Origin of the sequence: Bradyrhizobium liaoningense, assembly GCF_018130955.1 — a bacterium.
In the GTDB taxonomy this organism is placed as follows: Bacteria; Pseudomonadota; Alphaproteobacteria; order Rhizobiales; family Xanthobacteraceae; genus Bradyrhizobium; species Bradyrhizobium liaoningense_C.
The window spans coordinates 57672-115342 of record NZ_JAFCJM010000017.1; the positions used below are offsets into that span (position 1 = coordinate 57672).

50 protein-coding genes and 1 tRNA gene (2 of these 51 cut by a window edge) are annotated in these 57671 nt (G+C 64.0%); 40 read left to right on the plus strand and 11 right to left on the minus strand.

Going from position 1 to position 57671, the window contains the following annotated elements; translation table 11 throughout:
- The 13 genes from JQ632_RS16680 to JQ632_RS16740 all read left to right on the plus strand — a co-directional run.
- Positions 1–196, plus strand: partial view of a sugar phosphate isomerase/epimerase gene (locus JQ632_RS16680; RefSeq protein ID WP_212403668.1) — the final stretch only. 860 nt of this gene lie to the left of the window's left edge; the window shows 196 of its 1056 coding nt (coding positions 861–1056); its start codon lies beyond the left edge, outside the window; it ends in the stop codon at positions 194–196.
- Positions 197–209: 13 nt separating this feature from the next.
- The gene (locus JQ632_RS16685) at positions 210–1385 is read left to right on the plus strand and encodes a Gfo/Idh/MocA family protein (protein ID WP_212403669.1); all 1176 of its coding nucleotides are present in this window, start codon (positions 210–212) and stop codon (positions 1383–1385) included.
- A gap of 743 nt (positions 1386–2128) precedes the next feature.
- Positions 2129–3313, plus strand: a complete 1185-nt coding sequence (locus tag JQ632_RS16690; RefSeq protein WP_212403670.1) for an ABC transporter substrate-binding protein — start codon at positions 2129–2131, stop codon at positions 3311–3313.
- A 12-nt stretch (positions 3314–3325) separates the two neighbouring features.
- A complete protein-coding gene (locus tag JQ632_RS16695; RefSeq protein ID WP_212403671.1) occupies positions 3326–4198 on the plus strand; it encodes a branched-chain amino acid ABC transporter permease in 873 nt (290 codons plus the stop codon).
- Positions 4199–4241: 43 nt separating this feature from the next.
- Positions 4242–5228, plus strand: coding sequence for a branched-chain amino acid ABC transporter permease (locus tag JQ632_RS16700; protein ID WP_212403733.1), 987 nt, complete (start codon positions 4242–4244; stop codon positions 5226–5228).
- The gene (locus tag JQ632_RS16705; protein ID WP_212403672.1) at positions 5225–5995 is read left to right on the plus strand and encodes an ABC transporter ATP-binding protein; all 771 of its coding nucleotides are present in this window, start codon (positions 5225–5227) and stop codon (positions 5993–5995) included. Before JQ632_RS16700 ends, JQ632_RS16705 begins: the two co-directional genes overlap by 4 nt.
- The gene (locus tag JQ632_RS16710) at positions 5988–6728 is read left to right on the plus strand and encodes an ABC transporter ATP-binding protein (RefSeq protein WP_212403673.1); all 741 of its coding nucleotides are present in this window, start codon (positions 5988–5990) and stop codon (positions 6726–6728) included. Before JQ632_RS16705 ends, JQ632_RS16710 begins: the two co-directional genes overlap by 8 nt.
- A 57-nt stretch (positions 6729–6785) precedes the next feature.
- Positions 6786–7994 carry an aspartate transaminase gene (locus JQ632_RS16715; RefSeq protein WP_212403674.1) on the plus strand — a complete coding sequence of 403 codons (1209 nt, stop codon included), beginning with the start codon at positions 6786–6788 and terminating at the stop codon, positions 7992–7994.
- Between the two features lie 154 nt (positions 7995–8148).
- Positions 8149–9084, plus strand: a complete 936-nt coding sequence (gene nac, locus JQ632_RS16720) for a nitrogen assimilation transcriptional regulator NAC (protein WP_212403675.1) — start codon at positions 8149–8151, stop codon at positions 9082–9084.
- Between the two features lie 162 nt (positions 9085–9246).
- Positions 9247–11313, plus strand: coding sequence for a hydantoinase/oxoprolinase family protein (locus tag JQ632_RS16725; protein WP_212403676.1), 2067 nt, complete (start codon positions 9247–9249; stop codon positions 11311–11313).
- A 13-nt stretch (positions 11314–11326) separates the two neighbouring features.
- Positions 11327–13009 (plus strand): hydantoinase B/oxoprolinase family protein, encoded by a 1683-nt coding sequence (locus JQ632_RS16730; RefSeq protein ID WP_212403677.1) that lies wholly within the window; start codon positions 11327–11329, stop codon positions 13007–13009.
- Positions 13010–13016: 7 nt separating this feature from the next.
- Positions 13017–13820, plus strand: coding sequence for an SDR family NAD(P)-dependent oxidoreductase (locus tag JQ632_RS16735; protein WP_212403678.1), 804 nt, complete (start codon positions 13017–13019; stop codon positions 13818–13820).
- Between the two features lie 15 nt (positions 13821–13835).
- Complete coding sequence (locus JQ632_RS16740; protein WP_212403679.1) at positions 13836–14537, plus strand: HpcH/HpaI aldolase/citrate lyase family protein; 702 nt, start codon at positions 13836–13838, stop codon at positions 14535–14537.
- Positions 14538–14638: 101 nt separating this feature from the next.
- Here JQ632_RS16740 and JQ632_RS16745 read toward each other — a convergent pair whose 3' ends face one another.
- Complete coding sequence (locus tag JQ632_RS16745) at positions 14639–15622, minus strand: hypothetical protein (RefSeq protein ID WP_212403680.1); 984 nt, start codon at positions 15620–15622, stop codon at positions 14639–14641.
- Between the two features lie 369 nt (positions 15623–15991).
- Here JQ632_RS16745 and JQ632_RS16750 point away from each other — a divergent pair, with 369 nt between their 5' ends.
- Positions 15992–17185, plus strand: a complete 1194-nt coding sequence (locus tag JQ632_RS16750) for an MFS transporter (protein ID WP_409363491.1) — start codon at positions 15992–15994, stop codon at positions 17183–17185.
- A gap of 29 nt (positions 17186–17214) precedes the next feature.
- Here JQ632_RS16750 and JQ632_RS16755 read toward each other — a convergent pair whose 3' ends face one another.
- Together JQ632_RS16755 and JQ632_RS16760 are read right to left on the minus strand one after the other, a co-directional pair.
- Complete coding sequence (locus tag JQ632_RS16755; protein ID WP_212403681.1) at positions 17215–17598, minus strand: type II toxin-antitoxin system VapC family toxin; 384 nt, start codon at positions 17596–17598, stop codon at positions 17215–17217.
- Entirely contained in the window at positions 17595–17852 is a 258-nt protein-coding gene (locus JQ632_RS16760; RefSeq protein ID WP_212403682.1) for a type II toxin-antitoxin system Phd/YefM family antitoxin, read from the minus strand. The genes JQ632_RS16755 and JQ632_RS16760 overlap by 4 nt, the downstream gene beginning before the upstream one ends.
- A gap of 188 nt (positions 17853–18040) precedes the next feature.
- On the opposite strand from JQ632_RS16760, the gene JQ632_RS16765 reads away from it, so the two are divergent.
- The 6 genes from JQ632_RS16765 (at position 18041) to JQ632_RS16790 (ending at position 25005) form a co-directional block, all read left to right on the plus strand.
- Entirely contained in the window at positions 18041–19714 is a 1674-nt protein-coding gene (locus JQ632_RS16765; RefSeq protein ID WP_212403683.1) for a hydantoinase B/oxoprolinase family protein, read from the plus strand.
- Positions 19711–21765 carry a hydantoinase/oxoprolinase family protein gene (locus JQ632_RS16770; RefSeq protein WP_212403684.1) on the plus strand — a complete coding sequence of 685 codons (2055 nt, stop codon included), beginning with the start codon at positions 19711–19713 and terminating at the stop codon, positions 21763–21765. Before JQ632_RS16765 ends, JQ632_RS16770 begins: the two co-directional genes overlap by 4 nt.
- Positions 21766–21899: 134 nt before the next feature.
- Positions 21900–23129 (plus strand): CaiB/BaiF CoA-transferase family protein, encoded by a 1230-nt coding sequence (locus JQ632_RS16775; RefSeq protein WP_212403685.1) that lies wholly within the window; start codon positions 21900–21902, stop codon positions 23127–23129.
- A 196-nt stretch (positions 23130–23325) separates the two neighbouring features.
- On the plus strand, positions 23326–24204 hold the full coding sequence (locus JQ632_RS16780; protein ID WP_212403686.1) for a 3-keto-5-aminohexanoate cleavage protein: 879 nt from the start codon (positions 23326–23328) through the stop codon (positions 24202–24204).
- A gap of 105 nt (positions 24205–24309) precedes the next feature.
- Positions 24310–24525 (plus strand): hypothetical protein, encoded by a 216-nt coding sequence (locus JQ632_RS16785; protein ID WP_212403687.1) that lies wholly within the window; start codon positions 24310–24312, stop codon positions 24523–24525.
- Between the two features lie 87 nt (positions 24526–24612).
- Entirely contained in the window at positions 24613–25005 is a 393-nt protein-coding gene (locus JQ632_RS16790; protein WP_212403688.1) for a RidA family protein, read from the plus strand.
- A gap of 13 nt (positions 25006–25018) precedes the next feature.
- Here the strand turns inward: JQ632_RS16790 and JQ632_RS16795 are convergent, their stop codons facing one another.
- Entirely contained in the window at positions 25019–25711 is a 693-nt protein-coding gene (locus tag JQ632_RS16795; protein ID WP_212403689.1) for a TetR/AcrR family transcriptional regulator, read from the minus strand.
- Between the two features lie 221 nt (positions 25712–25932).
- Between JQ632_RS16795 and JQ632_RS16800 the strand changes: the two genes are divergently transcribed.
- From JQ632_RS16800 to JQ632_RS16810, 3 genes are all read left to right on the plus strand, one after another.
- Entirely contained in the window at positions 25933–27168 is a 1236-nt protein-coding gene (locus tag JQ632_RS16800; RefSeq protein ID WP_212403690.1) for an acyl-CoA dehydrogenase family protein, read from the plus strand.
- A 137-nt stretch (positions 27169–27305) separates the two neighbouring features.
- Positions 27306–28364 (plus strand): phosphotransferase family protein, encoded by a 1059-nt coding sequence (locus tag JQ632_RS16805; RefSeq protein WP_212403691.1) that lies wholly within the window; start codon positions 27306–27308, stop codon positions 28362–28364.
- A 160-nt stretch (positions 28365–28524) separates the two neighbouring features.
- Complete coding sequence (locus tag JQ632_RS16810; RefSeq protein ID WP_212403735.1) at positions 28525–28929, plus strand: ACT domain-containing protein; 405 nt, start codon at positions 28525–28527, stop codon at positions 28927–28929.
- A gap of 18 nt (positions 28930–28947) precedes the next feature.
- On the opposite strand, the gene JQ632_RS16815 is transcribed toward JQ632_RS16810, so the two are convergent.
- From JQ632_RS16815 to JQ632_RS16825, 3 genes are all read right to left on the minus strand, one after another.
- The gene (locus JQ632_RS16815) at positions 28948–29502 is read right to left on the minus strand and encodes a hypothetical protein (protein WP_212403692.1); all 555 of its coding nucleotides are present in this window, start codon (positions 29500–29502) and stop codon (positions 28948–28950) included.
- 14 nt (positions 29503–29516) lie between these two features.
- Positions 29517–31019 (minus strand): YadA-like family protein, encoded by a 1503-nt coding sequence (locus JQ632_RS16820; protein ID WP_249152106.1) that lies wholly within the window; start codon positions 31017–31019, stop codon positions 29517–29519.
- A 213-nt stretch (positions 31020–31232) separates the two neighbouring features.
- Complete coding sequence (locus JQ632_RS16825; RefSeq protein WP_212403693.1) at positions 31233–31880, minus strand: TetR/AcrR family transcriptional regulator; 648 nt, start codon at positions 31878–31880, stop codon at positions 31233–31235.
- Between the two features lie 93 nt (positions 31881–31973).
- Between JQ632_RS16825 and JQ632_RS16830 the strand changes: the two genes are divergently transcribed.
- A complete protein-coding gene (locus JQ632_RS16830; RefSeq protein WP_212403694.1) occupies positions 31974–32462 on the plus strand; it encodes a DUF1772 domain-containing protein in 489 nt (162 codons plus the stop codon).
- Positions 32463–32562: 100 nt separating this feature from the next.
- Here JQ632_RS16830 and argE read toward each other — a convergent pair whose 3' ends face one another.
- Together argE and JQ632_RS16840 are read right to left on the minus strand one after the other, a co-directional pair.
- Positions 32563–33741: an acetylornithine deacetylase gene (gene argE, locus JQ632_RS16835; protein WP_212403737.1), complete on the minus strand. Its 1179-nt coding sequence runs from the start codon at positions 33739–33741 to the stop codon at positions 32563–32565.
- Positions 33742–33760: 19 nt separating this feature from the next.
- A complete protein-coding gene (locus JQ632_RS16840; protein WP_212403695.1) occupies positions 33761–34705 on the minus strand; it encodes a LysR family transcriptional regulator in 945 nt (314 codons plus the stop codon).
- Between the two features lie 153 nt (positions 34706–34858).
- On the opposite strand from JQ632_RS16840, the gene JQ632_RS16845 reads away from it, so the two are divergent.
- Both JQ632_RS16845 and JQ632_RS16850 read left to right on the plus strand, forming a co-directional pair.
- Complete coding sequence (locus JQ632_RS16845) at positions 34859–35815, plus strand: MFS transporter (protein WP_212403696.1); 957 nt, start codon at positions 34859–34861, stop codon at positions 35813–35815.
- Positions 35816–35871: 56 nt separating this feature from the next.
- Positions 35872–36126, plus strand: coding sequence for a hypothetical protein (locus JQ632_RS16850; protein WP_212403697.1), 255 nt, complete (start codon positions 35872–35874; stop codon positions 36124–36126).
- A 227-nt stretch (positions 36127–36353) separates the two neighbouring features.
- Here JQ632_RS16850 and JQ632_RS16855 read toward each other — a convergent pair whose 3' ends face one another.
- Positions 36354–37139 carry an SDR family NAD(P)-dependent oxidoreductase gene (locus JQ632_RS16855; RefSeq protein WP_212403698.1) on the minus strand — a complete coding sequence of 262 codons (786 nt, stop codon included), beginning with the start codon at positions 37137–37139 and terminating at the stop codon, positions 36354–36356.
- Between the two features lie 133 nt (positions 37140–37272).
- On the opposite strand from JQ632_RS16855, the gene JQ632_RS16860 reads away from it, so the two are divergent.
- Positions 37273–37971 carry a histidine phosphatase family protein gene (locus JQ632_RS16860; protein WP_212403699.1) on the plus strand — a complete coding sequence of 233 codons (699 nt, stop codon included), beginning with the start codon at positions 37273–37275 and terminating at the stop codon, positions 37969–37971.
- 69 nt (positions 37972–38040) lie between these two features.
- Positions 38041–38808 carry an SDR family NAD(P)-dependent oxidoreductase gene (locus JQ632_RS16865; protein WP_212403700.1) on the plus strand — a complete coding sequence of 256 codons (768 nt, stop codon included), beginning with the start codon at positions 38041–38043 and terminating at the stop codon, positions 38806–38808.
- 175 nt (positions 38809–38983) lie between these two features.
- Here JQ632_RS16865 and JQ632_RS16870 read toward each other — a convergent pair whose 3' ends face one another.
- Complete coding sequence (locus JQ632_RS16870; protein WP_212403701.1) at positions 38984–40207, minus strand: serine hydrolase; 1224 nt, start codon at positions 40205–40207, stop codon at positions 38984–38986.
- Positions 40208–40355: 148 nt separating this feature from the next.
- Here JQ632_RS16870 and JQ632_RS16875 point away from each other — a divergent pair.
- The 12 genes from JQ632_RS16875 to JQ632_RS16930 all read left to right on the plus strand — a co-directional run.
- Positions 40356–40431 (plus strand) — tRNA-Trp (locus JQ632_RS16875).
- A 288-nt stretch (positions 40432–40719) separates the two neighbouring features.
- Complete coding sequence (gene secE, locus JQ632_RS16880) at positions 40720–40911, plus strand: preprotein translocase subunit SecE (RefSeq protein WP_140976499.1); 192 nt, start codon at positions 40720–40722, stop codon at positions 40909–40911.
- Complete coding sequence (gene nusG / locus JQ632_RS16885) at positions 40911–41465, plus strand: transcription termination/antitermination protein NusG (RefSeq protein WP_212403702.1); 555 nt, start codon at positions 40911–40913, stop codon at positions 41463–41465. Before secE ends, nusG begins: the two co-directional genes overlap by 1 nt.
- A 132-nt stretch (positions 41466–41597) precedes the next feature.
- Positions 41598–42026, plus strand: coding sequence for a 50S ribosomal protein L11 (rplK, locus tag JQ632_RS16890; protein WP_128933125.1), 429 nt, complete (start codon positions 41598–41600; stop codon positions 42024–42026).
- Positions 42027–42032: 6 nt separating this feature from the next.
- Complete coding sequence (rplA, locus tag JQ632_RS16895) at positions 42033–42725, plus strand: 50S ribosomal protein L1 (protein WP_212403703.1); 693 nt, start codon at positions 42033–42035, stop codon at positions 42723–42725.
- Between the two features lie 93 nt (positions 42726–42818).
- Entirely contained in the window at positions 42819–43784 is a 966-nt protein-coding gene (locus JQ632_RS16900; protein ID WP_212403704.1) for a 2-hydroxyacid dehydrogenase, read from the plus strand.
- Positions 43785–44360: 576 nt separating this feature from the next.
- Positions 44361–44879 carry a 50S ribosomal protein L10 gene (gene rplJ, locus JQ632_RS16905; RefSeq protein ID WP_212403705.1) on the plus strand — a complete coding sequence of 173 codons (519 nt, stop codon included), beginning with the start codon at positions 44361–44363 and terminating at the stop codon, positions 44877–44879.
- Between the two features lie 54 nt (positions 44880–44933).
- Positions 44934–45311, plus strand: coding sequence for a 50S ribosomal protein L7/L12 (gene rplL, locus JQ632_RS16910; protein WP_212403706.1), 378 nt, complete (start codon positions 44934–44936; stop codon positions 45309–45311).
- A gap of 553 nt (positions 45312–45864) precedes the next feature.
- Complete coding sequence (gene rpoB / locus JQ632_RS16915; protein ID WP_212403707.1) at positions 45865–49983, plus strand: DNA-directed RNA polymerase subunit beta; 4119 nt, start codon at positions 45865–45867, stop codon at positions 49981–49983.
- A gap of 126 nt (positions 49984–50109) precedes the next feature.
- A complete protein-coding gene (gene rpoC / locus JQ632_RS16920) occupies positions 50110–54306 on the plus strand; it encodes a DNA-directed RNA polymerase subunit beta' (RefSeq protein WP_212403708.1) in 4197 nt (1398 codons plus the stop codon).
- Between the two features lie 191 nt (positions 54307–54497).
- A complete protein-coding gene (locus JQ632_RS16925) occupies positions 54498–56552 on the plus strand; it encodes an FAD-dependent oxidoreductase (protein ID WP_212403709.1) in 2055 nt (684 codons plus the stop codon).
- Between the two features lie 139 nt (positions 56553–56691).
- A protein-coding gene (locus JQ632_RS16930; protein WP_212403710.1) for an ABC transporter ATP-binding protein crosses the window boundary here: on the plus strand, positions 56692–57671 show its 5' end (the start). 1033 nt of this gene lie beyond the right edge of the window; 980 of the gene's 2013 nt are visible here — the first part of the coding sequence; the start codon lies at positions 56692–56694; the stop codon falls past the right edge of the window.

A 57671-nucleotide genomic window follows, 5' to 3' on the forward strand; every position in this document is an offset into this window, starting at 1 on the left:
GTTGACGCAGTACGATTACGGGAGCTGGGCGGTACTCGAATGGGAGTGTGCGCTGAAGCATCCTGAACAGGGCGCGCGCGAGGGCGCCGAGTTCATCAAGAGCCATATCATCCGCGTCACCGAGAAAGCCTTCGACGATTTCGCAGGCGCCGGCACCGACGATACAGCGAACCGTAGGATGCTGGGCCTATCCTGAGCGGGAGGAACAATTGACAATCAAAGCAAGTAACGAGACGGGCCGTTATGCTCGTATCCGGCTCGGCATGGTCGGCGGCGGACAGGGGGCCTTCATCGGCGCAGTCCATCGCATTGCCGCTCGCATCGACGACCAGTTCGAGCTGGTTGCCGGTGCGCTCGCGTCCGATCCGGTTCGGGCCAAGGCCTCGGCGAAGGAGCTCGGCATTGCCGACGATCGCGCCTACGGCTCCTTCGAAGAGATGGCGAAGGCCGAAGCCGCGCGGGCGGACGGCATCGAGGCGGTCTCGATCGTAACTCCAAACCACATGCACAGCCCGGTTGCGAAGACCTTCCTTGAAGCCGGCATTCATGTCATCTGCGACAAGCCGCTGACCACGACCATCGCGGAGGCCGAGGAGTTGGTGGCGCTGGTCAGGAAAACGGGCAGGGTCTTCGTAGTGACGTACAACTACACGGGCTATCCCATGGTCCGGCAGGCCCGCGCCATGGTCGCGAATGGCGTCCTCGGCGAGATCCGGCTGGTCCAGGCCGAATATCTCCAGGATTGGCTGACCGAGCGATTGGAGGCAGGCAGCCACAAACAGGCGGCGTGGCGCACGGATCCAGCCCGGTCCGGCGCCGGCGGGTGCATCGGCGACATCGGCACCCACGCCTACAATCTCGCCTGCTTCGTCACCGGGCTCGAGCTCGACGAATTGCTCGCACAACTGTCGACCTTCGTCGAGGGGCGGCGTCTCGATGACGATGTCCAGCTCCTCCTCAGGTGGAGAGGCGGCGCCAAGGGCATGCTCTGGGCGAGTCAGGTCGCCGTCGGCAATGAGAACTGTCTGACGTTGCGCGTCTACGGAAGCAAAGGCGGTCTCGAATGGGCGCAGGAGAATCCGAACCAGCTCTGGTTCACGCCCTACGGCCGGCCGAAGCAGCTCCTGACCCGGGGCGGTGCCGGTGTCTTGGGCGAGGCGGCCCGGGTCACCCGCGTCCCCTCTGGCCACCCCGAGGGTTACCTTGAAGGTTTCGCGACCATCTATGCTGAGGCAGCGCGCGCTATCCGCGCGGCAGAGGCCGGCCAAAAGCCAGATCCTGAGGTGATCTTTCCAACCGTTGAGGATGGCCTGGCAGGCGTGAAGTTCATCGATGCCGCCGTGAAGTCCGCGGCAGGCAAAGGCGCCTGGGTTCGGATGACGTAACTACCGACGCGTCCATGAGGCAGTCGGTCGATCACCGGCGGTGGAGAAACTTCAGGGCCACGCTGGTAGAGTTTCTCGGTGATCGAGGGCCCCAACCGAAACGAAATGGCCATCGTGGTGCTCGCGCGAAGGGCAGACGGACCTCGGCAGAGAGAGAAGCGAACCTCCCTTGGCTTGACCGGGTTGTCGCCTTCTGCCGGAAACTAGCTCAAATTGGCCCCGATGATGGACTGGACCGAGGGTTCAGACCTTTCAACCGGTCAGTAAGGTGGCGTGTGCGCGACGTGTGCACCGGGAGATCGAGAAAAATCTCATCACAGCTAACGTGATCGGGCCTTCCGGTGTGGGTGGCGCCGCACCGGAGCGCTGGACTGTCCGTCCGCCCTTACTGTTCGACTATTTCGGTCGAGGCGTGGAGTAACGGAAGCGCCTTTCGCTCCGGTTTGCACGCAAGGCGAAAGAGGCCGACCGGAAGCGCGCACAGGGCGAGCGTGATTCAAGCGGACATTTCTTCACGGTCGCTCTCTCGCGCGCGAGCTGCACTTCGAGCGCGGCAAATCGACAGAACTCAGGGGCGCCGCCATAAGAATTCGCTATGGCGGCAGACCGCAGTCGTGCTTCCCCCACGAGCGGACGTAAACCTATTTTTTACCGCCGACCGCAGCAAAAAATTCTAAGAGCAAGACCACAAAAGCGGCGAGGTTCGCGGGCGGATCATTTTTTAGCAGCAACGGAGCGGGCAAATGACGATCGAGTTGAGCCGACGGGGATTTTGTATCGGGACCGCCCTGATAGGACTCCAGACGGTTTCCTCCAGCGCCTTCGCGCGCAGCGAAGACGGCACCGTCAAGCTAGGCCTCGTCGCGCCGATGAGCGGGCCGAACGCCCGATACGGTGCTTTCTCGCTGCGCGGCGCGCAAATGGCTGCCAAGGAGATCAACGGCGCCGGCGGCATCGGCGGACGCAAGATCAACATCCTCGCCGGCGACAGCCAGGGCACCCCGGTCGAGGGCGTTTCCGCAACCCGCCGCCTGATCGATCAGGACCAGGTCGATTTCATCATCGGCGACGTATCGAGCTCGGTGACGCTTGCGATGCAGCCGGTGGCCGAAGATGCCGGCGTGCTTCTCCTCAACGCCGCCTCGTCGAATCCGAAAATCACCTACAAGGCGGGCGTCGGCGGCTTCAAATGGACGTATCGCAACTATCCGACCGATGAGAACCGCGCGCTGATCGTGCTGCAATACGCCGCCGAGAAGAAGGGTTTTACGAAATACGCCGTGCTGTCGGTCGATAGCGACTATGGGCGCGCGGCCATTGAGTTCACCAAGAAGTACCTGCCGCGGTTCAAGAGCCAGATCCTGACCGAAGACTACTACAAGGAAGGCGAGGTGGATTTCCGCAGCGTGCTCTCCAAGATCCGCGATTCCGGCGCCCAGGCCATCATCATGTACGGCAACGCCGATTCCACGCCCATCGTTGGGCGGCAGATGATGGAGGTCGGGATCGCGGGCAAGATCCCGCTGATCGGGAATGCCGAGTTCAACACCGAGAAGACCATCAAGGCCGCGCCGAAGGCGCTCGAGGGGGCGATCGAGGCGGCGGCCTGGCTTCCGGCTTATGAGTCCGAGAAGAGCAAGGCCTTCGTCGACAAGTTCACCGCCGAGTATCGTGAAGCGCCCAATAACCACGCCTACGTGCACTGGGAAACGACGCATCTCCTGGCCAAGGCGATCGAGCAGGCCCAGAGCATCGACCGCGACAAAGTCCGCGCCGCGCTGTCCAAGATCCACTATGCGAGCGCGGTTGGCGAGGTAACCTTCGACGACCACAATCAGGCGCGCCTGCCGATGATCCTTCTCGAGATCGAGAATGGCAAGCCCGCCATCAAGGGAGCCTATTCGGCCGAGATCGACTATCCCAAATAGGGCGGCACGCACATGTTCTACACGATCATCGAGCAGGTCGTTAACGGCATCGTATCCGGATCGGTCTATGCGATCGTCGCCGTCGGCATGACGATGATCTTCGGCGTGCTGCGCGCCATCAACTTCGCCCATGGCGAATACTACATGCTCGGCACCTTCGGGGCCTGGTTCGCCATCGAGTATTTCGATCTGCCTTATCCGGTGGCGATCGTGATCGGCGTGGTGGCAACGGCCGTGATCGCCGTGGTCGTCGGCAATTTCGTGATGCAGCGGATCGTTGGGGCGCCGGCCGAGGCCGGCGTGCTCGCAACCCTGGGCGTCGCGCTGATCCTGCAGAATACGGTCATCCTGGTGTTCGGCGGCAGCTACAAGTTCTTCTCCGGCGGCTATATCGAACCGGTGACGCTGTTCGGTTTCACGCTGGCCGAGCAACGCATCCTGATCATCATCGTCGGGCTCATCGTGTTCGTCGGCCTCGAGTTGATGGTGACCTATAGCCGGATGGGCAAGGCGATGCGCGCGGTGTCGCAAAACATCGAGTGCTGCGCTGTGGTCGGTATCGACGTCCGCAACATCGCGCTCTGGACCTTCATCCTCGGGGCTGGGTTGGCGGCGCTCTCGGGCGTGTTGACCGCTCCCGTGAACGTCAGCGTCTATGGCGGCATGGGCGAACTCATCACGTTCAAGACGCTGCCCATCATCATCATGGGCGGGCTCGGCAACGTCCGCGGCACGTTCGTCGCGGCGATGATCCTCGGCATCGCGGAGAGCCTGGTTGCCACCTATGTGGGGCTGCAGTTCCGCGACACCGTGGGATTTGCGACCCTCATGCTGGTGCTGATGTGGCGTCCGCACGGGCTGTTCTCCGCGCAGGCCCGCTTCTGATTACCATGGATGTGACATGACTGAGATCGTCCGAGACCAGACCATGGCACCAGCCGAACTCCCAGTTGCTGAAACGGGACGGGATTTTCGCGTTCCGTTTGGCCTCGTGCTCGTCGCGCTGGCATGCGTCGCACCGCTATTCCTCGGCAATTACCCGCTGCACGCGATCATCATCGCGCTGATCTTCCTGCTGCCGGCCCATGGTCTCAACCTGCTGCTGGGATACACCGGGTTGCTGTCGCTGGCGCAGGCTGCGTTCTTCGGCATTGGGGCCTATACGTCGGCGCTGCTGGCAGTCCATTTCGGCACGCCATTCTATCTGAATTTCCTCGCGGCCGGCGTCGTGACCGGTGCGGTCGCGCTGCCGCTCGGAATTCCTGCGTTGCGGCTGCGTGCGACATCGTTCGTGATGTGCACACTCGGCTTCGTCATCATCGGTCAGGCCATCGCCAAGAACTGGATCAGCCTGACGCGCGGCGACATGGGGCTGGCGGCAATTCCCAAGCCTTACTTCGCACTGGGGCCGGCCTCGTTCACGGTCTCTGGCACCGTCGGATTCTATTATCTCGTGCTCGCCATCGCTGCGCTGGCGACTCTGGCCGTCTATTTGATCGTGCGGTCGCCCGCCGGCCGCAACATGATCGCCATTCGCGAGAACGAGACGCTTGCTGAATCCGTGGGCATCCCGACCTGGTACTACAAACTGGTCGTCTTCATGATCAGCGCCGCCTTTGCCGGCTTCGGCGGTAGCCTCTATGCGCATTACCTGACCGTGGTCAGCCCGCTGACCTTCCAGATGTACTACTCGACGACGATGCTGATCATCGTGCTCGGCGGCGGAGCGGGGACCATCTCGGGCGTCATCTTCGGCAGCCTGCTGTTCGTCGGCCTCACCGAAGCGCTGCGTGTTGCCCCGGAGCTGCGCATGATCGCCTACGGCTTCTTCCTGCTCGGGCTCGTGTTCTGGTTCCCGAGCGGGTTCGCGCCGCTGATCGGCCGCTTCTGGTCATTCCTGGAGAAGCGAAAATGAACGGGCTGCCGATCCTCGATATCTCCGGTCTCTGCAAATCCTATGGCGCCGTGCGCGCAGTCGACGGTGTCGACCTGCATGTCGACCGCGGCGAGATCTGTGGCCTGATCGGCCCCAACGGCTCGGGCAAGTCCACCTTCTTCGATTGTGTGACCGGGCTCGCGCGGCCCAGCGCGGGAGCCGTGAAGCTCGACGGTCAGGACATCACGGGCTGGTCGCTGAACGACATCGCGCGCGAGGGGCGCATGCTGCGCTCGTTCCAGAAGACCGTGGTGTTCTCCGCGCTCGATATCGAGGAGAACCTCGTCATCGCCGGCCAGATGTTCACTTTCCCCGGGATATTGTCGACCTTCGGAATTGGAGCGGCCGCCCGCAATCGCGTCGCAGCGCTCAGAGAACGTGCGCGTGAGCTGATCAAGATCGCCGGCCTCTGGGACGTGCGTTTCCAGCCGGCGGGCAAGCTCTCCGGGGGGCAGCAAAAACTGATTCAGTTCGCCTCGATGCTGATGCCGGAGCCAAAGCTGATCCTGCTTGACGAACCTATGGCCGGAATCAACCCGAAGCTCATCGAGCGTGTGGTCGACAGCATCCGGCTCGCCAACACCTCCTTCGGCGTCAGCTTCCTCATCATCGAGCACAACATCGACGTCGTAACGAGCCTGTGCAAGCGCGTGGTCGTGCTCGACCAGGGTCGCAAGCTCGCGGAGGGCACGCCCGACGAGATCGTCCAGAACCAGGCGGTGCGGGAGGCCTATCTCGGTGGCTGAACCTTCTCTTTCGATCAAGGGCCTGCGCGCAGGCTATGGCTCGCTCGATATCCTCAACGGCGTTGATCTCGACGTGCCGCAGGGGCAGTTCGTCGCGCTGATGGGGCCGAACGGCGCCGGCAAGTCGACGCTGCTCAAGACGCTCTACGGCCTGACGACCGTCAAGGGCGGCGCCATCGGCTGGCAGGGCAAGGATATCGCCGCCTGCAAATCGCGCGCGATTCTGGCCGAGGGGATCTCCTACGTGCCACAGGGACGCTGCAACTTTCCGGTCATGACGGTCGACGAGAACCTCCAGATGGCGGCCTATACGCTGCGCGACAGCAGGGTGAAGGCCGAGCGTGACTATGTCTACGACCTCTTCCCGATCCTCAAGACCCGTCGCAACACGCTCGCGGGCAACATGTCCGGCGGCGAGCAGCAGCTGCTCGAAGTCGCCATGGCGGTGTTGCAGCGGCCAAAAATCCTGCTGGTCGACGAGCCCTCGGTCGGGTTGTCGCCGACCGCGATCGGCATCGTGTTCGATGAGCTGTTGCGCATCAACGCCGCCGGCCAGACCATTTTGCTTGTCGAGCAGAACACCAAGAAGGCGATGGCGGTGGCGCAGCGCGCCGTCATCCTGCGACTCGGCAAGGTGATCTGGGACGGCCGTCCCGCCGACATCACCCACGACGAGCTCGGCGAGCTCTTCCTCACCGGCCGCATGCGCGGCGAGACCGACGTCGAACATTGACAATGGGCGCCTGCTTGACGGGCGCTGACATTATTCGCAACGCAAAGGACGACCACAGTGACGATCTTCGTGCCGGCCGCGCGCGTCTCGCGCATCAAGATATCCCCGACCACGGCGGCTTCCGCGCGCGTGCGCGAGCTGAAGGCCGCCGGTCGCGACATCGTCGACATGGCGATCGGCGAACCCGACTTCGATACACCCGATCACGTCAAGGCTGCGGCGCATGAGGCGATCGATCGCGGCGAGACGAAATATACCGCCGTCAACGGCACCGTCGCCTTGCGCAAGGCTGTTATCGCTGACTACAAGCGGCGTCTTGGCCTCGACTATGCCGACAATGAGATCTGCGTCGGCGGCGGCGCCAAGCAGATCCTGTTCCTTGCGCTGATGGCGAGCGTGGAGGAGGGGGCGGAAGTGATCATCCCCGCGCCCTATTGGGTCTCCTATCCCGATATGGTGATTGCCAATGACGGCAAGCCCATCATCGTCCGCTGCTCCGAGAACCAGGGGTTCAAGCTGACGGCGGAGGCGCTGTCGGCCGCGATTACGCCGCGCACGCGCTGGCTGATCCTCAATGCGCCCTCGAACCCGACCGGCGCGGCCTATTCCCGCGAAGACCTCAAGGCGATCGGCGACGTGCTGCTCCGCCATCCCAACGTTCTCGTGCTATCGGACGACATCTACGACCAGATCTGGTACCGCGACGAGCCGGCGACGACACTTGCCGCCGCGGTGCCCGCCCTGAAGGATCGCGTCCTGCTCGCCAATGGCGTGTCCAAGACCTACGCAATGACCGGCTGGCGGATCGGTTATGCCGCGGGTCCTGCACCGCTGGTTGCCGCCATCAACAAGCTGCAATCGCAGATGTCATCCTGTCCATCGTCGATCAGCCAGGCGGCCGCTGCCCATGCCCTGGCGAGCGACCAGTCGTTCGTTCGCGACAGCGTCAAGCTCTACAAGGAACGCCGCGACTATGCCTGCGCGCGGCTGAATGCAATCCCCGGTCTGTCGTGCCTGGTGCCGGACGGCGCCTTCTATCTCTATCCCGGCTGTGCCGGCGTGATCGGCAAGACCACGCCGGACGGTAAGGCCATCGAGAACGATCTCGACTTCGTGCTCTATTTGCTCGACGATGTCGGCGTGGCCGCCGTGCAGGGCGCCGCCTACGGGCTCTCCCCCTATTTCCGACTGTCGATTGCGACCTCGATGGAGGCGATCAAGGACGCCTGCGACCGCATAGAGAAGGCCTGCAGGGCGCTGCGCTGAGGGTGAAGCCGGCTCTCGCGCCAAATCGGCACCCATGCAACGAAACTGATTGAAATCAATGGGCTAGATAAAGGATAGTGCCGATCCAGACCGTGCTTTCATGAATGGCCGCCCGGGCCTTGCCCGCTCGGTTCAGGACCAGCGTTCGACACAAATGAGCGTCGATTTCAGGAAGCTGAAGAGCTTCGTCAAGGTCGTCGATGCCGGCAGCGTTTCGCGTGCCGCCGGCCTTTTGCGCACGGCACAGCCGGCTCTGTCGCAGCAGATCGCAGCGCTCGAGAGTCACTTCAAGCACAAGCTGCTGCTGCGCAGCAATCACGGCATCGTCCCGACCGAAGCCGGCTTCATCCTCTACCGGCACGCTCAATTACTGCTGAAACAGATCGAGCAGGCGCAGATCGACATCGATCAGTCGACCAAAGCGCTGGCCGGTCGGGTGTCGATCGGGCTTGCGACCTATTCGGCGTCGAGCACGCTGTCGCTGCCGATCTTGAAGGAGATGTCGACGCTGCATCCGCAGATCATCGTCCATATCAACGACAGCTTTGGCCATGTACTGAGCGAGCTGATCATGACCGGCAAGATGGACATGGCCATGATCTATGGCTCAGGTCCAATCAAGGGCGTCAAGCTGCAGCCGCTGTTCCGCGAGGAGCTGTATCTGGTCTCGCGCGCGGACCCGGCGAAGAAAGCCACGGATGAACCGCTGCCGCTGTCGGCGCTGGCCGACGTCAAGCTGCTGCTGCCGAGCCAGGGACATTTCTTGCGGCGCTTGATCGACGAATCGCTGGCGCGGGCACGGGTGACGCCGAACGTGGCCTCAGAGATCGAATCCGTCTCCGCGCTCGGCGCGGCCGTAACCGAGGGTCTTGGCTCGACCATCCTGCCGGCCTCGGTTGCAGCAACCGCATCGAGCTTTGGCGGTGTCGAAGTGCGGCGGCTGGTGCGTCCCGCGATCGAGGCCACTGTCTCCTTGTGCGTCTCCGACCATCTGCCGCTGTCGGAGCCTGCGCTTGCCACGCGCTCGGTGCTCTTGACCGTGGTCGAGAAGCTGATGCGCAGCCATCCGCAGGGCATCAAAGCGGTCTAGGCAATACTGCTGGATCAAAGCCCGCGCACCGGCGTGCAGCGGCGGCTGCATCGCGTCGACTTCGTCAGGCCATAAACAAAACCTATGGCGCCAGACAGGAGTTGTGGTGGCCGGCCGTAACCTCATTTCCTACGCTCGAAGACAATCGCTTCGAGGAAACAGATGGCCAAGCTCGCATTCGATACCGGGGGAACTTTTACCGATTTCGCGCTGCTCGACGACAAGGGCGATCTGCATCTCCACAAGGTGCTGAGCACGCCGGCCAACCCTGCCGAGGCCGTGGTGCGCGGCGTCTCCGAGCTGCTCGGACAATTCGGAGACGTCGTCGATCTCGACGGGCTTCAGGTGCTCGGCGCCACCACCGTGGTCACCAACGCGGTGCTGGAGCGCAAGGGCGTCAAGACCGGTTTTATCTCGACCGCTGGCTTTCAGGACATGCTGCGCATCCGTAACGAAGGACGTTACGACCTCTACGATCTGAACCTGAAATATCCGGATCCGCTGGTGACGCGCGCCAACAGCTTTGGCGCCGTCGAACGCATCTCCGCCGACGGTGAGGTCATCACCGCGCTGGAGGAGGACACGGTCCGCGAGATCGCCGGCCGGCTGCGCAAGGAGGGCATCAGATCCGTCGCGGTCTGCCTGCTGCACGCCTACAAATATCCGACCCACGAGCAGCGCATCGCGGCGCTGCTTCGGGAAGAGAACTCCGACATCTTCGTCTCGCTCTCCTCGGAGGTCTGCCCAGAGGTACGTGAGTTCGACCGCGCCTCGACCACGGTCGTCAACGCCTATACGCGGCCACAGATGTCGGGACACGTCGCCCATCTCGAGCGCGAGTTCGCCGCCAAGGGGATCAATCGCCAGGTGCTCTGGATGACCTCGTCGGGCGGCCTCGTGCCGAGCAGCCGCGCCGCGGAACTGCCGGTGCGCCTGATTGAATCCGGTCCGGCCGCAGGCGCGGTCGCTGCCGCCGAATTCGGCCGCATCGCCGGGGAGGGCAGTGTGCTGTCCTTCGACATGGGCGGCACCACCGCAAAACTGTGCCTGATCCCGAACGGTGAGCCGACCGTCGGCACCGATCTCGAGGTCGCGCACTATCATCGCTTCCGCAAGGGCTCGGGCTTTCCGCTGAAGATACAGTCAATCCGCATGATCGAGATCGGCGCCGGCGGTGGTTCGATCGCAGCGAAGAACCCGCTCGGCCTGCTCGACGTCGGACCGCGTTCGGCAGGTGCGATGCCGGGACCGGCCGCCTATCAGCGCGGCGGCACCGAGCCGACCGTCACCGATGCCGACATCCTGCTCGGCTACATGGGCACCGAGTCTTTCGTCGGAGGCTCGTTCAAGGTGTCGAAGGAAGCCGCCCAGACGGCGATGACGAAGTTGGCGGCCTCGCTCGACGTCAGCGTTTCCCGCTGCGCCTGGGGTATCCACGACCTCGTCAATGAGTCCATGAGCAAGGCGGCCGCGGTGCATGCGACCGACCTCGGCGTCGATCCGCGCAGCCTGCCGATGGTCGCCTTCGGCGGTGCCGGTCCCGTGCATGCCTATGGCATCGCGCGCAAGCTCGGCATCAAGCGCATCGTCTGCCCGACGGGCGCCGGCGTCACTTCGGCGATCGGCCTTTTGATCGCGCCGGTGGCTGTCGATCTCTCCGCGAGTCTTCCGATGCAGATCGACAATTGGGATTTTGCGACGATGGATCGACTGCTCGGCGATCTCGCCGCGCAAGGCGCGGAGGTCGTCCGCGCCGCCGGCGTCGCGCCGGAGACGATCACCAACACCTACACCGTCGACATGCGTCACGTCGGCCAGGGCCACGAGATCACGGTCGCACTGCCGGATCGTAGGCTCCCGCCAAGGCAGTTCCACGAAGAGCTGCTCGGCAATTTCTACAAGCTCTATCGCGAGCTGTTCGGCCGCACCGTTGCAGGCTCATCTGTCGAGGTGATCACCTGGCGCCTGCGCTCCAGCGGTCAGAAGGATCAGGTGACCCGCCCCCACACGCGACATGCCGCCGAGGCCAAAAAGGGCTCGCGTTCGGTCTATTTCAGCGAGCGCAATGGCTTCGTCGAAACGCCGGTCTACGATCACTACAAGGTGCCGGTCGGCGACGAAATCCAGGGTCCGGCCATTGTCGAGCAGCGCGAGTCGACTGCGGTCGTCGGACCGAGCGGCATCGCTCACGTCGACATCAACGGCAATCTCGTGATCAACCTCGCCTGAGGACGACGCACCCATGTCCGTGAACGCCGCCGATTTCAACGATCCCATTAATCTCCAGGTGATGTGGAATCGCCTGATCTTCATTGCCGATCAGGCCGACATCGTGCTCGGCCGCACCGCGTTTTCGCCGATCGTGCGCGAGAACCACGACTATGTGACCGTGCTGCTCGACAGCCGCGGCCGCGCGCTTGCGCAATGCACCTGGTCGATCCCGGTGTTCATCACCTCGCTGCCGGTGGCCGCGCAAAAATACTTTCTGCCCAAATTCCCGGTCGAGACCCTGGAAGAAGGCGACGTGCTCGCCACCAATGATCCAGAGATCGGCACCGGGCACCTGCCTGACGTGACGATGATCACGCCGATTTTCAAGAACGGCAAGGTTGTGGCCTATGCCGGCTCGATCGCACATCTGCCCGACATCGGCGGCGCTCCCCTGCATTCGGAAGCCAGCGACATCTTCGAGGAGGGCATTCGCTTCCCGATCGTCAAGCTGCACAAGGCAGGCATACCCAACCAGGACGTGCTCGACGTCATCGCCGCCTCCGTTCGCCTTCCGACCGAGGTGATGGGCGATCTCGAATCCATGGTCGCGGCCAACAATGTCATGGGGCGCGAATTGCTGAAGTTCCTCGACGAGTATGATCTCGACGGTATCGATGGGCTGGCCGACGCGATCCATACGCGATCCGAAGCGCAGACCCGGAGGGCGATCCGGCAATGGCCGAACGGGACCTATACCGCGGAGGTCCTGCTCGACGGCTACGACACCGACGTGACGCTCAAGGCCGCGGTTATCGTGCGCGACGATTCCATCCACGTCGACTATGCCGGGACGTCCGAGCAGGTTCTTCACTCGATCAACTGCCGGACCAACTACCGCTACGCCCATTCGGTCTACGCGCTGAAATGTCTGCTCGACCCGGATACGCCGAACAACGAGGGCTGCATCACCCCGATCACCGACGAGGCGCCGCTCGGCTCCATCCTCAATCCGCAGCAATGGACGGCGGGCAATTCGCGGAACCTGATCGGGCACGTCATCCCGTCGCTGATCTTCAAGGCGTTGGAGGGCGTGGTGCCGGACAAGGTGATGGGCGACAGCGGCGGCGCGCCGATCTGGGCCGCCAACTGCGTCGGCCGGCGCGACGACGGCACGCAATATGGCTCCGTGCAGAATTTTCACGGCGGGCAGGGCGCGCGCGCCGAATTTGACGGTCTCGATACGTTGAGCTTTCCGTCGAATTGCCGGGTCACCGCGATTGAGATGTTCGAGATTACTGTGCCAGCGCTCACCGAATGTAAGGAGCTCATTCCGGGCTCCGGCGGCGCCGGCAAGAGCAGGGGCGGGCTTGGTCAGCGCGTCGTGCTCCGCAATCTCGGGCGCAACCCGATGAACATCTACCTGGCGTCCGAGCGCGTGCGTCATCCGTGCTTCGGTGTCGTCGGCGGCAAGTCCGGCAGTGCCGGCAAGGTGTCCAGGAACGGAGAGCCGCAGTTCCCGAAAGGCAAGGTGGTCCTGAAGACGGGTGACCGACTGGAGGTCGAGACGCCGGGCGGCGGCGGATGGGGACGCACATCCGAGCGTGCGGCAGCCTCGATCGAACTCGATCTTGCCGAGGGGTTGATCACGCCTGCGGCGGCGAGGCAGATTTACGGCTATCAGCGCTCAAGCGTGGCGGCGACTGCTGCGGAATAGGAGCATCATGGGTCTGCTCGATGGAAAGATCGCGCTCGTCACCGGCGCCGGAACGGGGATCGGGCGCGAGACCGCGATCCTGCTCGCCCAAGAGGGCGCAACGGTCGTCCTGACCGGGCGCCGGATCGACCCGCTGCGGGGCGTCGTCGCGGTGATTGAGAAGGCGGGCGGCAAGGCCGTCGCTCGCGCGATGGACGTGGCCGCGCGGGATGCGATCCTGGAGACGGTTGCCTGGGTGAAGAGCAATGTCGGATCGATCGACATCCTCGTCAACAACGCCGGCAGTGCCAGCAAGGTGCTCAACGCCCGCTTCATCAGCGAGGCCGAATGGAACGCCACGGTGAACGTCAATCTCACCGCGGTGTTTAATCTGACCCAGGCCGTGCTGGAGGACATGATTGCGAAGAAGGAAGGCACGGTGATCACCGTGTCGTCGCTCGCCGTCGTCAATCCGAACCTGCTCGGCGGTGCCGCCTACGGCGCGGCCAAGGCGGGCGTGAAGAATTTCATGACCTTCCTGCACAACACCTACCGCAACCAGGGCATCCGCGCGACGACCATCCTGCCCGGCGAGACCGACACCCCGATCATGGACAATCGCGCGCGGCCACCGCTCGAAGGCGAGCGTGCCGTGATGCTCAATCCGCATGACGTGGCGCGCGCGGTCTTGCTCTGCGCCAGCCTGCAAAAGGGCGCCGTAATTCCCGAGTTGCACATCTGCCCGACCTTCATGCGCGACACGTCCGCCGACATCGAGACGGCGCGCTGGGTCGGCGCGCCCGCGGCCCTTGCCGACAAGCCGAAGAGCTAGAGAAGAGGATCTGCCATGAACGGAGCCAAACTGCGCGACCGCCTCGCCAAGGGCGAGGCGGTCACCATGTTCACGCCGCATCATGCGTCATCGGGGCTCGCCGTCCGCCTGGTCGAACTCGGTGCGGATGCCATCTTCGTCGATTGCGAACACGGCACTTGGAGCTTTGACGACGTACGCGTGACCGCGCAGGCGATCCGCGGCGCCGGCGGTGCGGCAATCGTCCGCCCGCATTCGCACGAGCGGCCGCTCCTGATCCGCTATCTCAATGCCGGCGCCGACGGGCTGATGGTGCCGATGGTCGATACGGCCGATCAGGCGCGCGCCATTGTCGATGCCGTGCGCTATGCCTGCCCGGCCGATCACGAGAAGCGGCTCATCATTGCAATGATCGAGACGCCCAGGGCGATTGACGACATCGACTCCTTGCTTGCGGTGGAGGGTATTGATGTTTTCTTCATCGGGCCCGGCGACCTGTCCCAGAATATGGGCTATCCGCCGGCTCCGCCGTTCGGGCAGCCGCGACCGCAGGCCGTGATGGAGCGGGTCGATCTTGCAGTCGGGAAGATCCGTGCCGCTGGCAAGATCGCTGGGACGCTCGTGACATCTGACGAACTACCGTTCTGGCTCGAGCGGGGCGTCAAATATTTCTATATCCATTCGGACCCGTTCCTGCGGATCGGCTTGGCCGGCATCAAAAAATTGCTTGGGCGGTGATTTCAGGGGCTGAACTATCGCTGCTGACTGGAAGAGGCGACGCCCACTGCCTGAAGCCGCGCTTCTTAGCGCCGGGGTGAACGGTTCGGATTCGCGCGCGGTTAGCCGGCGGCGCTGGCAAAAGCGCGCTGGCGCGGCGCCTCCGGCGCATCGACCTCAAAACCCTCGCAAACGATGCGGCCGTCGACCAATTGGAATTCCAGCCGGTCATATTGCGGCATGGTCTCGCCGGGCTTTGGCGGCAGCAGTTTCACAGAGCCCTGGATGCACAGCACGGCCTGTCCGGCGCCATGTGTCCGCGCGTTCCACATCCTGACGCCGGTTTCCTTCCAGCGACGGCGGATCAGCTCTTCACGTTCGGAGAGGCCGCTCGGCTGTGCGACCGGCGTTGCGACCTCGGCGACGACGCTGACGGGCTCGATGACGTCGTCCGGAACGACGGCGAACGCGACGATATCAGTCTCAGCGGGCTGGCTCGCAACGGTCTCGGGCTCAACCGCGAGAAGCGTGGGGGCGTCGGCCTCTGCCGGGACGGGCTGAACGGCGCTGCTCTCGACGATGTCAGTCGCAAGGGAAGTCGCGTCGGCGATCGCCGGTTCGGCGGCTTCGACGGCGACGCTGTCGGTTTCGACCACATCGGCCAGGACGGCGGTTTCAACGATCTCAGTCGCCGCGGGGGCTTGCTCAACCGTGATCGGCGCAATGAGCTCGATCTCGACGATCTCAATCTCAGGCGCGGTTGCCGAAGCAACGTTGTTCTCGACGGTATCCGTGGCGACCGGCTCGACCGCGACCGGAGCGAAGGATTCGACCGCGACGATCTCTGCCTCAGGCGAAATTGCCCGAGTTACGTCACTCTCAACGGTCTCGGCAACAACAGGCTCGACGCCGGCCGAAGCAAACTTGACGGTATCGACCCCGACGGCGGCAGCCTCGACGGTGCGGTTCTCCACGCTGCCGTGCTCGCTGTTGTCCGTCGTGACGGTTTCGACGACGACGGCGTCGATGGCACCAGGGGTGGCCGTCTCGGCTGCAGGAGGGGCAGGTTCGAGACTGTCGACGTTCGAGTCGGGAGTCGCAGCCACCAATTCGCTTGCGACAGGTTCTGTGTTCGTTCGACCGCGAAGCAACGACCTGAACTTTGCGACCGCAAACTCCACGACGGGAATCTGGCGCAACGCCGTCACCAGTCGCGTCAGAACCGGGACTTGTTTGGGTGCGTACTCAGCGTGAGACATCAGTGATTCTCGGTAACCGCAAGAGTTGCCCGGCGCTTGCGGCGCTGTCAAATCGCGCATTTTGCCGCGTGGCGGTTCCAGGCCGCGTATCCCTGTCAACGTCCGATTGCGCGCTCGGCCGGGATAGCCGCATGCCGTGCACGCAATGCGGGATGCGCGCGAAATGGTGTATCGGATGAACGGCGGTCACGCCGGGACCGAGGCGGAATAGCTCGCGTGAAATTTGATAGGAAACTGCTCGGCGTTCTCGCGGTGCTCGCCGTCACCCAGCTCATCGGGTGGGGCACGATCGGTCTTCCGGCTATCGTCAGCCGCGAGATTGCCGCCGATCTGCAAATGAGTCTGTCGGCGGTGTTCGCGGGGACGTCGGTCTTGTACGTGGCGATGGGACTATGCGCGCCCTGGCTCGCCAAGGCGTTCACGCGCCACGGTGCGCGGCGCGTCATGATGGCCGGTACGATCGTTGCCGCTCCGGGCTTTGTTCTCTTGTCCCTTGCCCGGGAGCCAATGCTTTATTTCGTCGCCTGGTCGATCCTCGGTATTGCCGGCAGCGCCACGCTCTCGACCGGCGCCTACATCATGCTGAACGAAGTAGCGGGACGTCAGGCCAAGAGCGCCATCGGCGCGCTCATGTTGGTGACGGGTCTGTCCAGCAGCATCTTCTGGCCGACCACCTCGTTTCTGAATGACCTCGTCGGCTGGCGCGGTACGGCGCTCGTCTTTGCCGCCGTCCTGATCCTCGTCAGTCTGCCCTTGTATATGTTTTTCGTTCCGCGTCGGGGCAGGGTGGTACATGAGGATGCGGCACAGGCGAAGGCTGCCGATGCGTCTCCGATTCCCAGGAGCACCTTCAGCCTGGTGGTCTCCGCGCTCGTCCTCAACGCCTTCGTGCAATTCGGCCTCGGTGCGATCCTCATCGAGCTCCTGAAAGCGGAAGGGCTCTCGCCGGCGGAGGCCGTCGCCTTCGGCTCCATGCTCGGCTTGATCCAGATCAGCGCCCGCGGCATCGACTTTCTCGGCCGCGGCCGGTGGGACGGCATCACCACGGGGATGGTGGCGGGCACCGCGCTGCCCGTCGCGATGCTGATCCTGATGGCGAGCGAGGGCTCGCGCTGGGCGGTCGCTGTCTTCATCCTGCTCTACGGCGCGGGCAGCGGCGCACTCGCGGTCGCACGCGCGACGATCCCGCTCGTCTTCTACGACCAGACCGAATTCGCCAAGGCGATGTCGATGATCGCCTTGCCGCTCAATCTCGCCTCCGCCGTCTCGCCGCCGCTGCTTGCTGGCCTGCTCACCGATACCGGCAGTCGCGGCGTTCTGGCCCTTGCCGTGCTGTGCTCATGCGCGTCGCTGGCAATTTTGGTGCTGCTCGGACGCCGGCGTCCGGCGGTTGCGCCAGCGGCTGCGTGAGACACTTGGCCGCCCGGCAGCAGTTCGGCCTAGATCGCCTTGTCGATGTCTGTTCTTGCAAATTCATTGCCGACATAAAGCAGCGCGCATGCGTGCTCTTTGGCGACGTCGTAGGCGAAGCAGTCGGCAAGGTTGAGACCGGCAGGGTGGATACCCTTGCCCCAGCGCGCATAGGTCCGCGCGACACGTTCAGCGGAGGTTTGCGTCAGTGCAATGACGTTGGCCCCGATGCCGTCGATGAGGTTGGCCATTTCGTCGCCGACGTTGCGGCGCCCAGCTACGATCAGGCTCTCAGCGACGGTGCCGGCTGAGATCAGGATTTCATCAGCAGCTTCCAGCGCCGCCATGCAGGCATCGGCTTGTGGTTCATCGAGCAGGATCGCCATCAGCGCCGACGTGTCGACGGCGATCATTTCGGCAGGCCGTCGTCGTCAAAGAGAAAGTCCTGGCTCCGCGCCGCGCTCGGTCCGGGCGTTGCCTTGGCCGCGCCGGCCTTGCGTACGGCTTCCATGACGGATCGTCGGGTCGCGCGATCTGGCGGAACCTTGACCGGGACGAGCCTCACCGCCGCGTGTCCATGCCGCGTCAGGATGACTTCGTCACCGGCTTCCGCGCGGCGGACGAGCTCGGTCAGTTGTCCCTTGGCATCGGTGACGGAAACCCGCATGTCATTGCCTTTCCTTGGTTTTATATTGGACCATTGAATGATCCATGTCAATCGTTCGGGGCTGCGCGGCCTTTTGGTCGCGGCGATCCAGCCCGGTATTGCGAAAAGCAAATCCCTGCATGCCCAGTGCGCCATTCGCATCGGACGAGCGCTCGCTTAGTGTGCATCAAACGCGATTCCGAGGCCCCATGACTTCCCCCGCCGTCGATCCCATCACCCGCTCCGTGGTCCAGCACCGGTTGAGCTCGATCGTCACGGAAATGGGCGAGGCGATGCTGCGCACCTCCTATTCGCAGATCCTCAACTCCAGCCGCGATTTCTCGCTTGCCGTGTGCGACGTCGATGCGCGGCTGATCGCGCAGGCCGACCACATTCCCGTTCATGTCGGCGCGCTGCCATGGGCGACACGCGCGGTCGAGGAGCGCTTTAAGGACGTCGTGCCGGGCGACGTCATCCTGATGAACGACCCCTATCACGGTGGCAGCCATCTGCCTGACGTGACCGTGTTCGTGCCGATCTTTGCAGGCGCGCGGCGGCTGTTCTGGAGCATTGTGCGCGCGCATCAGAGCGACATCGGCGGCGCCACCCACGGCGCCTACAATCCGGATGCGACCGAGATCTGGCAGGAAGGCATCCGCATCCCGCCAATTAAGCTCTACGAGGCCGGGCGCGTGCGCGACGACATTTTGGACATGCTGGCGCTCAACACGCGTAATGCGCATGATTTTCACGGCGACCTTGCCGCCATGATCGGCGCGGCGCATCTTGGCGAACGGCGGATGGCAAAGCTATTTGCTGAGATGGGCGCTGACGTCGTCGAGGCCGCGGTCGAGGCCGTGCTTGACGCCGCCGAGCAGCAGGCCCGCGCTGTCGTGGCGACGTGGAAAGACGGCACCTTCTATGGCGAGGCGTTCCTCGATGACGACGGCCGCGATCGCAGGGATATCCGCATCGCGGCAAAAGTGACGAAACGCGGCAGCGACATCGAGGTCGATCTCTCCGACTCCGATCCGCAGGCCCAGAGCTTCGTCAACTCCTCGCATGCCAACATGCACGCAGCCGTGGTGATGGCGTTCGCCTATCTCATCGATCCCGACACGCCGAAAAACTCCGGCGCGCTGCGGCCGCTGAAAGTGGTGGCGAAGCAGGGCACCATCGTCTGGGCGGATCCGGGCTTGCCGGTGACGCTCTGCACCAGTCACCCCTCCAACGAAATCGTCGAAGCCGTGATCAAGGCGCTCGCCGGCTCCTGTCCCGACCGCGTCATGGCCGGCTGGGGCCGCAGATTCCGGATCGCCGTGAAGGGCGAGAACCCGCGCACCGGCCGCGGCTTCATCTGGCATCTCTTTCACGCCCGTCCCGGCGGCGGCGCTTCGCCCGGCGGCGACGGCTGGTCCTCGATCGGCGAATGGCACTCGGTCGGCGGGTTGAAGTTCGGCAGCATCGAGGTGGCCGAGGCGCGCTTTCCGCTGCACTTCCGCCGCCATGAGTTTCTCGAAAATTCCGGCGGCGACGGCCAGTATCGCGGCGGCCTCGGTGTCGCGCTCGACCTCGTGTTCGAGACCGAGAAGCCGGCGCTCGGCAACACCGCGGGCGAGGGTATCAGGCACGGCTCGGCCGGCATGCTCGGCGGCAAGGATTCCAGGCCGCACCATTATCGCCTGCTGTCGCAGGGCAAGGCGCCGCGCGAATTGCGCACCAAGGAGACCGGCATCGAGATCATGCCCGGCGATTGCCTGGAGGTGCGCTCGGCCGGTGGAGGCGGTTTTGGTCCGCCGGAGAAGCGTGCGCCGGAAGCGCGCGAGCGCGACCGGCTGCAGGGCCTGGTGACTGACGATGCAGTGAAGGGAATGTCGCGTTGAGCAAGTTGATCATCGGCGTCGACGTCGGCGGCACCTTCACCGATCTCGTCGCCATCGACGCGGCCGGCCGCACGACCTTTGCAAAGTCGCCGTCCACGCCGCAGGACCAGTCGATCGGCGTCATGGCAGGCCTCGACGAGCTCGCGCGCCGGCTTGGTCTTGCCACGGCCAACATGCTGGCGCAGACCCAGCGCCTCGTGCACGGAACGACGGTTGCGACCAATGCGCTCCTGGAGCGCAAGGGCGCAAAGGTCGCGCTGCTCACCACCGAAGGCCATCGCGACGTGCTGGAGATGCGCGAGGGCCTCAAGCCCAACCGTTACGATCTGCGCTCGCCGCCGCCCGAGCCACTGGTGCCGCGCGAGCTGCGTTTTGGCGTACGCGAACGGCTGAAGCCGAATGGCGAGGTGATGACGCCGCTCGACGAAAAATCCCTCGATGACGCAATTGCCGCGATCCGCGGCGCCGGCGTCACGTCGGTGGCGATCTGCTTCCTGCATTCCTATCGCAACGCCACGCATGAGATCGCCGCTGCGGAGCGGATCTCGCGCGAACTGCCCGATGTCAGCGTGTCGCATTCCAGCGACGTGCTACCGCAGATCAAGGAATATGAGCGCGTCTCGACCACGGTCGTGAACGCCTATGTCGGCCCGATCGTGCGGCGCTATCTGACCCGTCTCGAAGAGCGGCTGCGCGAGGCCGGTCTTGCGGGATCGCTCTTCATCATCCTCTCCCATGGGGGCATGGCGCCGGTCGAGGAGGCCGCGCGGCTTGCGGCGGCGACCGTGCTGTCGGGCCCGGCCGGCGGCATGGCCGGCTGCCGGCGTTGCGGCGAGATGCTCGGGCTTCCCGATCTCGTCGCCTTCGACATGGGCGGCACCTCGACCGACATCTCCTTGATCACTGATGGAGCGATGTCGCTTTCCGCCGACGGCGGGCTTGCGGGCCAGCGCATCGCGCTGCGCTCGCTCGATATCGCCAGCATCGCCGCCGGCGGCGGCTCGATCGCGTCCGTCGATGCCGGCGGCATCTTCCGCGTCGGTCCGGAGAGCGCGGGCGCGATGCCCGGACCGGCCAGCTACGGCAATGGCGGCGAGGCGCCGACCGTCACCGACGCCAACGTCATCCTCGGCTATCTCGACGCAAAGGCCTTCATGGGCGGACGCCGTCCGCTCGACACTGCTGCGGCGGAAGCCGCGGTCGACCGCGTCGCGGCCACCCTTGGCATCGATCGCACGCAGGCCGCGACCGGCATCTTCCGCCTGGTGAACCTCAAGATGGCCGATGGCATCCGGCTCATGACCTTGCGCCGTGGCGTCGATCCCCGCCGCTTTGCGCTGCTGAGTTTCGGCGGCGCTGCGGGCCTGCATGCCGCCGAGGTCGCGCGCGAGCTCGACATCGTCAGAGTCATCGTGCCGACCACCGCCTCGGTGCTGTCTGCCTGGGGCATGCTGACGAGCGATGTGCGCTATGAAGCGAGCCGCACCCATTTCGAAACCGGCGCGCGCACCACGGCGGCGGAGATCCGCGACATTTTTGCGGGCCTCGAGACGCGCACCGTGGAGCGCCTCAAGAGCTGGTTCGACGGCCCCGTCGCCATCGAGCGCTCCGCCGAGATGCGCTATGGCGAGCAGATCTTTGAGATCGACGTTCCCCTCAGCGACGTGAACCTCAATTCCGAGAACCTGATTGCCGAGATCGAGGATCGCTTCCACCGCCGCCACGAGGAGCTCTACACCTATTCCTCGCGCGACCAGGAGGTCGTGTTCGTCAACGCCCGCGTCGCGGCGATCGGCAGCGTCTCGGCCGGTGAGGTGACGGAGAAGCAGGGCAGCTCTGCTGCCCCGATCAAGCCGCGGTCGAAACGGCAGGCCTTCCTCGGCGCCTGGCTGGACGTCGCAGTCTACGCGCTCGACGACCTCCAGCCCGGCGAGACGCTGCAAGGCCCCGCCATCATCGAGGCCGAGACCACCACCGTCGTGATCAACGCCGGCGACCATCTGACGGTGAATGGCCTCGGCTGGCTGGATATTCATGTGGCGCGGAAATAGGGCCTCCCGTGCGGGGAGGCGGATAGCCGCATGACACCAGTGCAGGGCTCGCCGTCCCAAAATAGTGTATCCGCAGGAGGCGTGGTGCGGGATCGGCCCCGCCGCGCCAACATCAGTTCCCGGAGGAAACCTTCATGTCGGCCCTGCCGCTCTCAGGCATCAAGATCCTTGATCTCACGCGCGTGCTCGCCGGGCCGTTGTCGGCCCAGATGCTGGGCGACCTCGGCGCGGAGGTGATCAAGATCGAGCGGCCCGGCACCGGCGACGACGCGCGCGCCTTCGGCCCGCCTTACCTCAGCGATCCCGAGGGCAAGGCGAACAACAACAACTCCTTCTACCTCTGCGCCAACCGCAACAAGAAGTCGGTCACCGTCAATATCGCCAAGCCCGAAGGGCAGGAGATCATCCGCGAGCTCGCCAAGGGCGTCGACGTCTTCATGGAGAACTACAAGGTCGGCGACCTCAAGCGCTACGGGCTCGATTACGAGACCATCAAGAAGATCAATCCCGGCATCATCTATTGCTCGGTGACCGGCTTCGGCCAGACTGGCCCATATGCGCCGCGCGCCGGCTACGACGCCATCCTGCAGGCGATGGGCGGCCTGATGAGCGTCACCGGCCACATGGACGGCGAGCCGGGCGAGGGCCCGATGAAGGTCGGCCCCTCCATCGTCGATTACATGACCGGCATGAACACCTCGATCGGGATTCTCTCGGCCCTCTACCATCGCGACGCCAATGGCGGCGTCGGGCAGCATCTCGACGTCTGCCTGTTCGACACCGTGATTGCCTCGCTCAGCCACTGGCTCCAGATCTACCTCGTCAACGGCGTGACCCCGCCGCGGCGCGGCACCTGGGGCAATGGCGGCATGCCGGCCGGCGTGTTCCGTTGCACCGACGGCGAATTGATGCTGGTGGTCGGCAATGACGGCCAGTTCCAGCGCACCTGCGCGGTGCTCGGCGAGCCCGAGCTCGCCAACGACAAGCGCTTCCTCAAGAACAATGACCGCGTCGTGCACGGCAAGGAGATCATGGCGATTTTTGCCGGCCTGTTCCTCAAGAAGCCAGTCGCGTACTGGCTGGACAAGCTGGAGGAGGCCGGCGTGCCGTCAGGCCCGATCAACAATTTCGAGCAGGTCTTTAGCGATCCCCACGTCCAGTCGCGCGGCATGCGGGTGAAGACCAGGCACAAGTTCGAGCCGGATCTGTCGCTGATCCGCAACGCGCTGACCTTCTCGGAAACCCCCATCACCGACTATCGCGCCCCGCCGCTGCTGGGGGAGCACACCCAGGAGGTGCTTGGCACCGGCCTCGGCTATGATGCCGACAAGATCGAGACGCTGAAGAAGCAGGGTGTCATTTAGCGTGGTGTTACCCTTGTGGGAGAGGGTGGCTCGCCGCCTAGCGGCGAGACGGGTGAGGGGTTTTATCCGCGTGCGACACTGCCAGTGAGCTCGCGGATAAAACCCCTCATCCGGCGCTTCGCGCCACCTTCTCCTACAAGGGGAGAAGGGCAGAGGCCACCACTCGTGGCGTGCGTTACATTGGGGACAACACCGCATGACATCAGGCAAAACCATCATCACCTGCGCCATCACCGGCAACCTGACAAAGCCCGAGCAGTCGCGATATCTCCCCATCACCCCGGAGCAGATCGCAACCTCCGCGCTGGAGGCGGCGGAGGCCGGCGCTGCGATCGTCCACATCCACGTGCGCGATCCCGCCACCGGTCGTCCCTCGATGGCAATCGACCTCTATCGCGAGGTGATGGAAAAGATCCGCGCCCGCAACAAATCGCTCATCATCAACCTGACGACGGGGCCGGGCGGGCGGTTCGTGCCCTCGCATGAAGATCCCAAGATCGCAGGCCCCGGCACCACCCTGATGCAACCGGAGAAGCGCGTCGAGCATATCGAGCTGTTGAAACCCGACATCTGCACGCTCGATCTCAACACCATGAATTCCGGCGGCGAGGTCGTGATCAATACGCCGCGCAACGTCCGCATCATGGCCGAGCGGATGAAGGCGGCCGGCGTGCTGCCGGAGATCGAGCTGTTCGACTCGGGCGACTGCCACCTTGCGCGCGATCTCTTCAATGACGGCACGCTGAATGGGCCGGGCCTGTTCTCGCTGGTGCTCGGCGTCAAATATGGGTTTTCCGCGACGCCGGAGACGATGTTCTACGCCCGCGGCCTGCTGCCGCCGGGCGCGATCTGGTCCGGTTTCGGCATCGGCCGCGCCGAGTTCCCGATGGTGGCGCAGGCCTTCCTGCTCGGCGGCCACGTTCGCGTCGGCATGGAGGACAATCTCTATATGTCCAAAGGCGTGCTGGCGAAGACCAATGCGGAACTGGTCGCGCATGCGGCCGGCATTTTGAAGAGCCTCGGCGCCAGCATCGCTTCGGCCGACGAGGCGCGCGCGATGCTTAAGCTTGTGTAAAGTTTGCCAGCGACACCTCGTCCGTAGTCGCCCCATCTTTCGCATTGCGTGCGACTCTGGTTCGATCTTCGAACTGGCGCATCAGCGTTCGGGGGAAACAAAAGAATGTCCTATACGATCGGGTTTCAGGCGAAGAACCAGAAGGCGATCCTGGCGACCGAGGCCGCGACGGCCAATCAGGCGGTCGCAATCATCGCCGCGCTGCAAAAGAGCGCCAACGAAATCGAATTCATCCGCTCCCCCCAGGAAGGCGACATGGGCATCGAGATGCTCCTCCTGCTGGCCAAGGAAGAAGCTGAGGAGATGCCCCAGGGGGCGTAACCCCACACTTCGATCGGAAGCGAAGCATGCCGGCTACATAATAATGTAGTCAGGCGTCACTCTCGCTCGAACCGAAGGTGGCCACCCATGAAACGCGAAGCGCTCCGCGTCGAACCGATCTCGTCCTTTCTCGACCGCCGGAAGGCGCCGACCTCGCCGGTGACGCGCGCCGGCAGCATGATCTTTGTTGCGGGGTTGCCGCCCTTCGACCCCGAGACGAGCGAGATCGCGGAGGCGCCGATCGAGCGGCAGAGCGAGCTGATCATGGAGCAGATGAAGCTGTGCCTGGAGACGGCGGGCGCGAGCCTCGACAATGTCATGAAGTGCAACGTGTACTGCACGTCGACAAGGCACTTCGCCGCGTTCAACGCGGTCTATGCGCGCTATTTCCCGACTGACCCGCCGGCGCGGATCTTCGTCTGCACGCCGGAATGGTTCGGCCCCTTCGACGTCGAGATCGATTGCATCGCAATGATGTGAGCCGGCGCCGGCCTCAAAAATCCTCGCGCGTCAGGCGTCCGTGCAGCACTGCGGGCCGCGCGGGCGGCGCCTTGCTTTTCGCCTTGCCCGCGGTCAGCGCCATCACCGACACCGATACCACGCGGTCGATAATCCCCTGGACATCATCGAGATCGCATTGACCGTCTGACAGCTTGGTCAGCCGCTCGCTCTCACGGATGGTGTGGTGCGCCATGGCGAGCGCGAAGTGCAGGCCCCAGTAGATCTCCTCATCGCTGCGATCGGGCAGTGCGCGCCGCATCGCGGCGGCGAACTTGCGCAAATGGTCGATCTCGCGGTTCTTGATGCGGCGGATCGGCGGCACGGATTCAATCGAGGCGCGGATCATGAAGCGCGCCGCGGTGGACCGCTGGTTCGCGGGGCCGAGGCAGCCGTGCAGGGTCGGGCCGACGAGGGCGCGCAGGATCACGTCGATCGGCGCGCGGCCGCCGCCTTGTTCTTCCGCCGCCTTGAGCTCGGCCAGGCGCTCGCGATTGAGCGCGATGCTTCGCGTCACGAACAGTTCGGCGATCAATTCGTCCTTCGAACCGAAATGGTAATTCACGGCCGCGAGGTTGACGTTCGCCTCAGCAACGATGTCGCGCAACGTCACGTCGCCAAAACCGCGGTCGGCATAGAGCCGTTCGGCGGCGGCGAGAATGGCAGACCTCGTATGATCGCTCGCCATGGGGACCTCGAGAGCGGGGAGTTGCAATTCAAACAGTTGTATGAAACTATCGTTTGAAGGCCGGGAAAAGTCAATCCGCAACAGCGAACCAGTCGCAACTGCGACACGGTTCCTTAGGGCCAGCCCGCAGGCAACACGATTGCGGGCCTGACCATGCGGGAGGACAGTCCGGCGCAAAAGATTGTTCGGCCAAGAAACGGCCAAGAAACGAGGAGCGTCCCATGGACTTCGATATGTCGCCCAAGCAGAAGGAATGGCTCGATCGCGTGCAGTCCTTCATGACCAAGCACGTGCGCCCGGCGGTTCCGATCTACAAGCAGCAGGACGAGAGCGGCGAGCGCTGGAAGGTCATCCCGATCCTCGAAGACCTCAAGAAGAAGGCGAAGGCCGAAGGCCTCTGGAACATGTTCATGCCGCCGTCCGAGCATGAGGACGACGAATTCCGCGGCGCGGGATTGACCAATCTGGAATACGCGCTGCTCTCGGAGCAGATGGGTCACATCGCCTGGGCCTCGGAAGTCTTCAACTGCTCGGCGCCCGACACCGGCAACATGGAAGTGCTGATCCGCTACGGCAACAAGGAGCAGAAGCGCAAATGGCTGCGTCCGCTGATGGACGGCGAGATCCGCTCCGCCTTCCTGATGACGGAACCGGCGGTCGCGTCCTCCGACGCCACCAACATCGAGACCCGCATCGAGCGCGACGGCGACCACTACGTCATCAATGGCCGCAAATGGTGGTCATCCGGCGTCGGCGATCCCCGCTGCAAGATCGCGATCCTGATGGGCAAGACCGATCTCAACGCCGCAAAGCATCAGCAGCAGTCGCAGATCCTGGTTCCGCTCGACACGCCCGGCATCAAGGTCGAGAAGATGCTGCCGGTGTTCGGCTTCGATGACGCGCCGCACGGCCACGCCCAGGTGCTGCTCGAGAACGTGCGCGTGCCGAAGGAAAACATCCTGTTAGGGGAGGGCCGCGGCTTCGAGATCGCGCAGGGCCGTCTCGGTCCGGGCCGCATCCATCACTGCATGCGCACCATCGGCAAGGCCGAGGAAGCGCTGGAGAAGATGGTCAAGCGGCTGATGTCGCGCACCGCCTTCGGCAAGAAGATCGTCGAGCACAGCGTGTGGGAGCAGCGCATCGGCGAAGCCCGCACCAACATCGAGATGACGCGCCTGCTGTGTCTCAAGGCCGCCGACATGATGGACAAGGTCGGCAACAAGACCGCGCAGGCCGAAATCGCCATGATCAAGGTCGCAGCTCCGAACATGGCGCTGAAGATCATCGACGAGGCGATCCAGGCGTATGGCGGCGCCGGCGTCTCCGACGAAGCTGGTCTTGCCAAGGACTATGCCGGCATCCGCACGCTGCGTCTCGCCGACGGTCCGGACGAGGTGCATAATCGCGCCATTGCCAGACTTGAAATCCGGAAGTATGCCAACTCTCCAAAGCATTAAAAGTGAGGAGCGCTAGAGCGCTCTCCACCGTCATTCCGGGGCGATGCGAAAGCATCGAACCCGGAATCTCGAGATTCCGGGTCTGGTGCTGACGCACCATCCCGGAATGACGGACAACAAAAAGAGGGAGCGTCACCGTGGCTGACGGCGTCAGGAAAGACGAAGAGTTCTCGGGCACCAAGCCCGTCGAGGAGCGGCATCGCTTCGACGAGCTGCGGCTTGAGGCCTGGATGCGCGAGAACGTCGAAGATTTCGAGGGGCCGCTGATTGTCCTGCAATTCAAGGGCGGCCAGTCCAATCCGACCTACCGGCTCAACACGCCGAACCGTTCCTATGTGATGCGCCGAAAGCCGTTCGGCAAATTGCTGCCCTCGGCGCATGCGGTCGATCGCGAATACCGCGTCATCGCAGCCCTTGGAAAACAGGGCTTTCCGGTCGCAAAGGCCTACGCGCTCTGCCAGGACGACAGCATTATCGGAGCGGCCTTCTACATCATGTCGATGGAAGAGGGCCGGGTGTTCTGGGATCCGACGCTGCCGAGCCAGACGCCGGATGCGCGGCGAAAAATCTTCACCAGCAAGATCGAGACGCTCGCCCACCTGCACATGTTCGATCCGACCGCGATCGGCCTTGGCGATTTCGGCAAGCCCGGCAATTATTTCGCGCGCCAGATCGACCGCTGGACCAAGCAGTATCGGGCGTCCGAGACCCAGCACATTCCGGAGTTCGAGAAGGTCGCCGAATGGCTGCCGCGCACGGTGCCGGAACAGGCGCGCATCTCGATCGTCCACGGCGACTATCGCCTCGACAACATGATTTTCCACGCGACGGAACCGCGCGTGCAGGCGGTGCTGGACTGGGAGCTGTCGACGCTCGGCGACCCCATGGCCGATTTCACCTACCTCTTGATGCAGTGGATCATGCCGGGCCTCGAGGGCGTCGACCTCAAGGCGCTCAACATCCCGAGCCTGGAAGAGGCGGCGCACATCTATTGCAACGTCACCAAGATGAGCGTTCCCGACCTCAACTGGTATTTTTCCTACAATCTCTTCCGCCTCGCCGGCATCACCCAAGGCATCGCCGGCCGCGTCCGCGACGGCACCGCTGCCAACGCCAAGGCCATGGAGTCGGCCAAGCGCACCGTGCCGCTGTCGCTGGCGTCATGGGAATACGCGCAGAAGGCGGGCGCGGTTTAAGACAGACAGGCGCGGTTCGAATGAGCCGCGCTTTTTCTCTTGTAGGGTGGGCAAAGGCGTGTAGCGCCGTGCCCACCGCTTCTGCGGAAGCATACGCGGTGGGCACGCTTCGCTTTGCCCACCCTACAAGGCTACGGAGCCGCAATCTCGTGTGTGGATGATGTCAGGCGAAACCAACCTTCAGACCTTGCTGCAAGACATGCAGCCCGAGATTCAGGCGGGCACCTTCGTCTTCGCAACTCTGCCTGACGACAGAATCCCCGACGCAATCAAGCTGCTGCTGACCTTCCGCGAGCGCGAAGGAACGACGCTGGTAATGCGGCGCGAGGATGCCGACAGCATCGGCCTGGCCTGGCAATTCGCCTCACGCCTGATCACGCTCAACGTTCATTCGTCGCTCGACGCGGTCGGCTTTCTGGCCGCGGTCACGGCGCGGCTTGCGGATGCCGGCATCAGCGTCAACGCCGTGTCGGCGTTCTACCACGATCATCTGTTCGTGCCGGCCGACCGCGCCGATGAAGCGCTCGCGCTGTTACAAGGCATGTCCGGTCCGGACGTGCGATAGGTCAGGGCCGCGGCGCGCTCATTGCTTGGCGGGCGCCGCGACGCCCTTCTTGGCGTTGGCCGGTGCGGCGGCCGCGGCCGTCTCCGGCGGCGCCGGTGGCGTTGCGACCGAGAGGCCGAACAGCCGCCACTGATTGCCGACGTTCTGGAAGGTCAGGTCGAAATTGATCTGCAGCGGACGCGTCGGGAAATAGCCCGTGAGCCGCAGCATCTTGTTCGGATCGAGAAAGGGCGGCGTCGAGAGCTGCGGGGCTGCGAGTGCGACCGAGAACAGGTCGAAGTTGCGCCGCCGCAGATCGGTGAAGCCGATCGCGAGGTCCGCAGCATTGTTCTTGGCCTGGAAGTCCGGCGCTGCGAGGTCGCGCAGCACCGAGTAGTTTCCGGTGCGGTTGGCGTCGTTCAGCGTCAACAAGGTCGAGCGGATCAGGTACAGCGCCTGCTCCACGCTGACGGGAAGCTGCGGTTGTTGCGGCTGCTGCGGCTGTGTGGCGGACGGCTTTGCGTCCTCGGCAACGACCGGGCCGGCGACCGTCAGGATCAAGGCGAGGCTGGCGGCGAACTTCCGAACGGACATTGCGGTGTCCCGGCCTACCAGCCCAGGCGCAGGCCGACCCGCGCGCCGTAGAGGTTCTGGTTGGCGCCATAGGCCACGCCGCCGTTGAGCTGCACGTGATCGGCGATGCGCGCCGCGGCGTTGAAGGCAAGCCCGTTGCTGCTCTGGAAATTGCCCCAGTTCGCCGTCACCGCGAACCGCTCGTTGGGCATCAGGGTCGGCACGCCCGCCATCGCAAAGGCCATCGCCACGCCGTTGGTGGCCTTGCTGGTGCGCGTGTTGAGATCGTCGAGCCGGGCGTTGATCGCGGTGACGTCGCCGGCGGAGGCGAGCCCGAGGCCTGCCAGCGTCGTCGTCGCGAGATTGCCGGCGCCGTCAGACGTCACGAGTTGCGTGGTGCCGGATTGCGCCGCCTTGCTCGCCGCGGAGGTGATGCCGCTCATCGTGTAGGTGCTGGTGGCGGCGCCGACCGCGACCTGGTTGGTGCGCGTCGTCGCCGCGCCGCTGCCAATGGCGGTGGAGTTGGCGAAATTGGCGCTGGCACCGGTGCCGAGCGCAATCGCGTTGGCGCCGGTGACCAATGTGCCCTGGCCGATCGCGACCGCATTGGCGCCGCTGACGGTGCTGTTGTTGCCCATCACCACGACGTTGGTGGCGTTGACGGCATTGCCGCTGCCGAACACGGAGGAGCCGGCGGCGCTCGAGGTGCCCGCAATCGTATTGTTCGAGCCGACGAGCTGAATGTTGTCGCCGTTGCCGGCGACATTGGGCCCGTTCACGGTGTTGTTGTCGCCGAGCACGAAACTGTTGTTGCCGTTGACGGTGTTGGGATCACCGATGGCGAACGTGCCGTTGCCGTTGACGATCTGCCCGGTGCCGAACGCGCCGCTGTTGTTGCCGACGATGCTGTTGAGCGAGCCGACGGACGTGCTGTTGCTGCCGTTAGCGAAACTGTAAGTGCCGAAGGCCGCGCTCTGGCTGCCATACGCCTGCGCGTTATAGCCGAACGCCGAGCTGTCGGTGCCCGTCGCCCGCGATTGATTGCCCACCGCGGTGTTGTGCGCATTGTTGCCGGTGGCGTTGGCTTGATAACCGATCGCTATATTGCTGCTGTTGTTGCCGTTGGCGAAGGAGTTCATCCCCATCGCAACGTTGGAGCTGCTGTTGCCATAGGCCCGCGCGTTCCCGCCTGTTGCGGTATTGAAACTGGAGTCCCCATGCGCGTCAGCGGCGTAACCAGTCGCGACGTTGACGGTGCTTCCGGAGGAGCTGCTGGCATTGGAGCTTGAGCCAATTGCAGTGTTGAAGGTAGCGCCGCCCAAACCGAACGCATTGGCGCCGGGGCCGCAGGCCACGTCGGATATGTTCGTCGCAGTGGCGGCACCGTCCGGGACGGTCACGTTGCCGCCGGACACTGCGTAGCTGCCGGCTTGACCGCACAAGAATTGCGCTGCCGCGTGGCGCGGGGCGAGCACGACGCAGATCGCCAGGAGGTTCATCGTGAAGACCCATGCCGTCCGGCGCTTTGCGAAATTCATAGCTCGCGATTCCCCTGTGCCCGCCGGGTCGGCCCGCGCGGACAAGCGGCAGGTGCACCCGTGAAATTGCGCACCAGTTGTGTTTCTGGAACGTTTCTAACTGTATTTGGAGCGGGGGAGTCGATCTATTGCGTCTACGCAACACAAGGAAAATAATCCGCTGGCTGGGTTGGGCGCGGTATTTGGTACCGCCTCCTAGGCACCACGAGACGATCAATCCACCCCCGACAAATCCTTCGGCAGCAACGCCTTGAACAGCGTGAGCATCCGCCGTGCCTCCGCGGGCGGCAACATGATCGCCTGACGGACTGCGGCTGCAATCAGCACCATCGCCAGCTCGGCGAAACTGGTGAGTGCCGCGGCCGGCGTCTTCGGCGCGACGCGCTGCAGGGCCTCGCGGAGCAGACCGGCGAGACAGGCGACGTCGTCCTGGTCGATCCTCTGTAAGGCGCGATCGGCCTGCGTCGCCTGCCAGATGTGGTGCATGGTCGGGTGCTCGCGGAACATCTGCACATAGCCGTCGGTGATCCGGCACAGGGCAGGGTGGAGGTCGGACAACTTCTTCATGTCGGCGAGGTCGCGTCGCACGCAGTCGCGCCCGATCGCATTGTAGCGCTCGGCCAGCGTTCCGATGATCGCGCTCTTGTCGGGAAAATATTGATACAGCGAGCCGAACGCGATGCCGGTGCGTTCGACGATATCGCTCATCCGGAAGGCGTCGCTGCCCTTTTCGGTGATCACTTCAGCCGCACAGGCGAGGATGCGGTCGAAGCGCTCGCGGCTTCGCTCCTGGGTCGGAACGAGTGCCGCCCGGCCCGCCGGCGCGCGGGCGGTTTCCTTGGCTCTGCGACGTCCGGCCATTGGTTCCTCATTGGAAATGGGTTGACGACAGGAATAAGAGAGTTTATCGCATTTATCAAATGCGAGAAGTTATCGTATTCTGGAGATGTCTTTATGCGCCAGCTTCTCACGACGGGCCTGCTCTGGTTTTCGGCGATCGGCTGTGGCCTCATCGCCGGGCTCTATTTTGCCTTCTCGACCTTCATCATGACCGCGCTTGGCCGTATCGATCAGGCCGCTGGCATCGCCGCGATGAACGGTATCAATGTCGAGATCGTGCGCTCGCTGTTCATGCCGTTCTTTCTCGGCACGACGCTGTCGTGTGCCGTGCTCGTGGTGATGGGCCTGTTACGCCCAGGCGAGCCGGGCGCGGTCGCGATGATCGTAGGCGGCGGTGCCTACGTGATCGGAATGTTCGTCGTGACCGTGGTGTTCAATGTGCCGCTGAACAACGCGCTCGCCGCGGTCCAGCCGTCGAGCCCCGAGGCGGCGTCCTTGTGGTCCGTCTATCTCAAGGACTGGACCTTCTGGAACCACGTGCGCACGATCGCCTCGCTCGGCGCTTCCGTGCTGTTCATCGCGGTGCTGGCAGGCACCTTGTAGGGTGGGCAAAGGCGCTCTTGCGCCGTGCCCACCGCTTCTGCGGAAGCACACGCGGTGGGCACGCTTTCGCTTTGCCCACCCTGCGCACCGGGCATCGGGGCTACGTCTCCGTCGTCGCGCAATGCGCGATCAATCCCGCGACGAACTCGCCGCACTTCAACAGCTCCGACATCTCCACGAACTCGTCCGGCGTGTGCGCCTGCGCGATCGAGCCGGGACCGACCACTACCGACGGCACGCTCGCCATGCTGACGAACAGGCTTGCCTCGGTGCCGAAGGCGACTTTTGCGTGGTCGTTGCGTCCCGCGAGCTTTTTCGCGAGCGTGACGATGGTATCGCCGGCCGGCGTGTCGAGGGCGGGATAGTCGAGGATTTCTTCGAATTCGATGCCGCAATCCGGATGCCGCTTCTTCATCGCCGGCTCGATCTCGGCTTTGGCCCAGGCGACGATGGCATCCGTCACCTCGCGGGATTCCGTGATGCCGATGCCGCGGCATTCGAACTCGACGGTGCAGGTATCGGGCACGATGTTGAGCGCGGCGCCGCCATGCACGATCGAGGTGAGCAACGTCGAGTGCGGAACGTCGTAGAGGCTGTTCGCTTGCGTCTTTGCGGCCAGCGCGTCGGCGCGGCGGCGGATCTCCGTGATCAGCTCGGCGGCATATTCGATGGCGTTGACGCCGTCGGGCGCGATCGAGGAGTGCTTTGCAAGGCCCCGGAACGTCGCGCGCACGCCATGCTTGCCCTTGTGGCCGATGATGACCTTCATCTCGGTCGGTTCGCCGACGAAGCAGCCGAGCGGCTTTATCGGCTTGCGGTCGACCTCGCGCAGCATCGGACGCACGCCGACGCAGCCGATCTCCTCGTCGTAGGAGATCGCGAGATGAATCGGCGTCTTGAGTCTTGCATCTAACATCTCCGGCACCATGGCGAGGCACACGGCGACAAAACCCTTCATGTCGGTGGTGCCGCGGCCGTAGAGCCGGCCGTCGCGCTCGACCAGCTTGAACGGATCATGCGTCCAGGTCTGGCCCGCGACCGGCACGACGTCGGTATGCCCCGACAAAACAAGCCCGCCGCGGTCGTCGGGGCCGATCGTCACCCAGAGCGAGGCCTTCTGGCCGGTTTCGTCGACGATCCGCTGCCCGCTGATGCCGAGGGAGGCGAGATAGGTCTCGATGTAGGCGATCAAAGCCAGGTTGGAACGATCGCTGACCGTATCGAAGGCAACGAGGTCGGCGAGCAGTTTGCGGATGTGGTCGGGTCTCGGACTTGGCAATGTTGGGCTTGGCATCAGTTTACTCGATAGGTTGGGAGAAGGGGCTTTCCGGCTGTTCGGTCCGGATGAAGTTGGCGAGTGAGCGCGCGGCCGGTGTCAACGATCCGCGCGCGGGAACGGCAACGGCGGTCTCGAGCGTCATCTTGAGATCCAGCGGGCGGAACACCATGGACTTTTCCGGACGCAGTTCCAGCGGAAAGGGATTGAGGATCGCAACGCCAAGACCGGCGCGGACCATCTCGACGACAAAGGTCGAGGTCGACGCTTCCGCGACGATCGTGGGTTCGGACCTGACCGCTGCAAAGGCGGCGTCGAGCTTGTTGCGCAGCGGAAAGCGGCGGCTCAGCGCGATCATGCGCTCGCCGACCAGATCGCCGATCGCAAGCTCGGGGCGCGCGGCGAGCCGGTGTCCCCGCTGCAGGAGCACGTGCGGCCGCGCGCGCCTGAAGATTTCTAGTCGCACGCCGTCGTGCGACGTGGCCTGATCCACCAGCGCGAGTTCGGCGCTGCCGTCGGCAACCGCGCCGAGGCAGTCCGTCGACTTGCCGACCTCCATGTGAACGCGCGTGCCCGGCTCGCGCGCGATGAAGCGTGCCAAGAGTGGCGCGAGGAAAAGATTGGCCAGCGTCGGTGGTGCGGCAACGCGGATCGCGGTGGCACCGTCGCTGCGCGGCGCTGCAAGCTGATCGAGCAGATCGAACACGACGGCGGCACGCGCTTCCAGCGCAAGTGCCTCCGCTGTTGGCGCGAGGCGTCCGTTGCGCCGTGCGAACAGCGGCTGTCCGAGCCGCGCTTCCAGGCTGGCGATCGCGCGCGATACCGACGGCTGCGAGACACCGAGTTGACGCGCCGCTTGCGTCGTCTTGCCCGTCGCAATCATCGCCCGCAGCGCTTCAATCTCGCGCAGCGAGGGACGAAGCTTGCCGTCATCGCCGATCTCAGTGGTGTTGGTTTTTCTATTCATTCGCTGCATAGAAATTTGAAAAGGAAATAAATATTTGCATAGCATGATCCTGCGTGCAAGCTTTTTGCCCCACGAAGAACCGAGGCCGCGCGGCGCGGCTGCGGGAACTGCCAGCGAACGGGGGACAGCGTGAGCGCAATTGCGGAACGTGGGATGACGAATGAACGAAAGTCGGTGGGCCGCGCGGCCGTGGCCGCGACCGTCGGCAACATGCTCGAATGGTACGACTTCACGATCTACGCCGCGTTCGCGGTGCCGATCTCGAAGGCGTTCTTTCCCGCCGACAGCGAGGTGGTGTCGCTGCTGATCGGCTTCGTGACTTTCGGCATCGGCTTCGTCGCGCGCCCCTTCGGCGCGATCGTACTCGGCAGTTTTGCCGATCGGCGCGGTCGCCGCGACGCGCTGAGCCTGACCATCCTGCTGATGGCGCTCGGCACCGGGATCATCGCGCTGTGTCCGGGCTATGATCGCATCGGGCTTGCGGCGCCGGTCATCATTCTGCTCGCCCGCATCATCCAGGGCTTTTCGGCGGGCGGCGAGATCCGTGGTGCGGTCTCGACGCTGGTCGAGCATGCACCTCCCGCACGCCGCGGCTTCTATGCGTCGTTCCAGCAGATGTCGCAGGGCGGCTCGACCATGCTGTCCGGCCTCGTTGCACTCACCATTTCGCTGGCACTTCCTGCTTCCGCCGTCACCGAATGGGGTTGGCGTCTTGCCTTCGTCGTCGGGCTCCTGATCGCACCGGTCGGCCTCTACATCCGTCGCGAGCTCGAGGACGCGCCGCTGTTCAAGGCGTCCGATCATGCGACGGAGGCGCCGTTCCGCTCCGTCCTACGCGACCATTGGCGGACGGTGCTGACCGGCATGCTGGTGGTCATGCTGTGGACGGTCGCGCAATATATCGCGAATTATTTCCCGACCTTTGCGGCGCGTGAGCTGAAAGTGCCTCTGTCCCAGTCTTATCTCGGTCCGCTTACGGTCGGCACGGTTCTCCTGTTCTGTCCGCTGGTCGGTGCGCTGGCCGATCGCTTTCGGCGTCAGCGCGTGATGGTCGTCGGCGCCGCCGGGCTTGCGATGGTTGCCTATCCTATCCGGCATTCGCTTACCTGATCGCGTCGCCGACGCCGGAACGCCTGATATCGAGCCAGATCGCAGTCGCGGTCTTCATGCTGATCTATACGGCGCCGGCATCGGCCGTACTGGCCGAGCTGTTCCCGACGAAGGTGCGTGCTACCGGCATTTCCCTCACCTACAGCCTCGGCGTTGCGATCTTCGGCGGCTTCACGCCAGCAATCATCACCGCGCTGGTCAACTGGACTGGACGGCCGATTGCGGTGGCGTTCTATCTGGTGGGCGCGGCGTTGATCAGCCTGCTGACGGTGCTGACGCTGCGGGACCGGACCGGCGAGGTGTTGTCGTAAGCCGCCCGGTCACGCGTCGGCGAAACGCGGGTCGAGAGCCGTGTTTCGCCCGCGCCGCAATGATCCGGGAAAAAGTGTTTGCTTGCAGATGGTTGAGGGCATCTGCGGTCCGGATCGCGCATTGCGCGATCCTACTTTGCATGGGGTTGTTTTTCGAAAAAGGATGTTTCCTCAGGACGACAGTCGACGGTGTCGCCGCAGCCTTCGGCAAGGCGACACCGAACTTGTTACACCGGCTTGCCCGTATACGGCATCGATGCAGTCAGGCCACCGTCGACCGGGAACGCCTGGCCGTTGACATACGATGCTTCGTCACTCGCCAGGAACAGGCCCATCGCGGCGAGTTCGTGCGGCTGGCCGGGGCGCTTCAGCGGGTTGAGCTGGCCGATCTTGTCTGATGTGCCGCGCTCCTTGGCGCGATCGAAGATCGGTTTGGTCATGCCGGTCTCGATCAGGCCCGGACACACCGCATTGATGCGCACGCCGGTGCCGGAGAGCGAATAGGCGGTGGTCTGCACCAGAGAGATCACGCCGGCCTTGCTCGCCGCGTAAGGGTGACCGCTCGCGCCGGCCTTGAGGCCCGCGACCGACGCGGTCAGAACGATCGAGCCATATTGCTGCTTCACCATGTGCGGCATGGCGTGCTTCACGGCGAGGAAGGGTCCGATCAGATTGATGCGCAGGACCTCCTGCCACTGCTCCACCGTCTGCTCGCCGAGCGGCACCAGCCCGCCCGAGACGCCGGCATTGGCCCAGATCACGTCGAGCCGGCCATGCGTCTTCACGGCTTTGTCGATGACGGCGATGACGTCCTTCTCGGAACCCGCATCCGCCATCATCGCTTCGGCGATGCCGCCGGCCTTCTTCACCTCGTCGACCGTCTCCTTCACCGCCTCAGTGCGATCGACCGCGATCAGCTTTGCGCCTTCCCTGGTGAACAGGAGCGCGGCCGCACGGCCGATGCCGCTGCCTGCGCCAGTGATGATGACGGATTTGCCTTGCAGGCGGCCCATGCGTTTCTCCCTTTCGCTCACGCGCGACGCTTGCCGCGCGACGGAATTTCAAACAAGATTTCAAACACGTTAGTGTCTTGAGACGCGTCCGCTACTCACGTACAGCGACATCAAACGGGATGGAAGAGTTTCGATGGCAGGTGCAGACAAGCCGAAAGTGGTCACGACACGGTGGTGGTGGGTCCGTCACGCGCCGGTGCGCAATGACGGTGGCAATATCTACGGGCAGAGCGACATCGCCTGCGACACCAGCGACACCTATGTGTTCAACGCCGTCGCAAAGGTGCTGCCGCGCCATGCGGTCTGGTATTCGAGCAATCTGATGCGCACGCACCAGACCGCGGAGGCGATCTGGGCGGTCGGCTTTCCAAAACCGGCAACGATGAAATGGGAAGCCGATCTCGCCGAACAGAATCTCGGCCAGTGGCAGGGCACGAGCCGCGCCGCGTTTCTTGCGAGCCGCCCCGTCGGCTCGAGCTGGTTCGCCGACATCAATGAGCCCGCGCCCGGCGGCGAAAGCTTCATGGATCTCTACAACCGCACCCGCCGCACCATCGAGCGGATCAACCTCGAGGCCGCCGGGCAGGACGTGATCGCGGTCGCGCATGGCGGCACGATCAAGGCGGCGCTCGGGTTCGCGCTCGACGGCCAGCCGGAGCGGGGGCTGTCGTTCGACATCGACAATTGCTCGGTGACACGGCTGGACTACTTCTCGAGTCCCGAACGCACGGTCTGGCGCCTGCCCATGGTCAATCAGCAGCCGTGGATCGCGGATGACGCGCATGCGGCGATGCATCAGCCGGCGGGACCGGAAGTCAAGAAACTCGCCTGAGCCCTTGTCCGATCACCTGGTCGCGGCGCAGGCTTCAAACAAATTGAACTCGTACTCTGGGAGAGAAACATGACCTTGTTCGACATGAAGGGAAAAGTCGCTGTCATCACCGGCTCGACGCGCGGCATCGGGCTTGCGATCGCCGAGCGCATGGCCGAGCACGGCGCCAAGGTGGTGATCTCCTCGCGCAAGGCCGACGTCTGCGAGCAGGTGGCGCAGGGCATCAACGACAAGTTCGGCAAGGGGACGGCAGTGGCGATCGCCGCCAACATCTCCTCGAAGGAGAATCTGCAAAACCTGATCGACGAGAGCAACCGCGCCTTCGGCAAGATCGACGTGCTGGTCTGCAACGCTGCGTCGAACCCGTATTACGGTCCGCTGGCCGGCATCTCCGACGATCAGTTCCGGAAAATTCTCGACAACAACATCGTCGCCAACAACTGGATCATCTCGATGGTGGTGCCGCAGATGATCGAGCGCAAGGACGGCTCGATCATCATCGTGTCCTCGATCGGCGGCCTCAAGGGCTCGACCATCCTCGGCGCCTACGCGATCTCGAAGGCCGCCGACATGCAGCTCGCGCGCAACCTGGCCTGCGAATACGGCCCGCACAACATCCGCGTGAACTGCATCGCGCCCGGCCTGATCAAGACCGACTTCGCAAAAGCCTTGTGGGACAATCCGGAGAACCTGAAGGCCTCGACCTCGCGCTCGCCGCTCTTGCGCATCGGCATCCCCGACGAGATCGCGGGCGCGGCCGTGTTCCTGGGCTCGAAGGCCGGCGACTTCATGACCGGCCAGACCATGGTGATCGACGGCGGCGCGACGATCAGCTGACGCTTGCGCGGGAAGGGGGCGCGTACGCGCCTCCTACTCAGTCGTCATCGCCCGCGAAGGCGGGCGATCCAGTATCCCAGAGGCGGCAGTTGTGAGCGACAACTCTCGCCGCGGAGTACTGGATGCCCCGCCTTCGCGGGGCATGACAGAGAAAATTTGAGGACGCGCCGTCCCCTCACTCCACCGCCGCGTAAACCAGATCCCGCACCAGCGTGCGCGTGTAGTCGCGCTGGCCCGGGCCCTGGCTCATGAACACGGCGAAAAGATCCTCCTTCGGATCGATCCAGAAGAAGGTGCCGGCAATCCCGCTCCAGAAGAACTGACCGACGCTGCCCGGGAACGGCGCGATGCCGGCGTCCCGGCGCACCGCGAAGCCGAGGCCAAAGCCGTGGCCGGGTGCCAGCAGCGTGCCGTTGGTTTGAACGTCGGGCCCGAGGTGATCGGAGGCCATCAGCTCCAGCGTCTTGCGGCCGATGATCCTGTTGCCGTCGAGCGTGCCGCCATTGCGCAGCATCAGCGCGAAGCGAGCGTAGTCCATCGTGGTGGTGACGAGACCGCCGCCGCCGGATTCCATCACCGGCTTCTCCAGCATGTTGAAGAGGGCCACCTTGTCGCCGGTCCATGGATCGGTCGAATAGGCCTCAGCGAGCCGGTCGGCGTTAGCCTCGTCGGTCGAGAAGCCGGTATCGGCCATCTGCAGCGGCGCAAGGATGCGCTCGGTGAGGAAGGCGCCGAGCGACTTGCCGCTGACGACCTCGATGATGCGGCCGAGGATGTCGGTGGAGCGGCTGTAGTTGAACTCTTCGCCGGGATGGCAGACGAGGGGGAAGCTCGCGACCAGCGCCGCATGCTCGGCATTGGTGATCTTGCGGCTGCGTACCCGCGATTCCTGGTAGAGCTTGTGCACGGGGCCGTCGCCCTGGTGCTCATAGGTCAGGCCCGAGGTGTGGCGCAGCAGGTCCTGCACCGTCATCGGCCGCTTTGGCGGAACCAGCTCGAGCTTGCCGCTCGAGACGACGCCGACCTTCTGGTCCGCGAATTCGGGGATGAATTTTGCGACGGGGTCGCCGAGCAGGAGGTGGCCGTCCTCAACCAGCATCATGATGCCGACCGAGACGATCGGCTTGGTCATGGAGAAGGCCCGGAAGATCGAATCATGCGCCATCGGCGCGGGGCCTGCGGGGTTCTGCCTGCCGAGCGCTTCGAACCAACCGACCTGGCCGCGGCGGGCCACCAGCACGGTCACGCCGGGAATGGTTCCCTTGTCGATCTCGCGCTTGAAGGCGTCGGACATCACCTGCAGCCGGGCAGGAGACAAACCGAGCGTTTCGGGCTTGGCCTGCGGCAAAGACGGGGTCTGCGGGGCGGTCACAGGCTTCGCGGCGGCTTGGGGGTTCATGGTCTCTCCCGGGTTGCTCTTCTTGTTGAAGATGAACTGTGGCCCAGAAGTCGCGGCCTGAACAAGCCGTCTCCCCGCGCTTCTCCCTTGCAATCCGGCCGCCCCCTGTGCTTGAAAGCGCCCCTGAGCCGCGGCGACGCAGGTTCGTAGGAGTGTAGCTCAATTGGTAGAGCACCGGTCTCCAAAACCGGGGGTCGCAGGTTCGAGCCCTGCCACTCCTGCCAGCGAACGTCGCCACTAACCCCTTGATCCCGAACCTTTCCGAACCGGCGCCGAGAATCCGGGCCGACCGGCCGCAGTCGCCGATACCTTGACCTTTGGCCCCATCCGCAGTAGATAGCGGCCACTCGCAGCCGGCCCGTTAGACGCGGATCTCCGGCGCGGCTTTGAAATCCCCGAACAATCGAGCCCGGTTTCCGGCTCATCCTTCACATCGAGGGCTGGGCCCCAGGCGGCTGTTCGGATCCCCAATCATCTGTAGCCGTCTCGCGACGGACGTTGGACACCGAACGATGGCGATCAGCCCGTTTAAATTCTTGCAGGAAGTGCGCTCGGAGACCGCCAAGGTCACTTGGCCGACCCGCCGTGAGACCACGATCACCACCATCATGGTGTTCGTCATGGTCGCGCTGGCGTCGATCTTCTTCTTCGCCGCCGACCAGATCATCCGCTACCTCGTCACCCTCCTTCTGGGCGTTCACTGATGGCAACAGCTACAGCACAACTGTCCGACAAGCGCTGGTATATCGTCCACGCCTATTCGAACTTCGAGAAGAAGGTCGCGGAGTCGATCCGCGAGCAGGCCAAGCAGCGCGGGCTCGAGGAACTCTTCGAGCAGGTGCTGGTGCCGACCGAAAAGGTCACGGAAGTGCGCCGCGGCCGCAAGATCGACGCCGAACGCAAGTTCTTCCCGGGCTATGTGCTCGTGAAGATGAAGCTGACCGACGAGGCGTTCCATCTCATCAAGAACACCCCGAAGGTGACGGGCTTCCTCGGCGCGGAAAACAAGCCGATGCCGATCTCGGAGAAGGAGGCCATGCACATCCTGCATCAGGTGCAGGAGGGCGTGGAACGTCCGAAGGCGTCGGTGTCGTTCGAGATCGGCGAGAACGTGCGCGTGGCCGATGGCCCGTTCGCCTCGTTCTCCGGCGTGGTCGAGGAAATCGACGAGGCGCGCTCGCGCCTGAAGGTCGCGGTGTCGATCTTCGGCCGTGCAACGCCGGTCGAACTGGAATTCGGTCAGGTCGAGAAGGTCTGATCGCGATAGCGCGGAGCGCGTCTCTGCGTTGAACAAGGCCGTGGGAGGAAGAGGGCGGTTGCCAGCCGCGCTCGATCCCAACCACGGAACCTGAAACCGCTGGCCGATAGGCCGGCACAACAGGAGTGATACATGGCAAAGAAAGTGACCGGATACCTGAAGCTTCAGGTCCCGGCCGGTGCGGCGAACCCGTCGCCACCGATCGGTCCCGCGCTTGGTCAGCGCGGTCTCAACATCATGGAGTTCTGCAAGGCGTTCAACGCCCAGACCCAGAAGGAAGAGAAGAACACCCCGATCCCGGTGATCATCACCATCTATGCGGACCGCTCCTTCACCTTCGAGATGAAGACGCCGCCGATGTCCTACTTCCTCAAGCAGGCTGCAAAGATCCAGTCCGGCTCGAAGGCGCCGGGCCGTGACAAGGCCGGCAAGGTGACCAAGGCGCAGGTGCGCGAGATCGCCGAGAAGAAGATGAAGGATCTCAATTGCGACAGCATCGAGTCGGCCATGAAGATGGTCGAGGGCTCCGCCCGCTCGATGGGTCTGGAAGTTGCGGGGTAAGCGGTCATGGCAATCGGAAAGCGTTTGAAGAAGGCCCGCGAAGGCGTTGACCGCGAGAAGCTCTATCCGCTCGCGGAGGCCATCAAGATGGTCAAGGAGCGCGCCAAGTCGAAGTTCGACGAGACGATCGAGATCGCGATCAATCTCGGCGTCGATCCCCGTCACGCCGACCAGATGGTCCGCGGTGTCGTCAACCTGCCGAACGGCACCGGCCGCACGCTGCGCGTCGGCGTGTTCGCCCGTGGCGCCAAGGCTGATGAAGCCAAGGCCGCTGGTGCCGACGTTGTCGGCGCCGAGGACCTGGTTCAGAAGGTGCAGGAAGGCACGATCGAATTCGACCGTTGTATCGCCACTCCCGACATGATGCCGCTGGTGGGCCGTCTCGGTAAGGTGCTCGGCCCGCGCGGCCTGATGCCGAACCCGAAGATCGGCACCGTGACCATGGATGTCACGTCAGCCGTGAAGGGCGCCAAGGGCGGTTCGGTCGAGTTCCGCGTCGAGAAGGCCGGCATCGTGCAGGCCGGCGTCGGCAAGGCCTCCTTCTCCGAGGAGAAGCTGGTCGAGAACGTCAAGGCGCTGACCGATGCGGTCGCCAAGGCGAAGCCGGCCGGTTCCAAGGGCACCTACATCCAGCGCGTTGCGGTGTCCTCCACCATGGGCCCCGGCGTGAAGGTCGAGCCGGGCACCATCCTCGGCTGACGCAATAGATCAAGAGATGAGGGCAGGGGCGGAATTGGGCAACCGATTCCGCCCCTTCCGTTTGCGAGGCCGAGTTCGGGAGAAACAGCAATAATGGCTGACAAGGTGCTGATCTACACGCGCTTTCCGAAGACGCTGATGACGCGCTTTGCCGAACGGTTCGACCTGCTCGACACCGCGGGCAAACCGGCCAACGAGGTGTTTCCGGTCGAGGAGCTCGCCGCTGTCCGCGCGATGCTGACGGCGGGCGGCACGCCGCTCGGCGGCGCCGAGATGGATCGCTTCCCGAAACTGGGCGCGATCATCTGCTACGGCACCGGCCATGACGGCGTCGACCTGAAGGCGGCCGCCGCGCGCAACATCGCGGTCGGCCACAGTCCCGGCGCCAATGCCGCTTCGGTGGCCGATATCGCCATGACCTTGATGCTGGCCGCCACCCGGCGAATCCTGGTCGCCGACCAGTACGTCCGAAGCGGCGATTGGGCCGCCTCAAAGCAGTCGCCGATGATGCGGCCGCCGGCCGGGATGCCCAGCCGCCGCATCGGCATCTACGGCATGGGCGAGATCGGCCGAAAAATCGCCGCACGCTCTGCCGCGTTCGAATCTGAGGTCGGCTATTTCAGCCGCAGCCGGCACGACGTGCCCTATCAGTATTTTCCGACCCTCGAAGCGCTGGCCGACTGGTGCAGCGTGCTGATGGTGGCGGTGCGGGCGAGTGCGGAGACCAGCCATGTCGTCAACGCCGACATTCTCAAGCGGCTGGGCGCCGACGGCTTCATCGTCAACATCTCCCGCGGCTCTGTGATCGACGAGGCGGCGTTGGTCGCGGCCCTGACCGACGGGACGATCGCCGGCGCCGGCCTCGACGTCTATGCCAGGGAGCCGCACGCGCCCGACGCACTGACGGCGCTGCCCAACGTGGTCCTCAGCCCGCATATCGGCGGCCACACCCGCGATTCGCACGTCGCCATGCAGAACTGCGTGCTGGCCAACCTGACTGCGTTCTTCGCCGGCAAGCCGCTGCCCCACGAGGTGCGGGAGGGGGCCAAAACGGCCTGAATCGGGCGCTTTCGGGCGAGGTCAAGTGCTTCGGCCAATCGATTGGAACTGGTGTGAATTTTGCTCTTGGCAAGCGGCACCGGAGCGGTTAAAGAACCGCCTCCGGACGTGCTGGCCTCTGCTGGCGCGTCCGTGCACGCATTCCGAAAACCCGACACGGTAGGAGATCATTCCTTTTCAGGACGTCCGAAAGGATTTGCCCGAAAGGAAAGAGAGCCCATCGGTGGGTGGAAGGCGCGCAGGGGTTGACCGGCATGCCGGCCGACCTCGTCCTGTCCAAGACTGCAGGCGCCCGCGGAGAATTCAGTTTCTTCAACGGCTTAATCGCATGGCCTGCACAGACGGGTGAAGACCGGATTTCGCTTCGCAGCCTTGCCTTCGGGCGGCTCGGAATGGGTTTGGTTCGGACCTCGACACCCCGCGGGCCCAATAGGCTTTCGGGAGGGCAGGCTTCAATTGTCGTCTCGCCCCGGCGTGTCCAAAGGGTTTTGACCCAGAGGTTCAGGTTTGGGTGGGACGATGGGTGCAACCCGGCAGTCCCGCTTTTGCGCGACTGCCAACCGGAGAGAGCTTGCTGTGGAACGAGCGGCAAAAAAAGAGGCGGTCGAACAGCTCAATGAGGTCTTCAAGACCACGAGCGTCGCGGTCGTTGCTCAATATTCCGGCCTGACCGTTGCCCAGATGCAGAAGCTGCGAATGCAGATGAAGCAGGCTGGAGCCTCGGTGAAGGTCTCGAAGAACCGTCTCGCCAAAATTGCTCTTGAAGGCACTGACGTCGTTGCCATCGGCCCCATGCTGAAGGGGCCGACCGTGATCGCTACTTCGAACGATCCGGTGGCGGCGCCAAAGGTCGCCATCGATTTCGCCAAGGCGAACGAGAAGTTCGTCATCATTGGCGGCTCGATGGGGAAGACCGTCCTGAATGTCGATGGCGTGAAGGCGCTTGCCTCGCTGCCGTCGCTTGACGAACTGCGCGGCAAGATCGTCGGCCTCATCGTGGCCCCGGCGACCAAGATCGCTCAGCTCGCGAACGCGCCCGCGGCCAAGCTCGCGCGCGTCATTCAGGCTCATGCCTCAAAGGGCGAAGCGGCCTGACGCCCTTCGCAAAACTCAAACCCGAACCAGACATAGACGTAAGGAAACTGAACAATGGCTGACTTGCAGAAGATCGTTGACGACCTCTCGAGCCTCACCGTGCTCGAAGCTGCCGAACTGGCGAAGCTCCTCGAAGAGAAGTGGGGCGTGTCCGCCGCTGCCGCCGTCGCGGTGGCCGGCCCGGCTGGTGGTGGCGCTGCCGCCGCTCCGGCGGAAGAGAAGACCGAGTTCACGGTCGTTCTCGCCAACGCCGGCGACAAGAAGATCGAGGTCATCAAGGAAGTCCGCGCCATCACCGGCCTGGGCTTGAAGGAAGCAAAGGACCTCGTCGAGGGCGCGCCGAAGCCTGTGAAGGAAGGCGTGAACAAGGAAGAGGCCGACAAAATCAAGGTCCAGCTCGAGAAGGCTGGCGCGAAGGTTGAGTTGAAGTAAGCGAAGCTTGCTTCAATTTCATCCCGGACAAGCGAGGCGAAGCCGAGCGCGATCCGGGATCTCGTCCCAAGAGTGTGGATGGCCGGGGCAATTTGGGTGAAGACGCGCTTCGCGCTTTTGCCCGGCCATGACGAACGGAAAGACGGGGCTCCAATGCAAAAGGCGTGCGACGGGACATCCCGACGCAGGCTGAACACGAAAATGTGTGGGGATTTGAGGGCTTACCCCTCGAATCTCCACTATTGTCGCCCCATATCGGGTCGGCAGCACGAAAGCGCGGCGGCGGAAAAGGCGAGTTTCCCGCAAGCCGTTGGGAGAGCAGGCTATTTCGGGCTTTTGCAGTCCGTGAAGACAATCGTTGTGACGGGCGGGTGCGCGTTCGCGCCCCGCGCGTCGTTTTGCGTTTTGAAGGTCTGAAGAACAGTTCAGGACTTTAGCGTCCGGAATTGGACTTCTGGCTCTCGAAACGGGTTCGAAAAATTCAACCCGGGGAGCGGTGGCAGCCGTGTCCCGGAAGGCGCGCCCAAAGCGGGCGCCGAAATGAGAGGCCACGATGGCGCAGCAGACATTCACCGGTCGCAAACGCGTTCGCAAGTTCTTCGGACACATCAAGGAAGTCGCCGAGATGCCGAACCTCATCGAGGTTCAAAAGGCGTCCTATGACCAGTTCCTGATGGTCGAGGAACCCCAGGGCGGGCGGCCGGACGAAGGCTTGCAGGCGGTTTTCCGTTCGGTGTTCCCGATCTCGGACTTTTCCGGCACCTCGATGCTGGAATTCGTCCGCTATGAATTCGAGCCGCCGAAATACGACGTCGACGAGTGCCGCCAGCGCGGCATGACCTTCGCTGCGCCCCTCAAGGTGACGCTGCGCCTCATCGTGTTCGATATCGACGAGGAAACCGGCGCCAAGTCGGTGAAGGACATCAAGGAGCAGGACGTCTACATGGGCGACATCCCGCTCATGACGATGAACGGCACCTTCATCGTGAACGGCACCGAGCGCGTCATCGTTTCCCAGATGCACCGTTCGCCCGGCGTGTTCTTCGACCACGACAAGGGCAAGACCCACTCCTCTGGCAAGCTGCTGTTCGCTGCCCGCGTCATCCCGTATCGCGGCTCCTGGCTCGACATCGAGTTCGACGCCAAGGACATCGTCTATGCGCGTATCGACCGTCGCCGCAAGATTCCGGTGACGTCGCTGATGTTCGCCCTCGGTCTCGACGGCGAGACGATCCTGTCCACCTTCTACAAGAAGATCCTCTACAAGCGGACCAAGGAAGGCTGGCGCGTTCCGTTCGACGCCAACCGTTTCCGCGGCTACTCGACCATCAACGACCTGATCGACGCCGACACCGGCAAGGTCGTGCTCGAGGCCGGCAAGAAGCTCACCGTCCGCGCCGCCCGCCAGCTCCAGGAGAAGGGGCTGAAGGCGCTGCGCATGTCGGATGAGGAGCTGGTCGGCAACTACCTCGCCGAGGACCTCGTCAATCCGAAAACCGGTGAGATCCACGCCGAAGCCGGCGAGGAGATCACCGACAAGTCCATGAAGGTCCTGAACGAGCAGGGCTACAAGGAGCTGCCGCTGCTCGACATCGACCACGTCAATGTCGGCGCCTACATCCGCAACACGCTCTCGGCCGACAAGAACATGACGCGTGAAGATGCGCTGTTCGACATCTACCGCGTGATGCGTCCGGGCGAGCCGCCGACGCTGGATTCGGCGCAGGCGATGTTCCAGTCGCTGTTCTTCGACGCCGAGCGGTACGACCTGTCCGCGGTCGGCCGCGTCAAGATGAACATGCGCCTCGACCTCGATGCGCCCGACACCCAGCGCACGCTGCGCAAGGAAGACATCCTCTCCGTCATCAAGACGCTGGTGGACCTGCGCGACGGCAAGGGCGAGATCGACGACATCGACCACCTCGGCAACCGCCGTGTGCGTTCGGTCGGCGAGCTCATGGAGAACCAGTACCGCATCGGCCTGCTCCGCATGGAGCGCGCGATCAAGGAGCGCATGTCCTCGGTCGACATCGACACGGTCATGCCGCAGGACCTGATCAACGCGAAGCCCGCGGCTGCCGCGGTGCGCGAGTTCTTCGGCTCCTCGCAGCTCTCGCAGTTCATGGACCAGACCAACCCGCTGTCGGAGATCACCCACAAGCGCCGTCTCTCGGCGCTTGGACCGGGCGGTCTGACCCGCGAGCGCGCCGGCTTCGAGGTGCGCGACGTGCATCCGACGCATTACGGCCGCATCTGCCCGATCGAGACGCCGGAAGGTCCGAACATTGGCCTGATCAACTCGCTGGCGACCTTTGCGCGCGTCAACAAGTACGGCTTCGTCGAGACGCCGTACCGCAAGGTGAAGGACGGCCGCGTCACCGACGAGGTCGTGTACCTCTCGGCGATGGAGGAGGGCCGCTACACGGTCGCGCAGGCCAACGTGCCGCTCGATCCGAAGGGCCGCTTCACCGAGGACCTCGTGGTCTGCCGTCACGCCGGCGAAGTCCTGCCGGTGACGCCTGATAAGGTCGACTACATGGACGTGTCGCCGAAGCAGCTCGTTTCGGTCGCCGCCGCACTGATCCCGTTCCTCGAGAACGACGACGCCAACCGCGCGCTGATGGGCTCGAACATGCAGCGCCAGGCGGTGCCGCTGGTTCGCGCCGAGGCGCCGTTCGTCGGCACCGGCATGGAAGGCGTGGTTGCCCGTGACTCGGGTGCCGCGATCGCGGCGCGCCGTTCGGGCGTGATCGACCAGATCGACGCCACCCGCGTCGTCATCCGCGCGACGGAAGATCTCGATCCGACCAAGTCGGGCGTCGATATCTACCGCCTGATGAAGTACCAGCGCTCCAACCAGTCGACCTGCATCAACCAGCGTCCGCTGGTGAAGGTCGGCGACATCGTCAAGAAGGGCGACATCATCGCGGACGGTCCCTCGACCGACCTCGGCGAGCTCGCTCTGGGGCGCAACGTGCTCGTCGCGTTCATGCCGTGGAACGGCTACAACTTCGAAGACTCGATCCTGCTCTCCGAGCGGATCGTGAAGGACGACGTGTTTACCTCGATTCATATCGAAGAATTCGAGGTGATGGCCCGCGACACCAAGCTCGGACCCGAGGAAATCACCCGCGACATTCCGAACGTCTCGGAAGAAGCGCTGAAGAACCTCGACGAAGCCGGCATCGTCTACATCGGTGCGGAAGTGCGCGCCGGCGATATCCTGGTCGGCAAGATCACGCCGAAGGGCGAGAGCCCGATGACGCCGGAAGAGAAGCTGCTCCGCGCCATCTTCGGCGAAAAGGCTTCCGACGTGCGCGACACCTCGCTCCGCGTGCCTCCGGGCGTGCAGGGCACCATCGTCGAAGTCCGCGTCTTTAACCGCCACGGCGTCGACAAGGACGAGCGTGCGCTGGCGATCGAGCGGGAAGAGATCGAGCGTCTCGCCAAGGACCGCGACGACGAGCAGGCGATCCTGGACCGCAACGTCTACAGCCGTCTCGCCGACCTTCTCGAAGGACGGCAGGGCATCGCCGGCCCCAAGGGCTTCAAGAAGGACACCAAGATCACCCGCGCGGTGCTCGAGGAGTACCCGAAGTCGCAGTGGTGGCTGTTCGCCTCGCCCAACGACAAGCTGATGGCCGAGATCGAGGCCATGCGGAAGCAGTATGACGAGTCGAAGAAGGGGCTCGAGCAGCGCTTCCTCGACAAGGTCGAGAAGCTGCAGCGCGGTGACGAGCTGCCGCCCGGCGTGATGAAGATGGTCAAGGTCTTCGTCGCGGTGAAGCGCAAGATCCAGCCCGGCGACAAGATGGCCGGCCGCCACGGCAACAAGGGCGTGGTGTCGAAGATCGTGCCGATCGAGGACATGCCGTTCCTCGAGGACGGTACGCACGCCGACATCGTGCTCAATCCGCTCGGCGTGCCCTCGCGCATGAACGTCGGGCAGATCCTCGAGACGCATCTCGGCTGGGCCTGCGCCGGCCTTGGGCGGCGCATCGGCCAGACGGTCGATGCCTATCTGTCGAAGCAGGACATGAAGCCGCTGAAGGAAACCTTGAAGCGGATCTACGGCGACGACGAGACGATCAAGACGCTCAACGACGGCGAACTGATCGAGCTCGGCCGCAATCTGAGCCACGGCGTGCCGATCGCGACGCCGGTGTTCGACGGCGCCAAGGAGTCCGACATCGAGGAGATGCTGAAGCTCGCCGGTCTCGACGCTTCGGGTCAGTCGACCGTCTATGACGGCCGCACCGGCGATCCGTTCGATCGCAAGGTGACGGTGGGCTACATCTACATGCTCAAGCTGCACCATCTCGTGGACGACAAGATCCACGCGCGTTCGATCGGTCCGTACTCGCTCGTCACCCAGCAGCCGCTGGGCGGCAAGGCGCAGTTCGGCGGCCAGCGCTTCGGCGAAATGGAGGTGTGGGCGCTCGAAGCTTACGGCGCGGCCTATACGCTCCAGGAAATGCTGACCGTGAAGTCGGACGACGTCGCCGGCCGTACCAAGGTGTACGAGGCGATCGTGCGCGGCGACGACACCTTCGAAGCCGGCATCCCGGAATCGTTCAACGTGCTGGTCAAGGAAATGCGCTCGCTCGGCCTCAACGTCGACCTGCACAATTCCAAGGTCGGACCGGCGCCGACGTCGGAAGCGGCCGAGTAACGCGACTTTTCATGCCCGGCCTCGCGGCCGGGCATCGGCGCCTCGTCCCGAGCGTGAGGGCAGGGCGCCCCGCAAAATGATTTTCGAATTTGCTGCCGGCCTCGACCGGCACGCGAGGAGAAGACGATGAACCAAGAGATTATGAATCTTTTTAACCCGACGACGCCGGCTCAGGTCTTCGACCAGATCCGGATCTCGATCGCGTCCCCCGAGAAGATTCTGTCCTGGTCCTACGGCGAGATCAAAAAGCCGGAGACCATCAACTACCGCACCTTCAAGCCCGAGCGCGACGGCCTGTTCTGCGCGCGCATCTTCGGGCCGATCAAGGACTACGAGTGCTTGTGCGGCAAGTACAAGCGCATGAAGTACAAGGGCATCATCTGCGAGAAGTGCTCGGTCGAGGTCACGCTGTCGCGCGTCCGGCGCGAGCGCATGGGCCACATCGAGCTCGCAGCCCCCGTCGCCCACATCTGGTTCCTGAAGTCGCTGCCCTCGCGCATCGGCCTCTTGCTCGACATGACGCTGAAGGATCTCGAGCGGATCCTGTACTTCGAATACTACGTCGTGCTCGAGCCGGGCCTCACCGCGCTGAAGGACCGTCAGCTGCTGTCGGAAGACGAGTATCTGAAGGCACAGGACGAGTACGGCCAGGATTCGTTTACCGCCATGATCGGCGCCGAGGCGATCCGCGAGCTGCTCAAGGGCATGGACCTCGAGAAGCTCGAGGTGACCCTGCGCGCGGAGATGGCCGACACCGACTCCGACATCAAGCACAAGAAGCTCGCCAAGCGTCTCAAGATCGTCGAGGCGTTCCGCCACTCCGGCAACAAGCCGGAATGGATGATCCTGACCGTCGTTCCGGTGATCCCGCCGGATCTGCGTCCGCTGGTGCCGCTCGACGGCGGCCGCTTCGCGACCTCCGACCTCAACGACCTCTACCGCCGCGTCATCAACCGCAACAACCGCCTGAAGCGGCTGATGGAGCTGCGCGCGCCCGACATCATCATCCGCAACGAGAAGCGCATGCTTCAGGAAGCGGTCGATGCGCTGTTCGACAACGGCCGCCGCGGTCGCGTCATCACCGGTGCCAACAAGCGTCCGCTGAAGTCGCTCGCCGACATGCTGAAGGGCAAGCAGGGCCGCTTCCGTCAGAACCTGCTCGGCAAGCGCGTCGACTATTCCGGCCGTTCGGTGATCGTGGTCGGTCCGGAACTGCGCCTGCACCAGTGCGGCCTGCCGAAGAAGATGGCGCTCGAGCTGTTCAAGCCGTTCATCTATTCGCGGCTTGACGCCAAGGGCCTGTCCACCACGGTTAAGCAGGCCAAGAAGCTCGTCGAGAAGGAGCGGCCCGAGGTCTGGGACATCCTGGACGAGGTGATCCGCGAGCATCCGGTGCTCTTGAACCGCGCGCCGACGCTGCATCGCCTCGGCATCCAGGCGTTCGAGCCGGTGTTGATCGAGGGCAAGGCGATCCAGCTCCACCCGCTGGTCTGCGCCGCGTTCAACGCCGACTTCGACGGCGACCAGATGGCCGTGCACGTTCCGCTGTCGCTCGAAGCGCAGCTGGAAGCGCGCGTCCTGATGATGTCGACCAACAACATCCTGCATCCGGCGAACGGCCAGCCGATCATCGTGCCGTCGCAGGACATCGTGCTCGGTCTCTACTACCTCTCGATCCTGCGCGAAGGCATGCCCGGCGAGGGCAAGGTGTTCGGCGAGATGGCCGAGCTCGAGCATGCGCTGCACTCGAAGGTCATCCACCTCCACACCAAGATCAAGTACCGGTGGGAAGGCATCGGCGAGGACGGCAAGCCCGCGCGCCGCTGGATCGAGACCACGCCCGGCCGCATCATGCTCGGCAACGTGCTGCCGAAGCATGCGAAGATCTCGTACGACATCATCAACAAGCTGATGACCAAGCGCGAGATCTCCGGCGTCATCGACCAGGTCTACCGTCACTGCGGTCAGAAGGAGACGGTGATCTTCTGCGACCGCATCATGGCGCTCGGCTTCTACAACGCGTTCAAGGCCGGCATCTCGTTCGGCAAGGACGACATGGTCGTGCCGCACGGCAAGTGGAAGATCGTCGACACCACCCGTACGCTGGCGAAGGATTTCGAGCAGCAGTACAATGACGGTCTGATCACCCACGGCGAGAAGTACAACAAGGTCGTCGACGCCTGGTCGAAGGCCACGGAAGAAATCGCCAAGGCGATGATGAAGGAGATCTCCTCGACCAAGAAGACGGCGAGCGGGGCGGATGCCGACATCAACTCGATCTACATGATGGCGCATTCCGGTGCGCGCGGTTCGCCGGCGCAGATGCGTCAGCTCGCCGGCATGCGCGGCCTGATGGCCAAGCCGTCGGGCGAGATCATCGAGACGCCGATCATCTCGAACTTCAAGGAAGGCCTTTCGGTGCTCGAGTACTTCAACTCGACCCACGGCGCCCGCAAGGGCCTCGCGGACACCGCGTTGAAGACCGCGAACTCCGGCTACCTGACGCGGCGTCTGGTCGACGTGGCGCAGGACTGCATCATCACGCAGGACGACTGCGGCACCAAGCTCGGCATCAAGATGCGCGCCATCGTCGATGCCGGCACCGTGGTCGCCTCGCTCGGCTCGCGCATCCTCGGCCGCACGGCCGGCGAGGACGTCAAGGACGGCTCGGGCAAGGTGATCGTCAAGCGCGGGACCTTGATGGAAGAGATCCACGTGGACGCCATCCAGCAGGCCGGCGTCCAGGAGGTGAAGATCCGCTCGGCGCTGACCTGCGAGCTCGTCAACGGCATCTGTGGCAAGTGCTACGGCCGCGACCTCGCCCGCGGCACGCCGGTCAACCACGGCGAAGCGGTCGGCGTCATCGCGGCGCAGTCGATCGGCGAGCCGGGCACTCAGCTCACCATGCGCACCTTCCACATCGGCGGTGCGGCGCAGCTCAACGAGCAATCGTTCGTCGAATCCAATTTCGACGGCAAGATCGTGATCAGGAACAAGGCCATCGCCCGCAACAGCGAAGGTCACCTGATCGCAATGGTGCGCAACATGGTGGTGGCGATCGTCGACGGCGACGGCACCGAGCGTGCGACGCACCGCATCCAGTACGGTTCGCGCCTGCATATCGACGAAGGCGACATGGTCAAGCGCGGCCAGCGCATCGCGGAGTGGGATCCCTACACCCGTCCGCTCCTCACCGAGGTGGAAGGCACCATCGGCTTCGAGGATCTGGTCGAGGGGCAGTCGATCTCGGAAACGCTCGACGAGTCCACCGGTATCGCCAAGCGCGTGGTCATCGACTGGCGCTCGACCCGCGGCGGTGCGGACCTGCGTCCGGCCATCGTTGTCAAGGGCAAGGACGGCAAGGTCCTCAAGCTCGCGCGTGGCGGCGATGCCCGCTACATGCTGTCGGTCGACGCGATCCTTTCGGTCGACACCGGCTCGAAGGTCCAGCCGGGCGACATCCTCGCCCGTATCTCGACCGAGAGCGCCAAGACGCGTGACATCACGGGCGGTCTGCCGCGCGTGGCGGAACTGTTCGAGGCACGGCGTCCGAAGGACGCGGCGATCATCGCGGAAATCGCGGGCACCATCCGGTTCGGCCGCGACTACAAGAACAAGCGCCGCATCTCGATCGAGCCGATGGACAAGACCGAGGAGACCCGCGAGTACCTGATCCCGAAGGGCAAGCACATCCACCTTCAGGACGGCGACGTCGTCGAAAAGGGCGACTTCATTGTGGAAGGCAACCCGGCGCCGCACGACATCCTGGCGATCAAGGGCATCGAGGAACTCGCGGCCTATCTGGTCAACGAGATCCAGGAGGTCTACCGGCTGCAGGGCGTGCTCATCAACGACAAGCACATCGAGGTGATTGTCCGTCAGATGCTCCAGAAGGTGGAAATCACCGACCAGGGCGAGACCGACATGATCTCCGGCGAGCAGGTCGACAAGATCGAGTTCGACCAGCTCAACGAGAAGGCGAAGGAAGAGGGCAAGAAGCCCGCCACGGGAACGCCGGTTCTGCTCGGCATCACCAAGGCGAGCCTGCAGACCCGCTCCTTCTTCTCGGCGGCCTCGTTCCAGGAGACCACCCGCGTCCTCACGGAAGCGGCGGTCAACGGCAAGGTCGATCCGCTCGAGGGCCTCAAGGAGAACGTCATCGTCGGCCGGTTGATCCCGGCGGGCACCGGCGCCTCCATGGCCAAGATCCGCGAAGTCGCCATGAAGCGCGACAAGCTGATCCTCGACGAGCGCGAGAAGCAGGCCTCCATCGTCTCGCCGGCGCCGGAAGCGGAACCGGTGGCGCTGCCGCCCGCGGAATAATAGCTCCTCCGTACGATTACTGAGGACGATGAAAAGGCCGGCTCACGCCGGCCTTTTTGCTGCTTTCTTTGCTTGTTGCAGTGCAGGGACGCCTTTCGTTCATCTTCCCTTCAGGGTGAAAAGCGCTTTTGCTAGGGTGGCTTAGACCGGAGGTCCCGACACGGGGGGCGGCCGGAGACCACGGAACTCACATGCTTGATCTCGCAATCGTAGGCGGCGGCCCCGGCGGGCTGATGAGCGCCTGGTATCTGAAGCGTAAGCTCGGCGATCTCTGCCGCGTCACCATCTACGAAGCGTCCGATCGTCTCGGCGGCAAGATCGTCACCCGCAAATTCGATTCCGCGCCCGCGATGTACGAGGCCGGCGTTGCCGAGATCTATGACTACTCGATGACGGGTCCGGATCCGCTGCGCGAGCTGATCCAGCACTTCGGACTGCAGACCATTCCGATGGATGCGGAGCAGGTGCAGTTCGGCGGCGAGCTGCTTAATGATGTGCCGGGCATGCGCCGCAGGTACGGCGCCAAGACTGCCGCCGCGATCGAGGCCTTCCGCCGGCGCTGCGCCGAGCTGATGTCGCCGATCGAGTATTACGAGGGCGTCGGCGCGCACGACAACGAGCATCCCTGGGCGCACAAGACCGCGGAGCAGGTGCTCGACGAGGAAGTCGACGATGCGACCGCAAAACGCTTCTTCAAGGTGATGGCGCGCTCCGACATCGCGACCGAGAGCCACAACACCAACGGGCTCAACGCGCTGAAGAACTATCTGATGGATATCGACGGCTATATCGGCCTCTATTCCATCCAGAACGGCAACGAGCAGTTGATCGAGTGCCTGCAGTCCGAGGTCAACGCGGACATCCAGCTCAATCATCGCGTGCTCGCCGTCGGCAAGGCGGCGACCGGCCGCTACCAGCTCAAGATGATGAACGGCAAGGGACCGGAGACGCGCGACTTCGACCTCGTGCTGGTCTGCCTGCCGCACTCCTGGCTGCACACGATGGGCTGGGAAGGCGAGCAGCTTCGCAAGTCGATGGTCAAGCACGTCGCTTATTTCGACCGGCCGGCGCATTATCTGCGGGTCTCGATCCTGTTCGACGAGCCGTTCTGGAGCGACAGGATTCCCGGCGCCTGGTTCATGTCGGAGGCCTTTGGCGGCTGCTGCGTCTACAACGAGGGCGCGCGCCACGACGTCGGCAAGCACGGCGTGCTGAACTGGCTCATTCCCGGCTCCGATGCGCTGGCCTTTGCCAACCTGTCGGACCAGGAGCTGATCGACGCCGCGCTGAAATCGCTGCCGGCCTCGCTGGGCGATGCCCGTGCGCATTTCATGGAAGGCAAGATCCACCGCTGGCTGTCCTCGGTGAATGCGATCCCCGGCGGCTTGCCCGTGCGCGACGTCATGACCAACCACCGGCCGGAGCCGAAGGAGCACCCCGGCATCGTGCTGGTCGGTGACTATCTGTTCGACTCCACGCTGAACGGTCTGCTGGACTCCTCGGACGCGGCGACCGACATCATCCTGACCGAGATGATGCGTCTGCGCCGCGCGAAGAGCCAGGACGAGAAGCCGCTGTCGGACAAGATCGACCGCGATTATTTCGAGAACTATCGCGGCGTCGGTCCCTATGGCGAGGCGTGGCGGCAGTTCACCGATCCCGACTATCTCACCAAGCTGATCGACATCGTCTGGGGCAGGGCGAAGGGCACGAAGCTCCTGGTTGCCGGTTCCGCCAGCGGTGAATTGGTCGGCGCGCTGCGCGAGCGCGGCATCGACGCCTTCGGCATCGAGAACAACCGCGCCATCCATGCCAAGACGCCGAAGGCGCTGCAGAAGTACAACAAGCTCGGCTCGATCGTGGACATGCCGTTCAAGGACTGCGCCTTCGATTTCGTGTTCGAGACCAGCCTCTGCCACGTCTCCGAGAAGCAGGTGCCGCGCGCCATTCGCGAGCTCAACCGCGTGGTCAAGACCGGCCTGGTGTTCGGCTCGGTGACCTCGGACATGGCGCCCGCCCTGATCGACCGCTACGATCTGTTGCGCGGCGTCAGGAAGCTCGGCACCTGGTGGGAGTGGTCGGAGCTGTTCTTCGGCAACGGGTTCGACTTGTCGATGCACCGCAACGACTGCACGGATGCGCTGTGGGCGGCGACGCTGTCCGCCAACAAGGGCCCGGGCCAGTGGTACGCCGACGCCGACAGTCTGCGTTACTCGTTCTTCGACAAGGTTGAGGACGAGGACTAGGCGCAGTTTCGGAAAGAACGGGCATTTGCCAATTGTTTTGCCGAATTCATTTTGATCGCATAGAATCGGTGTCATAGCGGTTTCCGCTATTCCCTCGGTTTCTCTGCGGTCATGCCGGCCGTCAGCATCGGTTGGTTTCATGGCGCCTAGGTCTTCCTCGTCGGATACACAGAAGCTCGCTCTCGCGGACGCGGCGGCCGAGCTCGAGGACAAGCTCGCCGCCGGCAAGCAGGCCGCGGTTGAGGACGACGAAGGCGACGACGAGGAGGATGAGGACGAGCTTGCCGGGCTCGACGATGACGATGAGGACGAGGATCTCGTCGTCTTTACCGCCCGCGAAGCCGCCGGCGCGCTCTCGACCATCCTGAGCTTCGTCAAGCCCTATCTCGGCAGCTACAAGCGCATGCTGGCCTTCGTGTCGTTCGGCGTCATGATCGAGACGCTGTTCAACGTCATCATGCCGCTCAGCCTGAAATTCCTGATCGACGACGCGCTCGGAGAGGAAGACTTCCAGGCGCTCTACAAGATCCTCGGCGTGCTGGCGGTGGCCGGCATCTTCACCTCGATCGTCGCGGTCTGGTACGAGCGCTGGGATGCGCGGCTCGCCGCCTGCATCATCTCCGATATCCGCAGGCGCTTGTTCGAGCACGTCCAGGACCTGCCGGCGTCCTATTTCGGGCGCACCAAGCGCGGCGAGATATTGTCGCGCTTCTCGGTCGATCTCTCCGCCGTCGAAGGCTCGATCAAGACCTTTGCCAACAGCGCCGCGCTGCCGTTCCTGGAACTGATCGCCGGCATCATCCTGATGGTGTTCCTGAACTGGCAGCTCGCCGCGGTGGCGCTGCTGGTGTTCCCGATCACCCTGATCGGCCCGCGCATCCTCACCCCGAAGGCGGTGCAGGCCAACTACGAGCAGAAGATCAACGAGGCCTCGCTGCTCGGCATGGTGCAGGAAAATGTCGGCGCGCAGGCGGTGATCAAGGCGTTCAGCCTGCAGCGCAAGATGTTCGGCTTCTTCACCTTCCGCAACAACGAGACCCGCAACAGGATTGCGTCAGCCGCCTTCCTGTCCACGATGGTGGAGCGGACGGTCACGATCTCGGTGCTGCTGTTGCACCT

Bases quoted from the DNA above. Each gene is read 5' to 3' on its own strand.
- JQ632_RS16855 (WP_212403698.1), bottom strand. From the start codon at position 37,139: ATGGGCCGCCTGCAAGGCAAATCCGTCATCATCACTGGCGCAGGCAGC.
- nusG (WP_212403702.1), top strand. From the start codon at position 40,911: ATGGCAACAGCTACAGCACAACTGTCCGACAAGCGCTGGTATATCGTC.
- JQ632_RS16740 (WP_212403679.1), top strand. From the start codon at position 13,836: ATGAACGGAGCCAAACTGCGCGACCGCCTCGCCAAGGGCGAGGCGGTC.
- JQ632_RS16840 (WP_212403695.1), bottom strand. From the start codon at position 34,705: ATGAATAGAAAAACCAACACCACTGAGATCGGCGATGACGGCAAGCTT.
- JQ632_RS16765 (WP_212403683.1), top strand. From the start codon at position 18,041: ATGACTTCCCCCGCCGTCGATCCCATCACCCGCTCCGTGGTCCAGCAC.
- JQ632_RS16730 (WP_212403677.1), top strand. From the start codon at position 11,327: ATGTCCGTGAACGCCGCCGATTTCAACGATCCCATTAATCTCCAGGTG.
- JQ632_RS16830 (WP_212403694.1), top strand. From the start codon at position 31,974: ATGCGCCAGCTTCTCACGACGGGCCTGCTCTGGTTTTCGGCGATCGGC.
- JQ632_RS16825 (WP_212403693.1), bottom strand. From the start codon at position 31,880: ATGGCCGGACGTCGCAGAGCCAAGGAAACCGCCCGCGCGCCGGCGGGC.
- JQ632_RS16795 (WP_212403689.1), bottom strand. From the start codon at position 25,711: ATGGCGAGCGATCATACGAGGTCTGCCATTCTCGCCGCCGCCGAACGG.
- rplK (WP_128933125.1), top strand. From the start codon at position 41,598: ATGGCAAAGAAAGTGACCGGATACCTGAAGCTTCAGGTCCCGGCCGGT.
- JQ632_RS16925 (WP_212403709.1), top strand. From the start codon at position 54,498: ATGCTTGATCTCGCAATCGTAGGCGGCGGCCCCGGCGGGCTGATGAGC.
- JQ632_RS16755 (WP_212403681.1), bottom strand. From the start codon at position 17,598: ATGATCGCCGTCGACACGTCGGCGCTGATGGCGATCCTGCTCGATGAA.
- JQ632_RS16850 (WP_212403697.1), top strand. From the start codon at position 35,872: ATGCTGATCTATACGGCGCCGGCATCGGCCGTACTGGCCGAGCTGTTC.
- JQ632_RS16810 (WP_212403735.1), top strand. From the start codon at position 28,525: ATGTCAGGCGAAACCAACCTTCAGACCTTGCTGCAAGACATGCAGCCC.
- JQ632_RS16695 (WP_212403671.1), top strand. From the start codon at position 3,326: ATGTTCTACACGATCATCGAGCAGGTCGTTAACGGCATCGTATCCGGA.
- rplA (WP_212403703.1), top strand. From the start codon at position 42,033: ATGGCAATCGGAAAGCGTTTGAAGAAGGCCCGCGAAGGCGTTGACCGC.
- JQ632_RS16705 (WP_212403672.1), top strand. From the start codon at position 5,225: ATGAACGGGCTGCCGATCCTCGATATCTCCGGTCTCTGCAAATCCTAT.
- JQ632_RS16815 (WP_212403692.1), bottom strand. From the start codon at position 29,502: ATGTCCGTTCGGAAGTTCGCCGCCAGCCTCGCCTTGATCCTGACGGTC.
- JQ632_RS16780 (WP_212403686.1), top strand. From the start codon at position 23,326: ATGACATCAGGCAAAACCATCATCACCTGCGCCATCACCGGCAACCTG.
- nac (WP_212403675.1), top strand. From the start codon at position 8,149: ATGAGCGTCGATTTCAGGAAGCTGAAGAGCTTCGTCAAGGTCGTCGAT.
- JQ632_RS16860 (WP_212403699.1), top strand. From the start codon at position 37,273: ATGGCAGGTGCAGACAAGCCGAAAGTGGTCACGACACGGTGGTGGTGG.
- rplL (WP_212403706.1), top strand. From the start codon at position 44,934: ATGGCTGACTTGCAGAAGATCGTTGACGACCTCTCGAGCCTCACCGTG.
- JQ632_RS16785 (WP_212403687.1), top strand. From the start codon at position 24,310: ATGTCCTATACGATCGGGTTTCAGGCGAAGAACCAGAAGGCGATCCTG.
- JQ632_RS16735 (WP_212403678.1), top strand. From the start codon at position 13,017: ATGGGTCTGCTCGATGGAAAGATCGCGCTCGTCACCGGCGCCGGAACG.
- JQ632_RS16690 (WP_212403670.1), top strand. From the start codon at position 2,129: ATGACGATCGAGTTGAGCCGACGGGGATTTTGTATCGGGACCGCCCTG.
- JQ632_RS16820 (WP_249152106.1), bottom strand. From the start codon at position 31,019: ATGAATTTCGCAAAGCGCCGGACGGCATGGGTCTTCACGATGAACCTC.
- JQ632_RS16845 (WP_212403696.1), top strand. From the start codon at position 34,859: ATGACGAATGAACGAAAGTCGGTGGGCCGCGCGGCCGTGGCCGCGACC.
- JQ632_RS16775 (WP_212403685.1), top strand. From the start codon at position 21,900: ATGTCGGCCCTGCCGCTCTCAGGCATCAAGATCCTTGATCTCACGCGC.
- JQ632_RS16865 (WP_212403700.1), top strand. From the start codon at position 38,041: ATGACCTTGTTCGACATGAAGGGAAAAGTCGCTGTCATCACCGGCTCG.
- rpoC (WP_212403708.1), top strand. From the start codon at position 50,110: ATGAACCAAGAGATTATGAATCTTTTTAACCCGACGACGCCGGCTCAG.
- JQ632_RS16900 (WP_212403704.1), top strand. From the start codon at position 42,819: ATGGCTGACAAGGTGCTGATCTACACGCGCTTTCCGAAGACGCTGATG.
- JQ632_RS16870 (WP_212403701.1), bottom strand. From the start codon at position 40,207: ATGAACCCCCAAGCCGCCGCGAAGCCTGTGACCGCCCCGCAGACCCCG.
- JQ632_RS16725 (WP_212403676.1), top strand. From the start codon at position 9,247: ATGGCCAAGCTCGCATTCGATACCGGGGGAACTTTTACCGATTTCGCG.
- JQ632_RS16800 (WP_212403690.1), top strand. From the start codon at position 25,933: ATGGACTTCGATATGTCGCCCAAGCAGAAGGAATGGCTCGATCGCGTG.
- rpoB (WP_212403707.1), top strand. From the start codon at position 45,865: ATGGCGCAGCAGACATTCACCGGTCGCAAACGCGTTCGCAAGTTCTTC.
- JQ632_RS16700 (WP_212403733.1), top strand. From the start codon at position 4,242: ATGGCACCAGCCGAACTCCCAGTTGCTGAAACGGGACGGGATTTTCGC.
- secE (WP_140976499.1), top strand. From the start codon at position 40,720: ATGGCGATCAGCCCGTTTAAATTCTTGCAGGAAGTGCGCTCGGAGACC.
- JQ632_RS16790 (WP_212403688.1), top strand. From the start codon at position 24,613: ATGAAACGCGAAGCGCTCCGCGTCGAACCGATCTCGTCCTTTCTCGAC.
- JQ632_RS16760 (WP_212403682.1), bottom strand. From the start codon at position 17,852: ATGCGGGTTTCCGTCACCGATGCCAAGGGACAACTGACCGAGCTCGTC.